Annotated in this window: 50 protein-coding genes and 1 pseudogene; 47 read left to right on the forward strand and 4 right to left on the reverse strand. The window is 38.7% G+C overall.

Features of this window, described 5'->3' with window-relative positions; all coding sequences use genetic code 11:
* Positions 1–247: 247 nt before the first annotated feature.
* The 32 genes and pseudogenes from QM917_RS04960 (at position 248) to QM917_RS05115 (ending at position 32903) form a co-directional block, all read left to right on the forward strand.
* Positions 248–1306, forward strand: a complete 1059-nt coding sequence (locus tag QM917_RS04960) for a zinc-dependent alcohol dehydrogenase family protein (RefSeq protein WP_000649456.1) — start codon at positions 248–250, stop codon at positions 1304–1306.
* Between the two features lie 137 nt (positions 1307–1443).
* On the forward strand, positions 1444–1821 hold the full coding sequence (locus QM917_RS04965) for a DUF1033 family protein (protein WP_007555701.1): 378 nt from the start codon (positions 1444–1446) through the stop codon (positions 1819–1821).
* Between the two features lie 57 nt (positions 1822–1878).
* Positions 1879–2820, forward strand: coding sequence for a competence type IV pilus ATPase ComGA (gene comGA / locus QM917_RS04970; RefSeq protein WP_248036010.1), 942 nt, complete (start codon positions 1879–1881; stop codon positions 2818–2820).
* Positions 2741–3784, forward strand: coding sequence for a competence type IV pilus assembly protein ComGB (gene comGB / locus QM917_RS04975; RefSeq protein WP_248036009.1), 1044 nt, complete (start codon positions 2741–2743; stop codon positions 3782–3784). Before comGA ends, comGB begins: the two co-directional genes overlap by 80 nt.
* Complete coding sequence (comGC, locus tag QM917_RS04980; protein WP_414276515.1) at positions 3785–4108, forward strand: competence type IV pilus major pilin ComGC; 324 nt, start codon at positions 3785–3787, stop codon at positions 4106–4108.
* Positions 4071–4505 carry a competence type IV pilus minor pilin ComGD gene (gene comGD / locus QM917_RS04985; RefSeq protein WP_414276514.1) on the forward strand — a complete coding sequence of 145 codons (435 nt, stop codon included), beginning with the start codon at positions 4071–4073 and terminating at the stop codon, positions 4503–4505. The genes comGC and comGD overlap by 38 nt, the downstream gene beginning before the upstream one ends.
* Positions 4468–4770, forward strand: a complete 303-nt coding sequence (gene comGE / locus QM917_RS04990) for a competence type IV pilus minor pilin ComGE (RefSeq protein WP_414285134.1) — start codon at positions 4468–4470, stop codon at positions 4768–4770. The genes comGD and comGE overlap by 38 nt, the downstream gene beginning before the upstream one ends.
* Positions 4733–5194, forward strand: a complete 462-nt coding sequence (comGF, locus tag QM917_RS04995; protein WP_281335755.1) for a competence type IV pilus minor pilin ComGF — start codon at positions 4733–4735, stop codon at positions 5192–5194. The genes comGE and comGF overlap by 38 nt, the downstream gene beginning before the upstream one ends.
* Positions 5172–5609: a competence type IV pilus minor pilin ComGG gene (comGG, locus tag QM917_RS05000; RefSeq protein ID WP_281335756.1), complete on the forward strand. Its 438-nt coding sequence runs from the start codon at positions 5172–5174 to the stop codon at positions 5607–5609. Before comGF ends, comGG begins: the two co-directional genes overlap by 23 nt.
* Positions 5610–5667: 58 nt before the next feature.
* Complete coding sequence (locus tag QM917_RS05005; RefSeq protein ID WP_281335757.1) at positions 5668–6369, forward strand: histidine phosphatase family protein; 702 nt, start codon at positions 5668–5670, stop codon at positions 6367–6369.
* A 189-nt stretch (positions 6370–6558) separates the two neighbouring features.
* Complete coding sequence (locus QM917_RS05010) at positions 6559–8265, forward strand: ABC transporter ATP-binding protein (protein ID WP_414285136.1); 1707 nt, start codon at positions 6559–6561, stop codon at positions 8263–8265.
* Position 8266: 1 nt separating this feature from the next.
* Entirely contained in the window at positions 8267–10033 is a 1767-nt protein-coding gene (locus QM917_RS05015) for an ABC transporter ATP-binding protein (protein ID WP_414285138.1), read from the forward strand.
* Positions 10034–10329: 296 nt separating this feature from the next.
* Positions 10330–11019: a gamma-glutamyl-gamma-aminobutyrate hydrolase family protein gene (locus tag QM917_RS05020; RefSeq protein WP_049529724.1), complete on the forward strand. Its 690-nt coding sequence runs from the start codon at positions 10330–10332 to the stop codon at positions 11017–11019.
* A 171-nt stretch (positions 11020–11190) separates the two neighbouring features.
* Entirely contained in the window at positions 11191–12540 is a 1350-nt protein-coding gene (locus tag QM917_RS05025; RefSeq protein WP_000018239.1) for a glucose-6-phosphate isomerase, read from the forward strand.
* Positions 12541–12723: 183 nt separating this feature from the next.
* Positions 12724–13524 (forward strand): SDR family oxidoreductase, encoded by an 801-nt coding sequence (locus QM917_RS05030; protein ID WP_001000838.1) that lies wholly within the window; start codon positions 12724–12726, stop codon positions 13522–13524.
* Positions 13525–13586: 62 nt separating this feature from the next.
* Entirely contained in the window at positions 13587–15413 is a 1827-nt protein-coding gene (locus tag QM917_RS05035) for a PTS sugar transporter subunit IIA (protein ID WP_265531116.1), read from the forward strand.
* On the forward strand, positions 15413–15910 hold the full coding sequence (locus tag QM917_RS05040) for a transcriptional regulator GutM (protein WP_001086644.1): 498 nt from the start codon (positions 15413–15415) through the stop codon (positions 15908–15910). The genes QM917_RS05035 and QM917_RS05040 overlap by 1 nt, the downstream gene beginning before the upstream one ends.
* Positions 15907–16452: a PTS glucitol/sorbitol transporter subunit IIC gene (locus tag QM917_RS05045; RefSeq protein ID WP_001106813.1), complete on the forward strand. Its 546-nt coding sequence runs from the start codon at positions 15907–15909 to the stop codon at positions 16450–16452. The genes QM917_RS05040 and QM917_RS05045 overlap by 4 nt, the downstream gene beginning before the upstream one ends.
* 13 nt (positions 16453–16465) lie before the next feature.
* Entirely contained in the window at positions 16466–17446 is a 981-nt protein-coding gene (locus tag QM917_RS05050; protein WP_000120696.1) for a PTS glucitol/sorbitol transporter subunit IIB, read from the forward strand.
* A 100-nt stretch (positions 17447–17546) separates the two neighbouring features.
* Entirely contained in the window at positions 17547–17918 is a 372-nt protein-coding gene (locus QM917_RS05055) for a PTS glucitol/sorbitol transporter subunit IIA (protein WP_414285140.1), read from the forward strand.
* A gap of 196 nt (positions 17919–18114) precedes the next feature.
* Positions 18115–18591, forward strand: a pseudogene (gene pgi, locus QM917_RS05060) (glucose-6-phosphate isomerase); the annotation flags it as partial.
* A gap of 129 nt (positions 18592–18720) precedes the next feature.
* The gene (gltX, locus tag QM917_RS05065) at positions 18721–20181 is read left to right on the forward strand and encodes a glutamate--tRNA ligase (RefSeq protein ID WP_414285142.1); all 1461 of its coding nucleotides are present in this window, start codon (positions 18721–18723) and stop codon (positions 20179–20181) included.
* Positions 20182–20761: 580 nt separating this feature from the next.
* Complete coding sequence (locus tag QM917_RS05070) at positions 20762–21976, forward strand: pyridoxal phosphate-dependent aminotransferase (RefSeq protein WP_045762715.1); 1215 nt, start codon at positions 20762–20764, stop codon at positions 21974–21976.
* A 253-nt stretch (positions 21977–22229) separates the two neighbouring features.
* Positions 22230–22814, forward strand: a complete 585-nt coding sequence (locus QM917_RS05075; protein WP_311522988.1) for a DUF2625 family protein — start codon at positions 22230–22232, stop codon at positions 22812–22814.
* 999 nt (positions 22815–23813) lie between these two features.
* Positions 23814–24428 (forward strand): YesL family protein, encoded by a 615-nt coding sequence (locus tag QM917_RS05080; protein ID WP_414285144.1) that lies wholly within the window; start codon positions 23814–23816, stop codon positions 24426–24428.
* Positions 24406–26079 (forward strand): sensor histidine kinase, encoded by a 1674-nt coding sequence (locus tag QM917_RS05085; protein ID WP_414285171.1) that lies wholly within the window; start codon positions 24406–24408, stop codon positions 26077–26079. The genes QM917_RS05080 and QM917_RS05085 overlap by 23 nt, the downstream gene beginning before the upstream one ends.
* Before the next feature lie 2 nt (positions 26080–26081).
* Positions 26082–27368, forward strand: coding sequence for a response regulator (locus tag QM917_RS05090; RefSeq protein ID WP_414285146.1), 1287 nt, complete (start codon positions 26082–26084; stop codon positions 27366–27368).
* A gap of 61 nt (positions 27369–27429) precedes the next feature.
* Entirely contained in the window at positions 27430–27963 is a 534-nt protein-coding gene (locus QM917_RS05095) for an ABC transporter permease (RefSeq protein ID WP_414285148.1), read from the forward strand.
* A gap of 71 nt (positions 27964–28034) precedes the next feature.
* Entirely contained in the window at positions 28035–28499 is a 465-nt protein-coding gene (gene nrdI, locus QM917_RS05100; RefSeq protein WP_414273773.1) for a class Ib ribonucleoside-diphosphate reductase assembly flavoprotein NrdI, read from the forward strand.
* Positions 28500–28517: 18 nt separating this feature from the next.
* A complete protein-coding gene (locus tag QM917_RS05105) occupies positions 28518–29387 on the forward strand; it encodes an Rgg/GadR/MutR family transcriptional regulator (protein ID WP_414273772.1) in 870 nt (289 codons plus the stop codon).
* A 346-nt stretch (positions 29388–29733) separates the two neighbouring features.
* Positions 29734–31674 (forward strand): kinase, encoded by a 1941-nt coding sequence (locus QM917_RS05110; RefSeq protein WP_281335511.1) that lies wholly within the window; start codon positions 29734–29736, stop codon positions 31672–31674.
* Positions 31671–32903 carry a transporter gene (locus QM917_RS05115; protein ID WP_281335510.1) on the forward strand — a complete coding sequence of 411 codons (1233 nt, stop codon included), beginning with the start codon at positions 31671–31673 and terminating at the stop codon, positions 32901–32903. Before QM917_RS05110 ends, QM917_RS05115 begins: the two co-directional genes overlap by 4 nt.
* Positions 32904–33141: 238 nt before the next feature.
* Here the strand turns inward: QM917_RS05115 and QM917_RS05120 are convergent, their stop codons facing one another.
* Entirely contained in the window at positions 33142–33390 is a 249-nt protein-coding gene (locus QM917_RS05120; RefSeq protein ID WP_414285150.1) for a MarR family transcriptional regulator, read from the reverse strand.
* 522 nt (positions 33391–33912) lie between these two features.
* Positions 33913–35604, reverse strand: a complete 1692-nt coding sequence (argS, locus tag QM917_RS05125) for an arginine--tRNA ligase (protein ID WP_311522980.1) — start codon at positions 35602–35604, stop codon at positions 33913–33915.
* Between the two features lie 143 nt (positions 35605–35747).
* Here argS and argR point away from each other — a divergent pair, with 143 nt between their 5' ends.
* The gene (gene argR / locus QM917_RS05130) at positions 35748–36194 is read left to right on the forward strand and encodes an arginine repressor (RefSeq protein WP_001231485.1); all 447 of its coding nucleotides are present in this window, start codon (positions 35748–35750) and stop codon (positions 36192–36194) included.
* A 47-nt stretch (positions 36195–36241) separates the two neighbouring features.
* Positions 36242–38776 carry a DNA mismatch repair protein MutS gene (mutS, locus tag QM917_RS05135; protein WP_414285151.1) on the forward strand — a complete coding sequence of 845 codons (2535 nt, stop codon included), beginning with the start codon at positions 36242–36244 and terminating at the stop codon, positions 38774–38776.
* A 40-nt stretch (positions 38777–38816) separates the two neighbouring features.
* Here the strand turns inward: mutS and QM917_RS05140 are convergent, their stop codons facing one another.
* Together QM917_RS05140 and QM917_RS05145 are read right to left on the reverse strand one after the other, a co-directional pair.
* Positions 38817–39275 carry a DUF3021 domain-containing protein gene (locus QM917_RS05140; protein ID WP_371608238.1) on the reverse strand — a complete coding sequence of 153 codons (459 nt, stop codon included), beginning with the start codon at positions 39273–39275 and terminating at the stop codon, positions 38817–38819.
* Positions 39272–39712 carry a LytTR family DNA-binding domain-containing protein gene (locus tag QM917_RS05145; RefSeq protein WP_414285153.1) on the reverse strand — a complete coding sequence of 147 codons (441 nt, stop codon included), beginning with the start codon at positions 39710–39712 and terminating at the stop codon, positions 39272–39274. The genes QM917_RS05140 and QM917_RS05145 overlap by 4 nt, the downstream gene beginning before the upstream one ends.
* A 343-nt stretch (positions 39713–40055) precedes the next feature.
* Between QM917_RS05145 and rpsL the strand changes: the two genes are divergently transcribed.
* From rpsL to QM917_RS05210, 13 genes are all read left to right on the forward strand, one after another.
* Positions 40056–40472, forward strand: coding sequence for a 30S ribosomal protein S12 (gene rpsL, locus QM917_RS05150; protein WP_001142333.1), 417 nt, complete (start codon positions 40056–40058; stop codon positions 40470–40472).
* A 19-nt stretch (positions 40473–40491) separates the two neighbouring features.
* Complete coding sequence (gene rpsG, locus QM917_RS05155) at positions 40492–40962, forward strand: 30S ribosomal protein S7 (protein WP_000087876.1); 471 nt, start codon at positions 40492–40494, stop codon at positions 40960–40962.
* Between the two features lie 431 nt (positions 40963–41393).
* A complete protein-coding gene (gene fusA / locus QM917_RS05160) occupies positions 41394–43475 on the forward strand; it encodes an elongation factor G (protein ID WP_049527297.1) in 2082 nt (693 codons plus the stop codon).
* Positions 43476–43588: 113 nt separating this feature from the next.
* Positions 43589–47983 carry a PolC-type DNA polymerase III gene (locus QM917_RS05165; RefSeq protein WP_414285154.1) on the forward strand — a complete coding sequence of 1465 codons (4395 nt, stop codon included), beginning with the start codon at positions 43589–43591 and terminating at the stop codon, positions 47981–47983.
* An 88-nt stretch (positions 47984–48071) separates the two neighbouring features.
* Positions 48072–48593: a DnaA ATPase domain-containing protein gene (locus tag QM917_RS05170; protein WP_414285156.1), complete on the forward strand. Its 522-nt coding sequence runs from the start codon at positions 48072–48074 to the stop codon at positions 48591–48593.
* Between the two features lie 109 nt (positions 48594–48702).
* On the forward strand, positions 48703–49659 hold the full coding sequence (locus tag QM917_RS05175; protein ID WP_414285158.1) for a helix-turn-helix transcriptional regulator: 957 nt from the start codon (positions 48703–48705) through the stop codon (positions 49657–49659).
* Position 49660: 1 nt separating this feature from the next.
* A complete protein-coding gene (locus tag QM917_RS05180) occupies positions 49661–50974 on the forward strand; it encodes a DUF262 domain-containing protein (RefSeq protein ID WP_414285159.1) in 1314 nt (437 codons plus the stop codon).
* Positions 50968–52872 carry a DUF262 domain-containing protein gene (locus tag QM917_RS05185; RefSeq protein ID WP_414285160.1) on the forward strand — a complete coding sequence of 635 codons (1905 nt, stop codon included), beginning with the start codon at positions 50968–50970 and terminating at the stop codon, positions 52870–52872. The genes QM917_RS05180 and QM917_RS05185 overlap by 7 nt, the downstream gene beginning before the upstream one ends.
* Positions 52873–52999: 127 nt before the next feature.
* On the forward strand, positions 53000–54241 hold the full coding sequence (locus tag QM917_RS05190; RefSeq protein ID WP_225749977.1) for an aminopeptidase: 1242 nt from the start codon (positions 53000–53002) through the stop codon (positions 54239–54241).
* Positions 54242–54250: 9 nt separating this feature from the next.
* The gene (locus QM917_RS05195; protein ID WP_045763100.1) at positions 54251–54481 is read left to right on the forward strand and encodes a GlsB/YeaQ/YmgE family stress response membrane protein; all 231 of its coding nucleotides are present in this window, start codon (positions 54251–54253) and stop codon (positions 54479–54481) included.
* 171 nt (positions 54482–54652) lie between these two features.
* Positions 54653–55561, forward strand: coding sequence for a LysR family transcriptional regulator (locus tag QM917_RS05200; protein WP_049548400.1), 909 nt, complete (start codon positions 54653–54655; stop codon positions 55559–55561).
* A 39-nt stretch (positions 55562–55600) separates the two neighbouring features.
* Positions 55601–56629 (forward strand): tRNA preQ1(34) S-adenosylmethionine ribosyltransferase-isomerase QueA, encoded by a 1029-nt coding sequence (gene queA, locus QM917_RS05205; RefSeq protein WP_311522851.1) that lies wholly within the window; start codon positions 55601–55603, stop codon positions 56627–56629.
* 219 nt (positions 56630–56848) lie between these two features.
* Positions 56849–57400 (forward strand): DUF6287 domain-containing protein, encoded by a 552-nt coding sequence (locus tag QM917_RS05210; protein ID WP_414285161.1) that lies wholly within the window; start codon positions 56849–56851, stop codon positions 57398–57400.
* The last annotated feature ends 271 nt before the right edge of the window (positions 57401–57671 follow it).

Consider the following 57671-nt stretch of genomic DNA (forward strand, 5'->3'; position numbering starts at 1 on the left):
AAGTTGTCTAAAGCTCTCTCCTTTCTTTCTTAATTCATATATTTGAACTTTATCTTCATAAGTTAATTTCATAATAAAAACACCCCAAAAGTTAGATTTTTATGTCTAACTTTTGGGGTGCAGTTCACTTTAGTTTCTACTTTTTTTAATAAATTCGTGAACACTTTCACATATTACTTGATTTTTATATTGAAAAGGCTTACAATTATGATATAAACAATACAAATAAAAAAGCGGAGGATTGCTTATGAAAGCTTATACTTACGTTAAACCAGGCCTTGCGTCATTTGTTGATGTTGACAAACCAGTTATTCGCAAGCCAACAGATGCTATTGTGCGTATCGTTAAGACTACTATTTGTGGTACAGACCTTCATATTATTAAAGGGGATGTTCCTGCTTGTAAGAGTGGAACAATCTTAGGACATGAAGGAATTGGTATTGTAGAGGAAGTTGGAGCAGGAGTTTCAAACTTCAAAAAAGGCGATAAGGTTTTGATTTCTTGTGTTTGTGCCTGTGGTAAATGCTACTACTGTAAAAAGGGAATCTATGCTCACTGTGAAGACGAAGGTGGATGGATTTTTGGACATTTGATTGACGGTATGCAAGCAGAATATCTTCGTGTGCCCCATGCTGATAATACTCTTTATCATACTCCAGCTGACTTGTCTGATGAAGCTTTGGTTATGTTATCTGATATCTTGCCAACTGGCTATGAAATTGGTGTCTTAAAAGGGAAAGTTGAGCCTGGTTGTAGTGTAGCTATCGTTGGTTCAGGGCCAGTCGGATTGGCAGCTCTTTTGACGGCACAATTCTATTCACCAGCTAAATTGATTATGGTGGACCTAGACGATAACCGCTTGGATACTGCAGTTTCTTTCGGTGCTACTCATAAGATTAATTCTTCAGATCCTGAAAAGGCAATTCAAGAAATTTATGATTTGACAGATGGTCGAGGTGTAGATGTCGCTATTGAGGCGGTAGGAATTCCTGCAACGTTTGATCTCTGTCAAAAGATTATCGGTGTAGACGGAACAGTAGCCAACTGTGGTGTGCATGGTAAGCCAGTTCAGTTTGATTTGGACACTCTTTGGATTCGTAACATTAATGTTACTACTGGATTGGTTTCTACCAATACAACTCCTCAGCTTTTGAAAGCCTTAGAAAGTCATAAAATTGAACCTGAAAAATTGGTAACTCATTATTTCAAACTTAGTGAAATAGAAAAGGCCTATGAAGTATTTAGTAAGGCCGCCGATCATCATGCGATTAAAGTGATCATTGAAAACGATATTTCAGAAGGTTAATCTTGTTTTTAAATCCAGTTATTCGTTTTTGAATAGCTGGATTTTTTGAAAATGTTATATAATTCGTGAAAATGAGCAAAATTCTTTCATTGTTCTCAAAATTTCGCTATAATATACGGTACAAAGGAAGTTAAACTATGTATCGAGTTATAAAAATGTACGGAGATTTTGAACCGTGGTGGTTTATAGAAGGCTGGGAAGACGACGTCATTGCGAGCAAAAAATTTGATAACTATTATGACGCTTTGAAATATTATAAGTCTTGTTGGTTTGAGTTAGAAAAGGAGATTCCCCTTTACAAAAGTAGAGGAGACTTGATGACTATTTTTTGGGATCCAGAAGATAAACGCTGGTGTGAAGAATGCGATGAATTTCTTCAGCAATATCATTCCTTGGCTTTGTTGGAAGATGGTCAAGTCATTCCTGATGAAAAATTTAGACCTGGTTACGAAAAGCAGACTGGTTTAGAAATCCACCGTACTTGTCGCATAAAAAAAGAAGAAACAACTTTTTAATGAAGTTGTTTCTTCTTTTTTATATTTTCTTCGAATAATAAGAATGAGGAGGAAGATATGGTACAAACACTTGCACAAGAATTGATTACACTGGCCAAAAAACAGGGAGCTCAGGACATCTATTTTGTTCCTAAAGAAAAGATTTATGAGCTACATATGCGAGTTGGAGATGAGAGACATTTGATTAACACCTATGACTTTGAAAAGTTGGGGGCTGTCATTAGTCATTTTAAGTTTATTGCGGGGATGAACGTTGGAGAAAAACGCCGTAGTCAGCTTGGTTCCTGTGATTATCAGCATGGAGACAAGGTTTCTTCATTACGTTTATCGACGGTGGGAGATTATCGTGGTCATGAGAGTCTAGTAATCCGGCTTTTGCATGATCAAGAACAAGAGTTGCGCTTCTGGTTTCAGGACCTTATGGAACTGGAAAAGGGTTTTAGGCAACGCGGGCTTTATCTTTTTGCAGGCCCCGTAGGAAGTGGCAAAACTACTTTGATGCATGAATTAGCCAAGTCATTGTTTAAGGGACAACAGGTCATGTCTATTGAAGATCCAGTAGAAATTAAGCAGGAAGAGATGCTACAGTTACAGCTTAATGAAGCTATCGGACTTAGCTATGAGAACTTGATAAAACTTTCCCTACGACATCGTCCAGATCTTTTAATCATTGGAGAAATTCGAGATAGCGAAACAGCCCGTGCCGTTGTACGAGCTAGTCTGACAGGTGCCACGGTATTCTCGACAATCCATGCCAAGAGTGTTCGTGGGGTTTATGAGCGCCTCTTAGAACTTGGTGTCAGTGAAGATGAACTTGCAGTAGTTTTACAAGGTGTTTGTTACCAAAGACTAATCGCAGGAGGAGGAATTATTGATTTTGCAAACAAAAATTACCAAGAACACCAGGCAGAAAAGTGGAATGGACAAATTGACCAGCTTCTTAAAGAAGGACATATCACTGCCCTTCAAGCTGAAACGGAGAAAATTAGCTACCAGTAAGCAGAAGAAAATCATCACTCTTTTTAACAATTTATTTTCCAGTGGTTTTCATCTGGTAGAAATCATTTCCTTTCTTGATAGAAGTCTTTTGTTGGAAAAGAAATATGTATCTCAGATGCGCTTAGGACTCTCGCAGGGGAAATCCTTCTCGGAAATGATGAGAACTTTAGGTTTTTCGAGTGCTATTGTCACGCAACTTTCCTTGGCTGAAGTTCATGGAAATCTTCATTTGAGTTTAGGGAAAATTGAAGAGTATCTTGATAATCTTGCTAAGGTGAAGAAGAAGTTAATTGAAGTTGCGACCTATCCAGTCATTTTGTTAGCTTTCTTACTGCTCATTATGTTGGGTTTGCGGAATTATCTCTTACCTCAACTAGATAGTAGTAATATAGCTACCTTAGTGATTAGTAACTTGCCACAGATTTTTCTTGGGCTTGTTCTAGCGTTAGCTCTAGTATCTTTAACAGGGCTGATTTTCTACAGGAAATCTAAGAAGATACAAGTCTTTTCTTTTCTAGCTAGAATCCCCTTTCTAGGTGTGTTTATTCAATATTATCTGACGGCCTATTATGCTCGGGAATGGGGCAATATGATTGGTCAAGGTCTGGAGCTATCACAGATTTTTCAAATGATGCAGGAGCAAGGAAATCCTCTTTTTAAGGAAATCGGACATGATTTATCCCTGTCCTTGCAAAATGGGCATGAATTTTCTATGGTTGTGCAGAATTATCCTTTTTTTAGAAGAGAGTTGGGATTAATCATTGAATATGGAGAGGTCAAGTCCAAGTTGGGAAGCGAATTGGAAATCTATGCAGAGAAAACTTGGGAGGCATTCTTTACTCGAGTTAATCGTACGATGAACTTAGTTCAACCCCTGGTCTTTATTTTTGTAGCTCTGCTAATCGTTTTATTGTACGCAGCCATGTTGTTGCCTATGTATCAAAATATGGAGGTAAATTTTTAGATGAAAAAAATGTTGATGAAATTAAAAGAAGCCAAGGCAAAAGCTTTCACACTGGTAGAAATGTTGGTGGTGTTGCTCATCATTAGCGTTCTACTCTTATTGTTTGTGCCAAACCTAACTAAGCAAAAGGATGCAGTGAATGATAAGGGGAAAGCAGCAGTCGTCAAGGTGGTAGAAAGCCAAGCTGAACTCTATACTCTAGATAAAAATGAAGATGCTAGTCTAAGCAAATTACAGGCAGATGGACGTATCACTGCTGAGCAAGCAAAAGCTTACAAAGAGTATCATGATAAACAAAAGACAAGTCAAACAGTTGCGGATTAGGGCTTTTACCATGGTAGAAAGTCTATTGGTCTTAGGGATAGTAAGCATTTTGGCCTTGGGTTTGTCAAGTTCAGTTCAATCCACTTTTGCGGCGGTGGAAGAACAAATTTTCTTTATGGAGTTTGAGGAACTTTACCGAGAAACCCAGAAGCGAAGTCTGGCTAGCCAGCAAAAGATGAACTTGATTTTAGAAGAGAGAAGCATTAGTAATGGCTATCAGAAATTGGCCATCCCTAAAGGGATTCAGCTTCAGTCCAATCAGTCAATCACCTTTGATAAGGCAGGGGGGAGTTCATATCTGGTTAGCATCAGATTTCAAACAAGGAAAGAAGTGGTTCGCTACCGACTAAATATAGGAAATGGGAAGATTAAACGTATTCAAGAAGCAAAAAATTAAGGCGGTTATTTTACTGGAGGCAGTGATTTCACTAGCTATTTTTGCCAGTATTGCAACCCTCTTGTTAGGGCAGATTCAAGAAAGTAGACGACAGGAAGCAAGACTCTTAGAACAGGAAGAAGTTTTGCGTGTGGCTCGTATGGCTTTGCAGACTGGACAAAAGCAGTTGACTGTCAATAGACTTACAGTTCGTGTTGTCTCGAATGAGAGAGGTTTGGAGGTGTATCATGGAACTGAAAAATTACTGGCGATTCAAGATAAGTAGAGTCAGAGCTTTTACACTTTTAGAATCCCTGGTTGCTCTTATTGTGATTAGTGGGAGTTTGCTTCTTTTTCAATCTATGAGCCAACTCTTGGTTTCAGAAGTTCGCTACCAGCAGAAAAGTGAGCAAAAAGAATGGCTCTTATTTGTGGATCAGCTGGAAGCAGAGCTGAATCGAGCCCAATTTGAAAAAGTGGAGAATGATAGACTTTACCTCAAACAGGATGGAAACCCCATTTCCATGGGAAAATCAAAGTCAGATGATTTTCGGAAAACAGATGCCAGTGGACGTGGCTACCAGCCGATGGTTTACGGTCTGAAATCAGCTCATATTTACCAAAACGGGCAAAATGTTCATTTTAATTTTCAGTTTGAAAAGGGACTAGAGAGGGAGTTCATCTATCGTGTTGAAAAAGAAAAAAGTTAGAGCAGGCGTTCTTCTTTATGCCCTTGTAATGTCAGGTATTTTTAGTCTTCTGTTGCAGTTTTATCTGAACCGGCAAGTAGCTCATCATCAGGATTATGTCTTAAATAAAGAGAAACTGGTGGCTTATGCGATGGCTAAGAGAACCTATGAAAGAGCTAATTCTGAAAGTGGAGAACAGTCATTTAATGTAGGGAAGTCAACTTATCGAAGTGACGAAAAATTCTTCACAACGACTATTTCTACAGAAAAAAATCAATTTGAATTTCGTTTTCCACCTTTGAAAAAGACCGACGACAAGACGAAGAAAACAGAAAAAAAGTCTAAAGAAGGAAGTGAGGAGAAAACAGAAGAAGGGGTCAAAAAAGAGACTGCTAGGTCTTCAAAATTAGCACCTTCAAAGAACGGCACAGAGTAGTTTGGACGAGGTTTTTACCTGAAATCATGCTATAATAGATACATATGGAGGACCAAAAATGGCAAGTGTGAAATTGTATCTAGTGCGTCATGGGAAAACAATGTTTAATACGATTGGGCGTGCTCAAGGTTGGAGTGATACTCCTTTAACAGCTGAAGGTGAGCGAGGTATTCATGAATTGGGAATTGGCTTGCGTGAGTCAGGCTTAAAGTTTGAGCGTTCTTACTCGAGTGACTCAGGACGTACCATCCAAACTATGGGAATTATCCTTGAGGAACTAGGTTTGACAGGACAAATTCCTTATCGTATGGATAAGCGAATCCGTGAGTGGTGCTTTGGTAGCTTTGATGGTGCTTATGATGGAGATCTTTTTATGGGGATTATTCCTCGTATTTTTAATGTCGATCATGTGCATCGTTTGTCCTATGCGGAGCTAGCTGAAGGTTTGGTAGAAGTGGATACAGCAGGCTGGGCTGAGGGCTGGGAAAAACTAAGTGGTCGTATCTGGGAAGGCTTTGAAGCCATTGCCAAGGAAATGGAAGCCAATGGTGGAGGAAATGCCCTGGTAGTCAGCCATGGAATGACTATTGGTACCATTGTTTACCTCATTAACGGCATGCATCCACATGGTCTTGATAACGGAAGTGTGACGATTCTAGAGTACGAAGATGGTCAGTTCTCAGTCCAGATTGTTGGGGACCGTAGCTACCGTGAAATTGGACGAGTTAAGCTAGACGAGCAAGATAGTTCAGAACAATAACATTCAGCACTAAATTTAGAAGAATTTTTAAAGGATTGATAGAATGCTAATGTCTTGCTTGCACAAGCTTCGGAGAGCTGAGTACTTTGACAATAGCATTCTTTTTTGTTAGAATAGTATCAACATGAAAGCATAAGAAGGGACTGACAGAACTGTCGTCCCCTTTTGTCTATCTTATAAGGGGGAAATATGCTGTTTCAGAAAATAAAAGCCTATAAATGGCAGGCCCTGGCTTCCTTGGTTATGACAGGTCTAATGGTAACGAGTTCACTCTTGCAACCACGTTATTTGCAGGAGGTTTTAGAGGCCCTGCTAACGGGTGATAATGAAGCTATTTATACTATCGGTTTTTGGTTGATTCTTGTTGCCTTGATTGGTTTGGTTGCAGGTGGGATCAATGTAGTGTTAGCAGCTTACATTGCTCAAGGAGTTTCGTCTGACTTACGTGAAGATGCCTTTCGTAAGATTCAAACTTTTTCATACGCCAATATTGAGAAGTTTAATGCAGGGAACCTCGTTGTGCGTATGACTAACGATATCAACCAGATTCAAAACGTCGTTATGATGACCTTCCAAATCCTCTTTCGACTACCGATTTTATTTATTGGTTCCTTTATATTAGCCGTTGTCACTCTGCCTTCGCTGTGGTGGGTGCTGGTTCTTATGGTCGTTTTGATCGTCGCCATGACAGGTCTTATGATGGGAATGATGGGACCGCGCTTTGCAAAATTCCAGACCTTATTGGAGCGTATCAATGCCATTGCCAAAGAAAATTTACGTGGTGTGCGCGTGGTTAAGTCTTTTGTTCGAGAAAAAGACCAGTTTGCTAAGTTTACGCAGGTATCCGATGAATTACTGGGTGAAAACCTTTATATTGGCTACGCCTTTTCTATCGTTCAACCTGTAATGATGATGATTTCATACGGGGCTGTCTTTCTTTCAATCTGGCTTGTAGCAGGTATGGCAGAGTCAGATCCGTCAGTAGTTGGTTCTATTGCTTCCTTTGTAAACTACCTGAGTCAGATTATCTTTACCATCGTCATGGTTGGATTTTTGGGGAACTCAGTTACTCGTGCCATGATTTCCCTTCGTCGTATTCGTGAAATCCTTGATACAGAACCAGCTATGACTTTCAATGATGTGGAAGATGAAGAATTAGAAGGAAGTCTCAGTTTTGAAAATGTTACCTTTACCTATCCAAATGATGAAGAACCTATCCTAAAAAATGTATCCTTCGATATCGCAGCTGGTGAAATGGTTGGGGTTGTCGGAGCAACTGGTGCAGGGAAATCAACCTTGGCTCAGTTGATTCCACGATTATTTGATCCTCAGCAAGGTTCGATCAAGATTGGTGGAAAGGACATTCGGACAGTTAGTGAAGGGACGCTTCGTAAGACAGTTTCTATCGTCCTACAAAAAGCCATTCTCTTTAGTGGAACCATCGCAGATAATCTAAGACAAGGTAAGGGAGATGCGACAGTTTCAGAAATGGAACGCGCAGCTCGCATCGCCCAGGCCAGTGAATTTATTAGTCGTATGGACTTGGCCTTTGAAAGTCCGGTTGAGGAACGTGGGACTAACTTTTCTGGTGGACAAAAACAAAGAATGTCTATTGCGCGTGGGATTGTCAGCAATCCTCGTATCTTGATTTTTGATGATTCAACCTCTGCCCTTGATGCCAAATCGGAACGTTTGGTTCAAGAAGCCCTCAACAAGGATTTGAAGGGGACGACTACGATTATCATCGCACAAAAGATTAGCTCTGTTGTGCATGCTGATAAAATTTTAGTGCTTGACCAAGGTCGCTTGATTGGTCAAGGCAAACACGCTGACTTGGTTGCAACAAACCCAGTTTATCGTGAAATTTACGAGACGCAAAAAGGAAAGGAGGAGTAGGATGAAGACATTTGAATTCTTTTGGAACTATTTTAAAGTTTATAAGATATCCTTTGTCGTTGTTATTGCTATGATTATCATTGCAACGATTGCACAAGCTCTCTTTCCAGTATTTGCAGGTCAAACAGTCACAGAGCTGGCTAATTTGGTTATAGCCTATCAAAATGGAAATCCAGATATGGTTTGGCAAAGTCTATTGGGACTCCTAATTAATCTTGCCTATATTTTGATTGTTTTAGTGGTTTCTAGTCTTATCTATATGGTTTTGATGAGCCGTATTATTGCCGAATCGACAAATGAGATGCGTAAGGGACTTTTTGGCAAGCTTTCTCGCTTGACTGTTTCCTTCTTTGACCGCCATCAAGATGGTGATATCCTGTCACGTTTTACCAGTGATTTGGATAACATCCTACAGGCTTTCAACGAAAGTCTGGTGTCTGTTATGACCAATATTGCCCTTTATATTGGTTTGTTGATTGTCATGTTCGCAAAAAATGTGACCTTGGCTTTGATTACGATTGCTAGCACTCCGATAGCTGTCATCATGTTGATTATCATTTTGAAATTGGCAAGAAAATACACCAACCTCCAACAAAAGGAAGTTGGGAAGCTCAATGCTTATATGGATGAGAGTATCTCTGGACAAAAAGCAGTTATCGTTCAAGGTATCCAAGAAGATGTGATTGCTGGTTTTGTTGAGCAAAATGAACGGGTTCGAAAAGCCACTTTCAAGGGCAGAATGTTTTCAGGAATTCTCTTTCCTGTTATGAACGGAATGAGTTTGGTCAATACAGCAGTCGTTATTTTTGTAGGTTCAGCTGTATTGCTGAATGATCAGAATATCGAGACAGCAACTGCTCTGGGTTTGATTGTCATGTTTACCCAGTTTTCTCAGCAGTATTACCAGCCCATTATCCAATTAGCGGCGAGCTGGGGAAGTTTGCAACTGGCCTTTACAGGTGCAGACCGTATCCAAGAAATGTTTGATGCAGAAGAAGAAATTCGTCCTCAAGATGCTCCAGTTTTCACAGAATTGCGAGAGGGTGTGGAGATTCAGAACGTAGACTTCTCCTACCTCCCGGGAAAACCAATTCTGAAGGATGTCAGCATTTCAGCTCCAAAAGGGAAAATGATTGCGGTAGTTGGTCCGACAGGTTCAGGGAAAACAACCATCATGAACTTAATCAATCGTTTTTATGATGTGGATGCAGGTGGTATCAGCTTTGATGGAACAGATATTCGCGAGTTTGATTTAGACAGTTTGCGAAGTAAGGTAGGAATTGTTCTACAGGATTCTGTTTTGTTTAGCGGAACTATTCGTGACAATATTCGATTTGGAGTACCAGATGCCAGTCAGGAAATGGTCGAAGCAGCAGCTAAGGCTACGCATATCCATGAATATATCGAAAGTCTACCAGATAAGTACGATACCTTAATTAATGATGATCAGAGCGTATTCTCAACCGGTCAGAAGCAGTTGATTTCCATCGCCCGTACCTTGATGACAGATCCGCAGGTCTTAATTTTGGATGAGGCAACATCAAACGTGGATACTGTAACAGAGAGCAAGATTCAAAATGCCATGGAAGCTATTGTGGCAGGAAGAACTAGTTTTGTGATTGCCCATCGCTTGAAAACCATTCTCAATGCGGATCAGATTATCGTTCTTAAGGATGGTCAAGTTATCGAACAAGGAAATCATCACGAATTACTCAAGCTTGGAGGCTTTTACTCCGAACTGTACCATAATCAATTTGTCTTTGAATAATACTCTTCGAAAATCTCTTCAAACCACGTCAGCGTCCATCTGCAACCTCAAAATAGTATTTTGAGCTGACTTCGTCAGTTCTATCCACAACCTCAAAACTGTGTTTTGAGCAACCTGCGGCTAGCTTCTAGTTTGCTCTTTGATTTTCATTGAGTATAAGCAAAAAAGTTGTCCTAATTTTGGGCAACTTTTTCTGATAAAAAAATTTTATCACGGACTTAAAAAATACATATTAGACAGGAGTGGGTAAGGGTGATAAGATAAGATTATCAATGGAGAACGAAAGGAAGTCAGTAATGGTAAGAACAGTTGTTGGAGTAGCGGCAAACCTATGTCCTGTAGACGCAGAAGGAAAAAACATCCACTCATCTGTATCCTGTAAATTTGCTGAAAGTATTCGTCAGGTTGGCGGACTTCCTTTGGTCATTCCGGTTGGTGATGAGACACTTGTCCATGACTATGTAGAAATGATTGATAAGCTCATCTTGACTGGGGGACAAAATGTTCATCCTCAGTTTTATGGTGAGGAAAAAACAATTGATAGCGACGACTATAACCTAGCTCGCGACGAGTTTGAGCTAGCTCTTCTACAAGAAGCCTTGCGTCAGAACAAACCAATCTTAGCCATTTGCCGTGGCGTTCAGCTTGTCAACGTTGCTTTTGGTGGGACACTCAATCAGGATATTGAAGGTCATTGGCAAGGTCTACCTTTTGGGACTTCACATTCTATTGAGACAGTGGATGGCAGTGTAGTGTCTAAATTATTTGGTAAAGAAAGTCAGGTTAACTCAGTACATCGTCAGAGTATTAAAGACTTGGCACCCAATTTCCGCGTGACGGCTGTGGATCCACGTGATCAAACTGTTGAAGCAATCGAATCTATTGATGAGCACCGTATTATTGGTCTCCAGTGGCATCCAGAATTCTTGGTCAATGAAGAAGATGGCAACTTAGAATTATTTGAGTATTTATTGAATGAATTATAACGACTGGAAACCTAGTCGTTTTTTTGTCTTATTTCGTTCAAATTTTAATATTGTAACATTTTTTACGCAAATGTTTAAATTATGATAAAATTTGGAAAAATTCAGTATAAAAACTTGAAAAAATCTAAGGTAAGGGTTATGATAGAAGAGAAGAAATTTTGGAGGAATATTATGTCACATATTAAATTTGATTATTCAAAAGTATTAGATAAATTTGTTGCACCACATGAACTAGATTATATGCAGCCTCAAGTGACTGCAGCAGATTCTGCTCTGCGAAATGGTACAGGTCCTGGGGCAGAAATGACTGGCTGGTTGAACTTACCTGAAGAATATGACAAAGATGAATTTGCTCGTATTCAAAAGGCTGCTGCTAAAATCCAATCTGATAGTGAGGTATTGATCGTAATCGGTATTGGTGGTTCCTATTTAGGAGCTCGTGCAGCTATTGATTTCTTGAATAATTCATTTGTAAACTTGCAAAGAAAGGAAGAACGCAAGGCACCTCAGATCCTCTATGCTGGAAACTCTATCTCTTCAAGCTATTTGGCTGATTTGGTAGACTATGTATCAGACAAAGATTTCTCAGTAAACGTGATTTCTAAATCAGGTACAACAACTGAACCGGCTATTGCTTTCCGTGTCTTCAAAGAACTCTTGGTTAAGAAGTACGGTCAAGAAGAAGCTAACCAACGTATCTACGCAACTACAGACCGCGCTAAAGGTGCAGTTAAGGTTGAAGCAGATGCTAATGGCTGGGATACTTTTGTAGTGCCTGATAGTGTAGGTGGTCGTTTTACAGTATTGACAGCAGTGGGGCTCTTGCCAATCGCAGCTGCAGGAGCTGATATCAGCAAGTTAATGGAAGGAGCAAATGCTGCTCGCAAGGCTTATGCTTCTGATAAGTTGGCTGAAAATGAAGCATATCAATATGCAGTTGTACGCAATATCTTGTACCGTAAAGGTTATCTGACAGAAGTTCTAGCTAACTATGAACCATCTCTGCAATACTTCTCTGAGTGGTGGAAGCAACTGGCTGGTGAGTCAGAAGGGAAAGACCAAAAAGGGATTTATCCAACTTCAGCTAACTTCTCAACAGACTTGCACTCTCTGGGACAATTTATCCAGGAAGGTACCCGTATCCTCTTTGAAACAGTTATCCGTGTAGATAAACCTCGCAAAAATGTGCTGATTCCTGAATTGGCAGAAGACTTGGACGGTCTTGGCTACTTGCAAGGAAAAGATGTTGACTTTGTCAATAAAAAAGCTACAGATGGAGTGCTGTTAGCACACACTGATGGTGGAGTTCCAAATATGTTTGTGACACTGCCTGAGCAAGATGAGTTCACTTTGGGCTACACTATTTACTTCTTTGAGTTGGCTATTGCTCTTTCTGGCTACCTGAATGGTATCAATCCATTTGACCAGCCTGGAGTTGAAGCTTATAAGAAAAACATGTTTGCTCTTCTTGGGAAACCAGGCTTTGAAGAGCTGGGTGCTGAGTTGAATGCACGCCTTTGATTCTCATATGCTTTGAGTTCATTTAGAATATAAAAAGATCCACAAGTTCATTTCTTGTGGATTTTTAGTACAAGCCTCTTAATTAGTTTATTATTTTTTTTAAAAGTGTAAAAAAGAGTGTCTTAATTCTTTTATGAAAGCGCTGTATAATTGCCTTGTAAATAAAATTTGAGAGGTATCAAAATGAATGATTGGTTAAACATAAAAGGCAAAACAGTTCTTGTGACTGGCGCGTCATCTGGGATCGGTAAGGCAATCGTTGAAGAATTGCTGGAATTAGGAGTCAATGTAGCGAATTTTGATCTTAGCGACAACGATTTGCGTCACCCGAATCTATTATTTGTAAAAGTTGATGTAACTTCTCGCTCTGAAGTAGAAGAGGGTGTTGCCAAAATAGTTGAAAGATTTGGCAATATTGATGCGGTAGTCAATAATGCAGGGATTAATGTTCCCAGATTATTAATTGATGCAGAAAATCCTAAAGGTCCTTACGAGTTAGACGATGAAACGTTTGAAAAAGTAACAATGATTAATCAAAAAGGTTTGTATTTGGTTAGTCAGGCAGTAGGACGTATTTTAGTGAAAAATAGAAAAGGTGTAATTGTGAACATGGCTTCAGAAGCAGGTTTGGAAGGTTCTGAAGGACAAAGTGCCTATGCTGCAACAAAAGCAGCAGTCTATAGTTACACTCGTTCATGGGCGAAAGAGCTGGGTAAGCATGGTGTACGTGTGGTTGGAATTGCTCCAGGAATTATGGAAGCCACGGGGCTTCGAACTCTTTCTTATGAGGAAGCTCTTGCTTATACCCGTGGAAAGACGGTAGAAGATATTCGAGCTGGTTATGCTTCAACTTCAACAACTCCTTTGGGACGAAGTGGTAAACTACGGGAAGTAGCTGATCTTGTAGCATTCTATATTTCAGATCGTTCTAGCTATATAACTGGAGTCACTACAAATATTGCTGGAGGGAAAACTCGCGGTTAAAAAAATGAAGGTGAGGAAGAGAGTTGACCTTAGTAAATCGATGGTATAACATTTTAGAAAAAATGGTCTCACAGCCAACTTATTCCTTGGTAGATATGCGCTCAGAGCTGGATATTAGTATGCAAACCTTGCAAAAGAGTATCCAACAATTAAATGATGTTTTGGCTCCTAATATCCAGATTATCTCACAAGATGATAAGTTAATGTTAGAAGTGTATGACTATACAGAGTTGGAAAGGATTTTATCTGGTAGTTTAAAACAGGAGAGTGACTTCAATTCTTCCAGTAAAAGAATTGCCTATTTACTAAAACGTTTAATTAAGTCAAACTCCCCTCTTCTTATTGACGACTTGGCTGAGGAAGCAGGTGTTAGTAGAAGTACCCTTAATAAGGATTTAAAACAAGTAAAATCTTTGGCAGAGAGTTACTCTATCACTATTTCAGGAAAGCCCAACCGTGGGCTGGAGGTCTTGGGGGACGAGCTGAATTTGCGCTTGCTCTATATTCACCAAGTGGCCCCTTACTTTGAAGGAAGGACACTCACCGAGGCAACATCTTCTTTTCTGGAGACGCTACTCCAGGAGTATAAAATCCCGAAAGAAACAAAGGAACTCCTTCGAAAGACCATTTCAATTATGGTGGAGCGTATTCATGCATCTAGGGTGTTGAGTTGTCCTATTCCTTACTATAGGAATGATTTAACAGAGACCCCTTTGGTTGAGAAATTAATCTATCATATTGTGATGACTTATAAGATTTCCCTCAGTCAGTTTGAAATAGACTTTTTGTGTTTTCCTTTTAATGTCCGTTTTATTGACACTTTAAGCAAGCCGTCTTATCAATCTGAACAGCTTGCAAACATTTTTCAAGGGATTGTCAAGAAAGTCAAAGAAACAATGTTGGTTAACTTTGATGATGAAGAATTATTTGAAGAAATCAAGTCTCATCTAGGCCCCTTAATCAATCGACTGATTTTCCATGTGCAAGCTAATGATATATTTCATGGCGAGGTTCAAACTCAATATCCTTTTGCTTTTGAAATGGCGAAAATTGCTGGAGAAGAACTATCTGCAATTTTTGGTTCTGAATTGGAATTATCTGAAATCGGATATTTGGCTTTGTATTTTGAAATGATTTTAAGAAAGCAAAACTCTATTGTAAATAGTTCTCGCAAGCAGATAGCTGTAGTTTGCACAACAGGAAGAGGAACTGCTGCGATGATTATTCAGCAACTCAGACGAATCCTTGGAAATGATGTAGACATTACTCAGTATTCTGAAGAGGATTTTAATGTGGATTTGAATCAGGACTATTTCGCGATTTTTACGACAGTTCCTCTAAAATATAAAGATTCTAAATCTCCAGTCATTCAAGTTAATCATCTTTTTGATGATCAATGGTTGCGGGAAGAATGGCAGAGAGCCAATGCTTTTCATCAAAGAAATCTAGAAACAGTCAGCTTACGATTTGTTCGATTAGGTCCACAAAAAACCTATCATCAATACTTGCTAAATATGGTTGCAGAGTTAGAGAAACTTCAGATGATTGATGAAGGTTTTAGAAATCGGATAATTGATAGGGAGAAAAAACAATCAACCGTTTTTGGCGGAGGAATTGCTTTTCCCCATACAATTAACCAAGGTTATGCAAAAACTATTTTAATGTTTGGAAAACTAGAAGAGCCTTATCAAAAAGGAGATGATTGGATTGAATTTATCTTTCTAGTCGCTATACCCTCAGAAATTGAAAGAAAAATGGAAAGTGAATTGCTGGAATTGTATGACGACATTTTTCGAATTGCAGGAGAGCCTTCTCTAAAAGAAGCATTGAGGGCTGTAGAAACAGAGACAGAATTTCTATCATTTTCTAAGAGCAAAGGAGTATTTTAATGAATTCGCTAATAATTTTCGCTGTATTTATCATGGCAGCTTATATATTTCAAATGTTCCTCGGCTGGCAGCAACTCAAAGACTTCAATAAGACCTATACGATGCTCCGGAAACTGGGGCGCGTAGCGATTGGCAGAAAATCCGGAAGAATCAAATCCGGTACGATTGTCATGTTCGCGGTTGATGAAAACGGTCGGGTTCTTAAAGCTAGCAAAATGCAAGGAGTCACAATCTTAGCGCGTTTTCAAAATATGGACGATTATGTTGGAGAAGACATCCATTATTTTGACAAGTATAATCCTCTTGTGAGAAAAGAAAATAAGTTGATGCAATCAGCTATAGAAGATGCTAGAAAAGTCTATCTTTGGCATGAGGCAGGTATTGAGAAAGAGACAAGTTCTTCTGATTCTTTTCTGGGATTCGGCTTTTATGCGGATTACTTACAATTATCTATTAAACAGTTATTTAAAAAAAATAAGAAAAGGAGTTCCTTATGAATTACATTACAGAATTTGCAGAGAGTTTTATGAAACTCTTCCAATTAGGTGGAGAAACCTTTATTAGCTGGATGACAAATATTGTACCTCTTGTCTTGATGCTATTGATTGCAATGAATACCCTTATCGCTTTCTTGGGAGAAGAGAAGGTCAATTCCTTGGCTAAGATTTCTGCCAAAAATCCTGTTAGCCGGTATATGATTTTACCTTTCATTTCAGCTTTTATGCTGGGAAATCCGATGGCAATCAGTATGGGACGTTTCTTACCAGAATATTATAAACCTAGTTTTGTAGCAGCTCAGATGCAGTTTTGCCATACTTCAAATGGTGTATTTCCACATATCAATCCTGGGGAATTATTTGTATGGATGGGAATTGCGACAGGAATTCAAACTTTAGGTTTAAGTCAAATGGACTTAGCCATTCGTTACATGCTTGTTGGGCTTGTCATGAACTTTGTAGGTGGTTGGGTAACCGATTTTACAACTGCTTATGTAGCAAAACAGCAAGGTGTTACCTTGAGTAAAACATTTGATTTATAGAAAGAGTGAAATTATGTCATATAAGAGTATAAAAGTTGTTAAAGGAAATGGCGGTTTCGGAGGACCTTTGGTCATTACACCTAGTGAAGCTAAGCATAAATTCATCTATATTACTGGCGGCGGAGAAAAGCCAGATATTGTAGATAAAATTGCTGATTTGACCGGTATGGAAGCTGTTAATGGGTTTAAAACTTCTATCCCAGATGAGGAAATTGCTTTAGCAATCGTGGATTGTGGCGGTACTCTTCGCTGTGGTATTTATCCTAAAAAGGGAATCCCTACAATAAATATTGTTGCTACAGGGAAAAGTGGGCCTCTAGCTCAATATATAACCGAGGAAATCTATGTGTCAGCAGTTGGCCTTAATCAAATTTCTGCTGCTAATGAAGACGAAAAAGCGACAACTGTGGTAACTGAAAAGCCAACTTACGATACTAGTAAAAAAATTACAGAGCAAAAAGCTGAAACAAGTATTGTAGCACGAATTGGGATGGGGGCTGGTAAGGTCGTTGCAACTTTCAACCAGGCTGCTCGTGAAGCCATCCAAACAATGCTCAATACAATAATTCCTTTCATGGCCTTTGTTTCCTTGCTGATTGGGGTTATTCAAGGATCCGGTGTTGGAAATTGGCTGGCAAAATTAATGGTTCCCCTAGCGGGGAACATCTGGGGACTCGTTTTAATTGGCTTTATCTGTTCCTTACCATTCCTATCTCCTTTGTTAGGTCCCGGAGCTGTTATTAGTCAGATTATTGGAACTTTAATTGGAGTCGAAATCGGAAAAGGGACTATTCCGCCCCAAATGGCTCTGCCAGCTTTATTTGCTATCAACACTCAAAACGGTTGTGATTTCATTCCTGTAGCACTCGGCCTATCTGAAGCCAAGGCTGAAACAGTTGAGGTTGGTGTCCCTTCGGTACTTTATTCACGCTTTCTCAATGGTGTTCCGCGGGTGCTAGTTGCTTGGATAGCTAGTATTGGTCTTTATCAGTAGACCTTTGATAGACGCATGTAAACAGAGTAGCTATATTATGTTAAACTTATCTATAAGCCTAAGTTTATGACAAATTAGAGAAAGTATGAATAGAAATCAGATGAAGAAAATTTTTGAAACTAAAGTAATTCAAGTAGGGTCTGAAGCTCAGAATATGATTCAAGATGCCAATATGCTCATTTTATTTGGAGAAGAAGCACCGGAAGATTTATCAGAGTATTGTTTTAAGATTGATAATAAAAATCTGCTAGGTTCAATACTAGAAGGTGGCAAGCTGGTGGTAGATAATCAGGAATATTCGATTAGTTCCGTAGGAAATGTAGTAGAAAAAAATTTAACTGGACTGGGACATATCACGATTTCTTTTGATGGTTCAAAAGAGGGGAGCCTTCCTGGTACACTCCATGTTGTAGCAGATCAAGCGGTAGTAATTGATAAAGATTCTACCATTCAGATTTTTGAAACTGTTTAACCATAATAAAATTTCAAATCAAGCAATTTAGAAAAATAAAAGTCTAAAAAATTGATTCAGAGCCTGGACAAAAAGTCCAGGCTTCTGGGTCTAAATTAGAAAAAATAGATGACGCAGTGGTTGATTGGCAAGTCAATCAAACTAGCCAGTCAGTGCAAGGGAATTTCCAGCAAATGCATCCACAAGGGGTGCTTGAACAGAAGGGAAAGACCAAAAAGGTATCTACCCAACTTCAGCTAACTTCTCAACAGACCTACACTCATTGGGTCAATTTATCCAAGAAGGAACTCGTATCATGTTTGAAACAGTTGTTCGTGTTGACAAACCACGTAAGAACGTGATCATCCCTACTTTGGAAGAAGACCTTGACGGCCTTGGCTACCTTCAAGGAAAAGACGTTGACTTCGTTAACAAAAAAGCAACTGACGGTGTTCTTCTTGCCCACACTGACGGTGACGTACCAAACATGTACGTGACTCTTCCTGAGCAAGATGCCTTCACTCTTGGTTACACAATCTACTTCTTCGAATTGGCTATCGCCCTTTCAGGTTACTTGAACGCTATCAACCCATTTGACCAACCAGGTGTTGAAGCTTACAAACGTAACATGTTTGCCCTTCTTGGTAAACCAGGATTTGAAGAATTGAGCAAAGAACTCAACGCTCGTCTATAATTGACTAAAAAGAGTGGTTTTACCACTCTTTTTGCTTTTTCTCGAAAAGAGAAATTGGACTCTGGCGAGACTTGTGATATAATATAGAGAGCGAAAAGGCAGACGCCTAGAGACTTTATAGGAGAAGATATGTCAAAAGATATTCGTGTGCGTTACGCACCAAGTCCAACAGGACTATTACACATTGGTAATGCCCGTACAGCATTGTTTAACTACTTGTATGCACGCCACCATGGTGGAACTTTTATCATCCGTATCGAAGATACTGACCGCAAACGTCATGTCGAAGACGGAGAGCGTTCACAGCTTGAAAACCTTCGTTGGTTAGGCATGGACTGGGATGAAAGTCCAGAGACGCATGAAAACTACCGCCAGTCTGAGCGTTTGGAACTCTACCAAAAATATATCGACCAACTCTTAGCTGAAGGAAAAGCCTACAAATCTTACGTTACAGAAGAAGAATTGGCAGCAGAACGTGAACGTCAAGAAGCAGCAGGTGAAACACCTCGTTACATCAACGAATACCTTGGTATGAGCGAAGAAGAAAAAGCAGCTTACGTTGCAGAACGTGAAGCAGCGGGCATCATCCCGACGGTTCGTTTGGCAGTGAATGAGTCTGGTATCTACAAGTGGCACGATATGGTCAAAGGTGATATCGAATTTGAAGGCGGCAATATCGGCGGTGACTGGGTCATCCAGAAGAAAGATGGTTACCCAACTTACAACTTTGCCGTTGTCATTGATGACCACGATATGCAAATTTCTCACGTTATCCGTGGAGATGACCACATTGCCAATACACCAAAACAGCTCATGGTCTATGAAGCGCTTGGATGGGAAGCACCAGAATTCGGTCACATGACCTTAATCATCAACTCTGAAACTGGTAAGAAGTTATCTAAACGTGACACTAATACCCTTCAATTTATCGAAGATTACCGCAAGAAAGGTTACCTTCCAGAAGCAGTCTTTAATTTCATCTCTCTTCTTGGTTGGAACCCTGGTGGAGAAGACGAAATCTTTTCTCGCGAGGAACTCATTAAACTCTTTGATGAAAACCGTCTCAGCAAGTCTCCAGCGGCCTTCGATCAGAAGAAAATGGACTGGATGAGCAATGACTATATCAAGAATGCAGACCTCGAGACTATTTTTGAAATGGCAAAACCATTCCTTGAAGAAGCAGGGCGTTTGACAGACAAGGCTAAAAAATTGGTGGAACTCTACAAACCACAAATGAAGTCAGTGGACGAAATCGTTCCATTGACAGACCTTTTCTTCTCAGACTTCCCAGAATTGACAGAAGCTGAGCGAGAAGTCATGGCTGGTGAAACGGTTCCGACTGTACTTGAAGCCTTCAAAGCAAAACTTGAGTCTATGTCAGACGACGAGTTTGTGGTGGAAAACATCTTCCCACAAATCAAAGCAGTTCAAAAAGAAACAGGTATCAAAGGGAAGAACCTCTTCATGCCAATCCGTATCGCTGTTTCAGGGGAGATGCATGGGCCAGAACTACCAGAAACCATCTACTTGCTTGGTCGCGAAAAATCAATCCAACATATTGAAAAAATGTTGGCTGAAATTGCGAAATAATCTGGCGAAATTAAATTTCGTTCTAGATATTTGTAGAAGTAAAAACTGAGAGAATCACATGGTTCTCTCTTTTTTGTTGCCAAAGTAGAATCATATTCAATTAAATATTTAGGTGGCACTTTAAAAAGAGTTCTTTTTATATGTACTTATTTGAAAATGCAAAAGTTTTAGTGTATAATATTAAGTGACAGGGCAGGGGAAAGAAGTCAGTGATATGGTAAAATTCTTTACAAACAGACTCGAATTAGCCCAGACATCGTCTATGTTGTTTGTTGAGTCGACTTATTTTTTCTTTGCGTTTTGCTGGACACAGGAAGAAATTCATGAGTTCATGCAACTATCACCCATAACGATGCCTTCGTTTTCGATTCGAAGTTTATATGCGAGACTTTAGATTTAGACGTATATCTTACTAGAGGTGCATATTTTTCTCTTTCTTCTCCCAAAAATAGAAAGAAATCGACCTTGCTCTGTTCACCTTGCGTTAAGCAAGGTTTTTTTGTGGAATAGTACTAGGCGATTTACGATTTTTCTATCAAGTGGTATAATATTAACTATCCTGATGAATTGAGGAACTCAAATGAAAGAATTTAACAAATCAATCAAATTGGAGCATGTGGCTTATGATATTCGTGGACCAGTTCTTGAGGAAGCCATGCGTATGCGAGCAAATGGAGAAAAAATCCTTCGCTTGAATACAGGAAACCCAGCTGAGTTTGGCTTTACAGCACCAGATGAGGTCATCCATGATTTGATTATGAATGCGCGTGATAGTGAAGGTTATTCGGACTCAAAAGGTATCTTTTCAGCCCGTAAAGCAATTATGCAATATTGCCAATTGAAAAAATTCCCTAATGTAGGCATCGATGATATCTACCTTGGCAATGGTGTGAGTGAGTTGATTGTCATGTCCATGCAAGGTCTCTTGGACAATGGTGATGAGGTCTTGGTCCCTATGCCTGACTATCCTCTTTGGACTGCTGCAGTCAGCCTGGCTGGAGGAAATGCCGTTCACTACGTCTGTGATGAAGAAGCTGAATGGTATCCTGACTTAGATGATATCAAGTCTAAGATTAGTTCAAATACTAAGGCTATCGTTTTGATCAATCCAAATAACCCAACTGGAGCCCTCTATCCTAAGGAACTCTTGTTAGATATTATTGAGATTGCTCGTCAAAATGACTTAATTATCTTTGCGGATGAAATCTACGACCGTATGGTTATGGATGGTAATGTCCACACACCAGTAGCAAGTTTGGCTCCAGATCTTTTCTGTGTCAGCATGAATGGTCTGTCTAAATCTCACCGTATCGCTGGTTTCCGTGTGGGTTGGATGGTCTTGTCTGGACCTAAACATCATGTAAAGGGATATATTGAAGGCCTCAACATGCTTTCAAACATGCGCCTTTGTTCTAATGTCTTGGCTCAGCAGGTGGTTCAAACTTCACTAGGTGGTCACCAGTCAGTGGATGAATTGCTCTTGCCAGGTGGTCGTATCTATGAACAAAGAAACTTTATTTATAATGCCATTCAAGATATTCCAGGTTTGTCTGCAGTTAAACCTAAAGCTGGCCTCTATATCTTCCCTAAAATTGACCGCAATATGTATCGTATCGATGATGATGAACAGTTTGTTCTTGATTTCTTGAAGCAAGAAAAAGTACTTTTGGTTCATGGACGAGGCTTTAACTGGAAAGAACCAGATCACTTCCGTATTGTTTATCTACCACGCGTAGATGAGTTAGCCCAAATTCAAGAAAAGATGACTCGTTTCTTGAAACAGTATCGTAGATAAGAACGATCTAGGTTTCGAGTACAATCAGTAAATTTTATCTCAGAGAAATCAAATGTTTTGATGATTTTAACATTGTTTCTCTGAGTTTTTTCATGTTATTAAAAAATGTATTGATTATCTGCAATATCCTGAGAAGTTTGAATTTGTTGATTTAGATAATGAAGTATCTGCGATTGAACTTCTTTAATGTTGTGCATATAAATAAAAATGAAGCAAGAGTGTAAAATTGAATGGGATAGGGTAGACGAATAAAATGTTAACTACGAAAAAGATTATTGCAGAATTTGATAAAAGTTCTAATGATATTAAATTCCTTGAATTTAACAAAAAACTAACGGATAGTATAGAAAGACCACAAGAACTGAAGTTTATCTTAGAACATTTTTCTTATGTAACTGTGAATGGTTATTTAAAAATCTTGGGGAATGATTCAGAGAATGGATTCAGCTACTGTAATGAATTGTTTTCAAAATGTTATAACTCGAGTCGTTGTTTGATAGCTTATGATATCTTGGGTGGTCTATTTGCAATAAATATTGAAAAATTTAATGCAATAGAATATTTCGCTCCCGATACATTAGAATGGGAGGATTTGGAGATAGATTATAAGGACTTTTTATTTTGGGTGACGACAAATCAGTTAGACACATTTTATCAAGAACTGATAGTACCAGATTTGTTCACATTAGATTTATCGCTTGAATCAAATGAAGTTGTTTTGACCTATCCTTTTATTTGGTCAATGGAGTACACTCCATCAGGTGCAGCTAGAAAAATAGTCCCTTTTAAAGAATTGTTAGAAATGAATGCTGATTTTTATAGACAGTTAAGGATGTGATAAATAAAGGGTACAATGCATGAAAAATATATTTGAAATTGGTACATACAGTAAAATAGTATTAAATGGAAAATAATCATAAATGTAAACTGCTATTATTAAAGACTTCCGTAGCAAAAAGCTTTTTTGTATAAATGTGTATTACGAATGTGTGACTGATAGACAAACATTTAAATATATGATAAACAAAAATAGAAAAAAATTAAAAGGAGAATCCTTATGTCAGTAATTTCATCAGTGGGCCTCACATATTGCTTGATAAAAGAAAAGCATATTATTAGATGTTTAAAAAACTTGATTTAACGCGATTCTTGAATTTTAAAATTTCGATGTATTGCAATAAAAATTAACCGAAAAACTACATTCTTTGTGAAATAAATTAGATGTTCGGATATATAGAGAAATGCTCTAGACAATATGACTAGAGCGTTTTTATCTTGTTTTGAAATTACATATCAATTTTATCAACTTGTCATTTATTTGATCAATGTACATTTTGGCAGAAAAAAAGAATACAGGACGAACTAATTCCTGTATTCCTAAAATAACTTAGAACAGAAATGACAATGCCGCAATTAATAAGATTATAGTGCAAATTATTTTTCCGACTTTTGCATGTTGTTTGAACAATTTATCAGAGAAAAGACTCAATACAAGCGCAATACAAAACAAAGTAGTTCTTAAAATAGAAATAGTCATGACTGGTACTCCTTTCGTTATTTTATAAAGCCAATAATTGATTTGAATAGTAATTATTTAATCTGCAAAGATGTACATCTGCCCTGGGGGAAAAGTTTGCTTTTTGATCATCAATCGGTATTTATATATTTATTATAGTACAAATACCTTTATTAAACAACTATATACTTATTCATTTGTATACCTCTTTGACAAGGATGGATGCTTACTTCGGACTTACTACCTTTTCTTTCCTCTTCTTTTTTGAGAGCGCTTGAAATATGTTATAATAGTTCTAGATTATTTTTTTGGAGGCAAACCGTGGGAAATTTTATTGAGCTAGTCTTTCATCGTTTCTTTTTGGGGATGATTGCAACGGCTTATTTTTGGTTATTGACACTAGCGGGAGGTGTGGTTTTTGGTATAGCGCCAGCTAGTGCGACTCTCATGAGTTTATTTGCAGAACACGGCTATTCTTACCGTGCTTATCGTTTCAAGGAAGCATGGACTTTATTTAAGAGCAATTTTATCAAAAGCAATCTGAGCTTTTATACTTTTTTGGGACTTGATTTGCTCTTGATTTATGGTTTATATCTGATGGTTCAATTGCCGCATCAGACCATTATCCACTTGGCAGCAACTTTTCTAAATATCTTTCTGGTGGTTTTGGTATTTTTGGCCTATACGGTATCTTTAAAATTGCAGGTTTACTTTGAATTATCCTACAAAAATACTCTAAAGCTTGCTTTCATCGGAATTTTTATGAGTCTGTCAGCCATGGCTAAGATTCTTCTTGGAAGTATCTTGTTAGCCATCATTGCCTTCTACATGCCGGCTCTCATCATTTTTGTGGGAATTGGAATGTGGCATTTCTTTATTAGTGATTTATTGGAGCCCGTTTATGAAAACATTCATGAAAAATTGGCGTCCAAATAGAATGAAACAGTTTTGGCTTCATTCGCTCCTTCGAACCTATAGCTGGGTGATGATTGTTATCATTGCCAGTTTTGCCCTTTTGATTTCCTATGTAAACTGGGATAATCGCGAAAAAGAAGCGGAGCATGTTTCCCAGCGGGTTTTAACACGGACAGTGAGTGAGGTTGAATATTATTATCGTGAGTCAGCTCGTTTAGCTCAAGATTTAGTAGAAAATCAGGCACGCATCGAAGGGATTTATAAGTACTTTAGCCTCAGCACCCCCGATTATTTTTATTGGCAACTAGAGCGTAAGGCGTCGCCTTATATTTCGATATCCATTTATGAAAATATCGATGATCTCTATGTGCGCAATGATTTTGTAACAGGCGTAGCCATCGTTTTACAGGATTCGACAGAAGTTTATGTCTCCAAAAGAGACAATCGTAGTGGCTATAAACTACCTGCTGAAGGTTTCAAGCCAGAAGCTAATAGTTTTGCCATCCCAGTATCGGACCCAGTATCAGATCTACCTTTAGGTGTGATCTACATTTCTGTGATTTCTGATGTTTTTTATAAGGCTATTGACAATACCAGAGGAACCATTCCTATCGCTGTGATCATTACCTCTCCTTTTGAAACGGATATGTTTCATCTGGGTGAAAAAAGTGATCGTGAAAATTGGTTGCTTGCTGTAACGTCTCATGGCTATCAGGTTCAAGTAGCTGTGCCTAGAGATTATGTACTTAGTGGCAGTATGGCTAGTTCAGGCATCATCCTTGCCCTGAGTGCCCTCTTTATCGTCATTTTATATGCGACTTTGAAGAAGACATTCTCCAAGTATCAAGCACAAGTTGTTGACCTAGTGGAGACAATCCATGATATTGCGCAGGGGGAACAAGGCAAAAGAATTGATCTTAAGAAGAAAGATCAGGAATTACTTTTAATCGCTGAAACGACAAATGACATGTTGGACCGACTGGAGAGAAATATCCACGATATTTACCAGCTGGAGCTGAGCCAAAAAGATGCCAATATGCGCGCCCTACAAGCTCAGATAAATCCACATTTTATGTATAATACTCTGGAGTTTCTACGGATGTACGCGGTCATGGAAAACCAAAATGAACTAGCGGATATTATCTACGAATTCAGTAGTCTCCTGCGTAACAACATCTCTGACGAACGAGAAACAACATTAAAGCAAGAAGTGGAATTTTGTCGGAAGTACAGTTATCTCTGTATGGTGCGTTATCCAAAATCCATTGCTTATGGATTTAAGATTGACCCTGGATTGGAAGAAATGCGCATTCCAAAATTCACCCTCCAACCCTTGGTGGAAAATTATTTTGCCCACGGAGTCGATCATCGACGTACAGATAATGTGATCAGTATCAAGGCTTTGAAAAAAGAAGGATATGTCGAAATCTTGGTAACCGATAATGGGCGTGGAATGCCTGCTGATAAGCTAGCAGAGATCCAGGACAAATTAGCTCAGAGAACCTTTGAACATACGGTGGATTATAGTGGGAAACGCCAGTCCATTGGAATCGTCAATGTTCATGAGCGCTTTGTTCTCTATTTTGGGGATCGCTATAACATTAGTGTGGAATCAATGGAACACCAAGGTGTTCGTTATCGAATTACTATTCAGGATGAGGAGAAAGGATAAAGATGTATAAAGTACTATTAGTGGACGACGAGTACATGATTACCGAAGGTCTCAAGCGTTTGATTCCTTTTGAAAAATGGGATATGGAAGTCGTCGCTACAGCCAATCATGCTGACGACGCTCTGGACTATGTCCGAGAACATCCTGTGGATATTGTGATATCTGATGTCAACATGCCTGACAAAACAGGACTTGAAATGATTCAGGAAATGAAGGACTTGTTGCCAGATGCTTATTATATCCTACTATCGGGCTATCAAGAATTTGACTACGTCAAAAAAGCTATGAATCTCAGCGTGGTTGATTATCTGGTTAAACCAGTCGATAAGGTCGAGCTGGGACATTTACTTGAAAAAATCGTCACTCAACTTCGTGAGAAGGTTCAAGAGCCAGAAATCTTGAGTCAGCAACTGGATGAGGAAGCCTTTCTTGCTTATCTCACACAAAAAGAAAACTGGTGGATTGGGCTTTCAAAAGAAAAACAAGGGAATTTTGTCATTCCTTACTACGTCCTAGGTCAAGACTGGCAGATTGTCCTTGCTGATCAGGAATTTGAGGGATTGTTGGTCATGCCTTTTGAAGTACCTTATCAATCCAACTTTGAAAAATGGAAGCGTGATGTTGAAAAGACTCTCTTTTATGGTTCGGTCAATTTAGATCAGTCTGAAAGTCTCTTTTCTTACTACGAACCTATCTATCGGGTGATTATTCAAGGAAATCTCCAGCAAATTATTGATGAATTGACCTTGCTTGAGAAGATCGTCCTTGAAAACACACCGAGGGTTTCCATTACCAAGCAGCTCTTTACCCAGTTTGTCATGGATGTTTTCCATCTTTTTGAACATTTGAAAGCAGACGATATGACAGATATTGTCAAGAACATCCATGCCATTACAACTTTTGAGGACTTAGTCGCTTATACCAAGGAGACCTTGACTTCCTTTTTTGGTCAATACCGCATGAATGAAAATGTAGTCAGCGTACTTGAAGTTATTGGTAGAGACTACAAAAAAGAGCTTTCTCTTAAGGATATCAGTAAGGATCTCTTTATCAATCCCGTTTATTTGGGGCAGTTGATCAAGAAGGAAACCAATTCCACCTTTGCAGAGCTTCTCAATAAGCAACGTATCAAGGCTGCCCAGCAACTCTTGCTATCTACAAATGATAGTATTGAGGATATTTGCTATACGGTTGGATACAGTAATGTAGGTTATTTCTATAAGGTTTTTCGAAAACTGTGTGGGAAGTCTCCTAAAGCCTACCGTAAACAGGTGGAAACGAACTTGTAACAGTTGTTCTCCTTCGTAAAATATGCTATAATAATTAAAAAATTATGAGGAGGTTACTTTTATGAAAAAGAAACCAATCTATCTTTGGGTATTGCTGATTTTATCAGCCTTACTCTCAGCAATGTCACTATTTGGAATCATATCTCCAGTACCTACTGCGGAGGGTATGAGCAATTTAGAAACATCAGCATCAGGTGTTAATGCTACTTATGCTAAGGAGCTCGTTGCTTACACCATTAAGGTATCGGAGCATGGTCATTCTGTCTTCAGCATTCTCTTGGTTGTCTTATCTGTTATTCTAGTTGTTGTGGCTTTGGTTTTCCTTATTCGTAAAAACATCCAATTGGCTAACTACACTTATCTTGCTTATGTCTTCGTTGCCATCGTTGGTTCTATCTACAACTTTATCGGCGTTCAGGATGCGGTTTCACTTTTTACAGACCCTAACATCCGTATGGGAGCGGAGCTTGGTGCCAAAGGTTCTGCTATTTTGGGGATCGTACTCAATGTTATCTTCCTAGCAATCGTCTTCTATAAGATGTGGCGTCAGCAAAAAGAATTAACAGAAGCTCAAGAAGAGGAAGAAATTGCCTAAGAGTTGACAAAGCATAACTATCAAGATACAATCTTGGTAGTTATTTTTTATGATTCAAAAAGGAGGAGAAAATGAAAAAAATTTCCTTAGTCTATATCAGTCTGAGCGGAAATACGGAGAGTTTCGTAACACGATTGAAGGCTTACCTATTAGAACAGTATGGGAACATTGAAGTGGAAAAGATCCATATTAAAGATTTGGTCAAGGAGGGGGAAAATTTCTTTGAGATGTCCAATCCATATGTGGCTTTCCTACCGACTTATCTAGAAGGTGGCAATGGTGTTGATAACGGAGATGTGGAGATTTTGACCACTCCAGTAGGGGATTTTATCGCCTATGGTGACAATGCCAGCAAGTGTTTTGGTGTTGTAGGATCCGGTAATCGTAACTTTAACAATCAATACTGTTTGACGGCTAAACAATACAGCCAACGCTTTGGTTTCCCTGTTCTAGCTGACTTTGAGATGCGTGGAATGCTGGGAGATATTAAAAAGGTTGCAGGGATTATTGCGGACTTGTATGAGTTAGATAGTTAAGAAGTGTGAGGAGTCAATATGCAAAATATGGGAGAGATTTTTAAAGAGTTACGAAAGAGTCGGAATATATCCTTACAAGAGGCGACGGGAGGAGAGTTTACTTATTCCATGTTGAGCAAATTTGAACGAGGGGAGGCTGATTTATCATCTGTGAAATTAATTACTGCTTTAGATCATATTCATTCTGATTTGAATGAATTTATGTATTTGGTACGTGGTTTTGCTCAGAAAAAGAATTTGACTTTTACAGAAAATCTTTGGAACACATATGAAAAAGAAGGTCTTGCTTCTCTTCAAGCATTGTACGAAAGGACATCTAAAAAGTATGCCTCAAGTGCTGAAAAAAGCTATCTTTTACAAATGATTCGTATCAAAAGTGTTCTGGTATTTTTTGATTTAGAAGCAACAGCAACTGATGAAGAGTTGGATTTTCTTTATGACTATTTTTTTACTATTGATATTTGGGGAAATTACGAATTAGAACTATTTTCAACCATTTCTACCTTGTTTCCTCTTCCGCTCTATTTTAAATATGCTAGGGAGATGCTACAAAAAACAGATTTATTAGGTTCTTTACCGGATAATAAAGTTAGTATTGATACGATTTTAATTAATGGACTATTTAAAGCAGTAGAGGAAAAAGATAAGTTAAAGGCAGATTATTTCATCTTTCAGATTGAAAAGCGAGATTTACCAGAGCAAGAAGCCTATCTTAAAATTATTTATATGATTGCCAAAGGTTATTACGATACTATTTTTACATTATCGGATAAAGGGGGTGTAAGAATTAAGAGAGGTATTGAGATTTTGAAGGATTTAGAATACGTAGATGGTGCGACATACTATGAAAACTACTTTTTAAATCAATTTTCATGCAAGGAGTTGTAATATATTCTTATGGTGTTAGCTGACAAAAAATAAATTCGATTCTTAATGTTGCATATTTAATAGTTTCTAGAATATAATTTATCTATTTTGAAGAAAAATATATTACAAAAAAGTGGGGACTCCCGCTTTTTTTGTTATACTTGATTCATAAAATAAAGGAGGTAACAGAAATGACAAAATTTGCAATGATTGCATCAACACATGCAGAACCAGTCAAAGAATTTGTAGCAACATACAAGTGCACAGTTCATAAAGGATAATGAACTAAGGTATAGATTGGTAGTGTTTTATAAGGAGTATGGACTTGTATATCATACTCCTTTATCTATTTGTAAAAAGGTGAACTATGGATAGAACGGATTTTACATATTGTAATGAAAATTTATATGAATTGGAAGAGTTTGGTTTTAAAATTCATATTTCTGCCACTATAAATAATTATAAACAAGTATTTGATGTAGTTAGTGAGTTGTTAGAGCAAGAAGGAGCTATGTACAAGTATTTGTCTGACTTTAATAAAATTTATAAAAATTTTTCTGAAACTGAATCATTGGCGGAATCAGGGAAGTTTATAACAATTTATCCAAGGAATAGAGAGAATTGTATAAAGTTACTTGAAAAGATTTATCAAAAATTACCTTGTAATTTACAAGGCATTTATATACTAAGCGATAGAAACTATAAAAATTCTAATAATATTTTCTACAGATTTGGATGCAACATAGTTAATGAAAATAATTTAATTGATGGTTTTCCAACTATGTATGGACCAGATGGTGAAATTTGGCAAGATTATCAAAAAGTCTATTTTGATTTACCTAAATGGATTGAAGATATTCAAGAGCCTCAGAGATTTATAGATACGTATATGTCTGATAATTATGAAATAAATTCTATTCTAAAAAGTAGCAATGGTGGTAATATTTATTTGGCTAATCAAAAGGAATCTACTGAGAGAGTCATTATAAAGGAATGTCGAAACCATATATTGTCCCATGAGAATATAGAAAGAAGAAAATTAAGAGAAAAAGAGTGGATTATATCTAGTAAATTTATTAAATACAGTCCTAAGCCATTGGAAAAAATTAATGAGTGGACAAATGGATATTTTATATATGAATTCATAGATGGAGTTGCATTAAAAGATTTTGTAGATGATTATAATTTATATTCCTACTCTAAAAACGACATCACTAAAAATTATTTTAAATTTCTTACTCTTTTAAAAATTTTCGAAAAACTAATAGAATTAGTCGGATACTTTCATCAAGAAAATATTGTTTTGAATGATATTCATCCAGACAATATTATAATTACAAATATGTTGGAACTATACTTTGTTGACTTAGAAAATTCTTATTTATCAAATGAGAGTCCATTAGTAGGAATCTACAACGATATCTGTCTAGAAAAATGGAATTATATAGAAGGTAAAAAAGCAGATTGTTATAAAATCGCAAATTTGATATTATTTTTACTAGGTAGATTACAGTTAAAAGGAGAAAGAGACTCTAAAATTGATAACATCAAAGAATTACTGCTTCAAAAAGGTATTGATACTAATATAGATATTCTGATAAAATATTTATTCAGTGATGAACCAGATATATTTACTTCTAAAAAAATATTTTCAAATATATATGTTAGAAAAAATAAAGAAAAAAAAATTGATGCTTGGATAAATACTGAATTATTGCCACTAAGCAATCAAGAATTTTTTAATCTATTAGAATCAAGAGTAATCTTCTCTGTAACTACAAATACAACATCTGCTGAAATATTAACCTTATTTAATAACTTTCGTGATTTTGGATTAGAAGGTTTATCTGGTTTTTTAATTTTCTTACATAATATTTCTTTTGATAAAAAAATTATAAACAAAGGTGTTGAGATTGTACTATCAAATACGTTAGATATAGACGGTAAAAAATTTTTAAAAAATTCTTCAACAACGGCCTCTCCGTATTTATTGGATGGAACATCGGGTATTATTCGAATGTTACTATACATCGATCCATTTGAGTACAAGGATATTATTTTGGATTTGAGTTCGAGCTTGTTGGTTGAATATGCTCAGTTTTCTGGATATTGGGGAGGGATGATTGGCCTTGCAGATACTTTATTAGCAGTTTGTAAATATTTTCCTAATGATGATTTTATTTTAATAGCAAAAGAACTACTAATAAGTGGGTTTATTCTGCAAAGGGTTGCGCTCCGAAATTTAGAAGAATCTCCTCAAATCATAAATATGTATAAAATTTTAAACTATAGGAGCGATCTGTTATGAGACTATTTTTAAAACATCATCTATTTAGAATACTTACTTTATCAAGGTTTTTAAGTTCAAGTGGAGCATATATTTATAATTTGGTGTTTGTCGTCTATGCTGCTAGTTTGCCATTTAAAAGTCTAGCTGTATTTGTGGCAAATATGATTACGATTTTGCCATTCTTATTTACTTTTTATGTGGGAATTAAGGCTGATCAGACTCAAAATAAAGCAAGGATGATTATTTGGGTTGGATGCTTGCAAAGTATTTTATTTCTCTTGATTGCGATAGTAATTCGTGATTCTAATTTTTTTACTTTTGCCTTTATTTGTTTAATGAATATATGTTCAGATGTCTTATCAGATTATACAGCGGGATTACGTATGCCGATTATTCAGTATAATATTTCAGAAGATAAACTCTATGAAGCCTACTCCTTTACTCAATTTGTATCTTATTTATCAAATCTAGGAGGTCAAGCTCTGGGGGTATGGATACTCACTACAAGTCAACAAAATTTTTCTTTAGTTGCAATTGTGAACTCAGGTTTCTTTCTGTTATCTTCTCTGATTTTGTTAAAAAATAGAAAAGAACTGACACATTTGTCTATAACTGTGGAGACTCAACCAATTAATTTAGTCCAACAAATGAAAACAATCTATGCAGATATGGACTATGTGTTTAGAAAAAAGGAAAGTAAATCCTTATTCAAAATTGTACTTGTTATTCTAATTATGAACACTTTAGGAGGTGCTATTGGAGGTATTTATCATTTTTACTTATTAGACCATGATATCTATCATCTCAGTTATGCCCAAGCTCTTTTTTTGATTGAAGGTGTCAGCTTAGGGGGAGCTATTATTGGAAGTTTAACTCCTAATGATTATTTTGGGAAATTATCTTTTTCAAATTTGTTATCCCTTAATGCTCTCCTATTTGTATTACTTGCTATTGCCAATATTTTAGATTTTCCTCCTCTGGTCGGTATTATTTGCTTAGCCTTTGTTATGTATTTTATGTCGAAATCAATGCCTAAATTAGATACTCTGTTACTGTCTAATTTGAGTTCAGACGTATTAGCTAGAAGTAATAACTTCTTGAGTATGATTTTTTCCTTAACATTACCTTTTGGAATGTCTCTATTTTCCTTTTTAGCTTTACAAGATATCAGGATTTGCTGGTGGGTATTTATAGCTGGTAGTGTGATAGGTCTGATTTTGTCATTGGAGACCAATCGAAATGAGTAAACTACAGAGATCATTTTTAAAGTATATAAAACGAAAACCAAGCTTCAAGGATATTATGCTATGCAGTGCTTTGCTACTCTTAGAGTTCGCTCTGTTGCAGTTCTCCAAGAAATTTCTTGATGAAAGTTTGTCAGCATACGGAACCATGGCATCATTAGGAATTGTTATACTGGTGGGAATCGTAGTTCTCCGGAAAAAATAGAAAAGGACTCGAGAAATGTCATCTCGAGTCTTTTTGTTAGTTGCGAATTTCGTCAACGATTTCTTTTGAAATGGGGATCCCTAAACGATATCCCTTGTTGATGTAGTCGATGACATCGTTGATGTTTTCTGTTGTTTGAATTTTTTCCTTGATAGTAGCTCGAAAAGTTTCATCCTTTAAAAGCTGTTCTTGTAGAAGGCCTTGTAGTTTTTCCTTTTCGTATTTGTTAACGAGAAAAAGAGCGACAAGACTGATGACAACTAAAATATAAGCATATTGGCTCATAAAGTTTCTCCCTGTGTGATAAAGAAGTTAATAACAAGAGAAAAGCGAAAAAGATTTTTCGCTTTTCAAGTAATGACGATATAAAATCAGGCAGACGATAGCATAGCTAAAAAAGTGGTTGTTCTGCCCCTGACTCTAGCACCAAACCAAGATCCGTAATCTAAACAAATCGATGTTATTTTTTAGATGAATTAGTAAAGCGTTTAGGTAAATCGCCCGATAGCGATTACCTTCAAAAGACTAGGAACTTTAGTTCCAGTCACTTTAAGATTACGACGTCTTTCGGTAGAAATCGATAATATTTCTATCGAAAGACTAGTGAAGCGCCTAGCCGAATCCCTTATAGGATTTGGCGTTAGTTACTTAGACTGCTTTACAATAAAGTGATTAAAAGCCTACGACATGAGCCTAACCAAATCGATATTATTTGGTTAGGTGAATTAGTGAAGCGTTTAGGCAATTCGCCATATAGCGATTGCCGTCAAGAGACTAGGAACTTTAGTTCCAGTCTCTTGTAACGAATCACATCTTCTCTGGTGCCTCTACACCCAGCAGACGAAGTGCTTCTTTGAGGACAACTGCTGTTGCATAGCTAAGAGCTAGGCGACTGTCGCGTTCTGGACTTTCATCCAAAATACGAGTGTGAGCGTAGTATTTATTGAAGGCTTGAGCCAAGTTGATTGCAAATTTAGCAATGATAGAAGGTTCAAAGTTATCTGCCGCACGGTTGATAATACGTGGGAAATCTTGGATGAGTTTAATGATTTCCCAGCTTTCAGGATCATTCAAGCTATAGTTGGCAGCTGTTTCTGGTTTGAAATCTGCTTTGCGTAAGATAGATTGGATACGAGCGTAAGCATATTGAACGTAAGGTCCAGTTTCCCCCTCGAAGGATACCATAGCCTCTAGGTCGAAATCGTATCCATTTGTACGGTCGGTCTTGAGGTCATAGAATTTAATGGCTCCAACCCCAACAGCATGCGCTACCTGGTCTTTATTTTCCAGTTCAGGATTTTTAGCCTCGATTTGGGCCTTGGCACGGCTAACTGCCTCTGCAACAGTAGGCTCTAGTAAGATGACATTCCCTTTACGAGTAGAGAGTTTCTTCCCTTCTTTTGTAACCAAACCAAAAGGAACATGAGTAATGTCTTCACTCCAGTCGTAGCCCATTTCTTTCAAGACAGCTTTGAGCTGTTTAAAGTGGGCAGATTGCTCTTGACCAACGACATAGATAGATTTGGCAAATTGGTATTCGTTTTTACGGTAAAGGGCTGCAGCCAAGTCACGTGTAATATAGAGAGTTGCACCATCAGATTTCTTGATAAGGGCTGGATGTTCAATTCCGTATTTCTCAAGATTGACAACTTGGGCCCCTTCTGACTCAACAAGAAGTCCTTTTTCAGAAAGAATGTCTACAACTGCATCCATTTTATCATTGTAGAAGGCTTCCCCGTTGTAGCTGTCAAATTCGACTTGCAATTCATTGTAAAGGCGGTTAAATTCCACCAAACTTTCATCACGGAACCATTGCCAAAGTGCGAGAGCTTCCTCGTCTCCATTTTCCAGTTTACGGAACCATTCGCGTGCTTCTTCATCCAAACTTGGGTCATTTTCAGCTTCAGCATTGATACGAACGTAGAGTTTAAGAAGTTCATCAATTGGATGAGCTTTTACAGCCTCTTCGTCGCCCCATTTTTTGTAGGCAACAATCAGCATTCCAAACTGTTTACCCCAATCTCCCAAATGGTTGACCTTGACTGTTTGATAACCGATTTTTTGGAAAATATGTGACAAGCTATCTCCGATAACAGTTGAGCGTAGGTGGCCAATAGAAAATGGTTTAGCGATATTGGGACTAGACATGTCGATAACAACATTTTCTTGTTTGCCAATAGTTTGGTCAGCATAGTGTTCTTTTTCAGTGATAACAGCTTGCAATACTTGAGCAGAAATGGCAGATTTATCAAGGAAAAAGTTGACGTAAGGTCCTGTTGCAACAACCTTTTCAAAGGCTTGGCTGTTAATTTTTTCAGCCAGTTCAGCCGCAATCATTTGAGGTGCTTTACGTTCGACTTTTGCAAGTGAAAAAGCAGGGAAAGCAATGTCTCCCATTTCTGAGTTTTTAGGGGTTTCCAGTAAATTTAAAATAGCCTCTTGATCCAGACTGTCAATGACGCTAGCCAATTCGCTAGCGATCAATTGTTTTGTATTCATTATAAACTCCTTTGGACTTTTCTTCTATTTTATCACAATTTTGAGGAATGATAAGAATTTTTTTTGAAATATTCAGTTTTTTTGGTATAATGTTCTTATTAAATAGTTGTAAAATGTTATAAATATTCACTAGAGAGGATGTTATGAGAAAAAGAGAACGTCATCAGTTGATCAAGCAGATGATCACTGAGGAAAAATTAGGGACTCAAAAAGAGATCCAGGATCGGTTGGAAGCACGCAATGTTTTTGTAACGCAAACGACATTGTCGCGTGACCTTCGCGAACTGGGCTTGACCAAGGTTAAGAAAAATGATAAGGTCTACTACGTACTAGCAAATGAGACAGAGAAGATTGACCTGGTTGAGTTTTTATCCCATCATTTGGAAGGTGTAGCAAGAGCTGAGTTTACCTTAGTTTTGCACACTAAATTGGGTGAAGCCGCAGTTTTAGCCAATGTTGTCGATGCCAACAAGGATGAATGGATTTTAGGAACAGTTGCGGGTGCCAATACTCTCTTGGTAATCTGCCGAGATCAGCATGTTGCTAAACTCATGGAAGATCGTTTGTTAGATTTGATGAAGGATAGATAAGGTCTTGGGAGTCTCTCTCAAGACTATTTTTAACAAGGAGAGAATGGATGACGACAGAAAAATTATCACCTGGCATGCAACAGTATGTGGATATTAAAAAACAATATCCAGATGCTTTTTTGCTCTTTCGTATGGGTGATTTTTATGAGTTATTTTACGAAGATGCAGTCAATGCTGCCCAGATACTAGAAATTTCACTAACCAGTCGCAATAAGAATGCTGAAAATCCTATTCCCATGGCTGGAGTTCCCTATCATTCAGCGCAACAGTATATCGATGTCCTAGTTGAGCGTGGCTACAAGGTTGCCATTGCTGAGCAGATGGAGGATCCTAAGCAGGCAGTAGGGGTTGTTAAGCGCGAGGTTGTGCAGGTGATTACCCCTGGTACAGTCGTCGATAGTAGTAAACCAGATAGTCAAAACAACTTTTTGGTGGCTATTGACCGTGACGGTCAGCAATTTGGCTTGGCATACATGGACTTAGTGACGGGTGATTTTTATGTGACAGGTTTATTAGATTTTACCCTGGTCTGTGGTGAAATCCGAAATCTTAAGGCAAGAGAAGTTGTCATCGGCTACGCCTTAACTGAAGGGGAAGAACAGATTCTCAGCCGTCAAATGAATTTGGTGCTTTCCTATGAGCAAGAATCATTTGAAGACATCCATCTACTGGATCCACGCTTGGCACCTGTTGAACAAGCTGCCAGCAGTAAGCTTCTCCAGTATGTCCATCGGACTCAGATGAGAGAACTCAACCACTTGAAGCCAGTTGTCCGTTATGAAATTAAGGATTTCTTGCAGATGGACTATGCGACCAAGGCTAGTTTAGATCTAGTAGAAAATGCTCGTTCTGGCAAGAAACAAGGGAGTCTTTTCTGGTTGTTAGATGAAACCAAGACTGCCATGGGGATGCGACTTTTGCGCTCTTGGATCCACCGTCCCTTGATTGATAAGGATCGTATCCTTGAACGTCAGGAGGTTGTACAGGTCTTTCTGGATTATTTCTTTGAACGTAGTGATTTGACAGAAAGCCTCAAGGGAGTCTACGATATAGAGCGTCTGGCTAGTCGTGTTTCTTTTGGGAAAAGTAATCCTAAAGACCTCTTGCAATTAGCGACTACCTTGGGAAGTGTTCCACGAATTCGAGCCATTTTAGAAGGAATGGAGCAACCAGCTCTTGCCTATCTGATTGAACAATTAGATCCTATTCCTGAGTTGGAAAATCTCATTAGCGCAGCCATTGCTCCTGAGGCTCCTCACGTGATTACCGAAGGTGGTATTATTCGGACTGGCTTTGATGAGACCTTGGACAAGTATCGTCGGGTACTGAGAGAAGGAACCAGCTGGATTGCTGAGATTGAGGCTAAGGAAAGAGAAAATTCTGGCATCAGTACGCTCAAGATTGACTACAATAAAAAAGACGGCTACTATTTCCATGTGACCAATTCGCAGCTTGGTAACGTACCAGCCCACTTTTTCCGTAAGGCTACGCTAAAAAACTCTGAACGTTTTGGGACAGAGGAGTTGGCTCGTATCGAAGGAGAAATGTTAGAAGCGCGTGAGAAATCAGCCAATCTTGAATACGAAATTTTTATGCGGATCCGTGAGGAGGTTGGCAAGTATATCCAACGCCTGCAAGCCCTGGCCCAAGGAATCGCTACTGTCGATGTCTTGCAAGGTTTGGCAGTAGTAGCAGAAAATCAGCACTTGATTCGACCAGAATTTACACAAGATTCACAAATTGATATCCAAAAAGGTCGTCATGCTGTTGTTGAAAAGGTCATGGGAGCCCAAACCTATATTCCCAACAGCATCCAAATGGATGAAGATACTAGCATCCAACTGATTACAGGGCCTAATATGAGCGGGAAGTCAACCTACATGCGTCAACTAGCCATTACAGCGGTTATGGCTCAGATGGGTTCTTATGTCCCTGCAGAAAGTGCTCGACTGCCTATCTTTGATGCGATTTTTACCCGTATCGGTGCAGCAGATGACTTGGTGTCAGGTCAGTCAACCTTTATGGTCGAGATGATGGAAGCTAATAATGCTATTGCGCATGCGACTGAGAATTCTCTCATTCTCTTTGATGAGCTTGGACGCGGAACGGCAACTTATGATGGCATGGCCTTGGCCCAGGCAATTATCGAGTATATCCATGAACATATCGGAGCCAAGACTCTCTTTGCAACTCACTACCATGAATTGACTAGTCTTGAAACTGACCTTGAACACTTGGTCAATGTCCATGTAGCAACGCTTGAGCAAAATGGTCAGGTTACCTTCCTTCACAAGATCGAAGCAGGACCAGCTGATAAATCATACGGTATTCACGTAGCTAAGATTGCAGGTTTACCGGTAGACTTGCTGAAAAGAGCAGATGAAATTTTAACTCAATTAGAGAGTCAAGGTCAGGAAAGTCCTGCTCCAATGAAACAAACACATGCAGTTTCTGAACAAATTTCCCTATTTGACTCGGCGGAAGAAAATCCTATCCTAGCAGAATTGGCTAAAGTAGATGTGTACAATATGACACCGATGCAAGCCATGAACCTCTTGTTAGAATGGAAACAAAAATTATAAATCAAAACCCACTCAGTCCTGTGAGTGGGTTTCTGTTGTATTATTTCTTCTGAGCCAATAATTGGTTGATGTGGGCAACCTTCTTTGATTCTCTTTTATAGAGAATCGCCCAGATGATGAGATAGACGATGGCAAACTCTGGGATGAGTTGAAGAATGAAAGTCCAGCGAAGTGGAAACCAACCTGCCAGAATTGCTAGAGGAACAAAACCTAATAGCATGAGGAAGAAGTGAGTGACAGTCGCACGAAGAAGGCTCCAGTCTTTGGCAAAGAGACGGCTACCAAAACTAAAGAGGACTCCAATAGCTGCCCAGATAATCGTAGAGTAGAGCAAGACCAGAGAACCATGGGCTTGATGCTCTCTCATGAATTGACCAACGGGAGATTCAGGGCTGAGAGGTGCGTAGTTGCTTGGTGAATAGATAAAAGAAAAGATAATAGATAGGATGAGGCCGATGAGGATACCAGTTGTGGCATCGTGGAAAATTTGTTTTTTCATAGTTCTAATTTCTCCTTAATAGCTTTGAGGTAACGGCGAGATGAGTAGGTAAAACTTTCGTTTTTTAGATAGATTTCAATCAAGCCGTTAGAGGTTAGTTTTAGATGACTAATAGCATCGATGTTGACAATTTCCGATTGGGAAATTTGGATAAAGGAAGCAGGTAGAATTTCACTTGCTTGGTAAAGACGAATGTCGAGCGCATAGGTTTGGCTATCCGTTTCAGCAAAGACTTTGCGATTTTCAATATATATACGTTGAATCTTACTAATCTGAATCAAGTAGACCTGGTCTTGGAATTTTCCTTTAAGAGTTTCGTTTTGATCCAGTGATTGAACAAAGTTTTGAACTTTTTGAACTCTAGGGGACAAAGATGGTGCTTCTATGATGATTTGCTCTTCGGCGTATTGTTGATCAATGTCAAGTCTAACTTTCATATTTTCTCCTTTGTAAAAGTTGTAATAGAGATCTCTTGCTTACAAAACTATTAAACACCATTTTTTAGACAATTACAAGAAGCTTTGTCTATGTGGTCGATTGGAGAATCTATCTGGTAGGCGAGCGTTTTCAACTAAATTTAAGAGCAAAGAAGTCAAAAAATAAGAAGAAATATATTGACAAAAATAGAAAAAACGTGGTACAATAATAGACGGTACTTTTTACTTTTGGTCTCTCAAGAGTGTACAGGGACGTGCTGACAAATGTTGCAAAAGTACACACAGATGATAGCTGTCACCAAGTGTATCATCACCAAAAATAAAAAAACACAGGAGAATGTAGATGCCTACAATTAACCAATTGGTTCGCAAACCGCGTAAATCAAAAGTAGAAAAATCTAAATCACCAGCTTTGAACGTTGGTTACAACAGTCATAAAAAAGTTCAAACAAACGTTTCTTCACCACAAAAACGTGGTGTTGCAACTCGTGTTGGAACAATGACACCTAAAAAACCTAACTCTGCCCTTCGTAAATTTGCTCGTGTACGTTTGAGCAACCTTATCGAAGTTACTGCCTACATCCCAGGTATCGGACACAACTTGCAAGAGCACAGTGTGGTGCTTCTTCGCGGTGGACGTGTAAAAGACCTTCCAGGGGTACGTTACCATATCGTCCGTGGTGCACTTGATACTGCAGGTGTTAACGATCGTAAACAAGGCCGTTCTAAATACGGTACTAAACGTCCGAAAAAAGCATAAGGAAAGGGGATAAAGAGAAATGAGTCGTAAAAATAGAGCTCCAAAACGTGACGTATTGCCAGATCCGCTTTACAATTCACAATTAGTTACTCGTCTTATCAACCGCGTTATGCTTGACGGTAAACGTGGTACAGCTGCTTCAATCGTTTACGGTGCTTTTGAACAAATCAAAGAAGTTACTGGTAACGATGCACTTGAAGTATTTGAAACAGCTATGGAAAACATCATGCCTGTACTTGAAGTACGTGCACGTCGTGTTGGTGGTTCTAACTATCAAGTCCCAGTTGAAGTTCGTCCAGAACGTCGTACAACACTTGGACTTCGTTGGTTGGTAACAATCGCTCGCCTTCGTGGTGAACACACAATGCAAGACCGTCTTGCAAAAGAAATCTTGGATGCTGCTAACAACACTGGTGCAGCAGTTAAGAAACGTGAAGACACTCACCGTATGGCTGAAGCTAACCGTGCCTTCGCACACTTCCGTTGGTAATATAGGATGCGAAAGCGTTAAGAAAGTCCCAGAGAAAATAGGGAATCGAAGCAGGTTGCGATTGCAACCAATGAGATTCATCTTTTTCTCCAGACTTTTAGCTTGAGCTCAACTAGATTATGATACCAAGAGCGGTAAAGGCCCAAGGCAAAAATAGGAAACTGATGCAGTGTTCCGTGAACACAAAGCAGTTTATCTTTTTTGCACCGTGCCTCGCTCGGGTTCAAATCAGTTAACATGAGCTCTTAGCCCGGGTTCAATTGAGCTAATATCGGCTAACTAACTATAGCTCAAGTTCAACTCAACTTATCTACAAGTTGAAACCAACAATAACAAGATAAACATTGAGAACGGGTAGGTCCTGCCTATCCGTTTTTATTAAATCGTGTTATAATAGAATAGAAATAAAAAATATAGGAGAAACAAACCTCATGGCACGCGAATTTTCACTTGAAAAAACTCGTAATATCGGTATCATGGCTCACGTCGATGCTGGTAAAACAACTACAACTGAGCGTATCCTTTACTACACTGGTAAAATCCACAAAATCGGTGAAACTCACGAAGGTGCGTCACAAATGGACTGGATGGAGCAAGAGCAAGAACGTGGTATCACTATCACATCTGCTGCGACAACAGCTCAATGGAATAACCACCGCGTAAACATCATCGACACACCAGGACACGTGGACTTCACAATCGAAGTACAACGTTCTCTTCGTGTATTGGACGGTGCGGTTACAGTTCTTGACTCACAATCAGGTGTTGAGCCTCAAACTGAAACAGTTTGGCGTCAAGCAACTGAGTACGGAGTTCCACGTATCGTATTTGCCAACAAAATGGACAAAATCGGTGCTGACTTCCTTTACTCAGTAAGCACACTTCACGATCGTCTTCAAGCAAATGCTCACCCAATTCAATTGCCAATCGGTGCTGAAGATGACTTCCGTGGGATCATTGACTTGATCAAGATGAAAGCTGAAATCTATACTAATGACCTTGGTACAGATATCCTTGAAGAAGACATCCCAGCTGAATACCTTGAGCAAGCTCAAGAATACCGTGAAAAATTGATCGAAGCAGTTGCTGAAACTGACGAAGAATTGATGATGAAATACCTCGAAGGTGAAGAAATCACTAACGAAGAATTGAAAGCTGGTATCCGTAAAGCGACTATCAACGTTGAATTCTTCCCAGTATTGTGTGGTTCTGCCTTCAAGAATAAAGGTGTTCAATTGATGCTTGATGCGGTTATCGACTACCTTCCAAGCCCACTTGATATCCCTGCGATCAAAGGTATCAACCCAGATACAGATGAAGAAGAAACTCGTCCAGCATCTGATGAAGAGCCATTTGCAGCTCTTGCCTTCAAGATCATGACTGACCCATTCGTAGGTCGTTTGACATTCTTCCGTGTTTACTCAGGTGTTCTTCAATCAGGTTCTTACGTATTGAACACTTCTAAAGGTAAACGTGAACGTATCGGACGTATCCTTCAAATGCACGCTAACAGCCGTCAAGAAATCGACACTGTTTACTCAGGTGATATCGCTGCTGCCGTTGGTTTGAAAGACACTACAACTGGTGACTCATTGACAGATGAAAAAGCTAAAATCATCCTTGAGTCAATCAACGTTCCAGAACCAGTTATCCAATTGATGGTTGAGCCTAAATCTAAAGCAGACCAAGATAAGATGGGTATCGCCCTTCAAAAATTGGCTGAAGAAGATCCAACATTCCGCGTTGAAACTAACGTTGAAACTGGTGAAACAGTTATCTCTGGTATGGGTGAACTTCACCTTGACGTCCTTGTTGACCGTATGCGTCGTGAGTTCAAAGTTGAAGCGAACGTAGGTGCTCCTCAAGTATCTTACCGTGAAACATTCCGCGCTTCTACTCAAGCACGTGGATTCTTCAAACGTCAGTCTGGTGGTAAAGGTCAGTTCGGTGATGTATGGATTGAATTTACTCCAAACGAAGAAGGAAAAGGATTCGAATTCGAAAACGCAATCGTCGGTGGTGTGGTTCCTCGTGAATTTATCCCAGCGGTTGAAAAAGGTTTGGTAGAATCTATGGCTAACGGTGTTCTTGCTGGTTATCCAATGGTTGACGTTAAAGCTAAGCTTTACGATGGTTCATACCACGATGTCGACTCATCTGAAACTGCCTTCAAGATCGCTGCATCTCTTGCACTTAAAGAAGCTGCTAAGACTGCACAACCAGCTATCCTTGAACCAATGATGCTTGTAACCATCACTGTTCCAGAAGAAAACCTTGGTGATGTTATGGGTCACGTAACTGCTCGTCGTGGACGTGTAGATGGTATGGAAGCACACGGTAACAGCCAAATCGTTCGTGCTTACGTTCCACTTGCTGAAATGTTTGGTTACGCAACAGTTCTTCGTTCTGCATCACAAGGACGTGGTACATTTATGATGGTATTCGATCACTACGAAGATGTACCTAAGTCAGTACAAGAAGAAATCATTAAGAAAAACAAAGGTGAAGAATAATTCACCGTCACTTTAAAAGAAGTCACTTTGTGGCTTCTTTTTCTGTTTGGTAGAAATAGGAAAAAGTGCCTCAAATATGGTAAAATAGAAGGAGTATATTGTGAGGAAAATGGATGTCAACCACTTTTGAAATTTTAATGAATCAGTTGGGAATCCCCGCTGAAATGAGAAATCATGAGGCCTTCTCTCAGGCTGAAATAGAACAAGTCATTGTTCATAAACGAAGCAAAGTTTGGGAGTTTCATTTTGTTTTTGAAAATATCTTGCCTTTTGAACTTTTTCTAGAGTTGAAAAGAGGCTTGAAAGAAGAATTCTCAAAAACGGGAAATCAGGCTAGTTTTGAGATAAAAACGAGAAATCAGGAATTTTCTAGAGAACTTTTACAAGCCTACTATCGAGAGGCTTTTTCGGATGGTCCTTGCGCTAGTCAAGGTTTTCGTTCTATATATCAGAATTTTCAGGTTCGCTTTGAAAATGACCAGTTGATTATCGAAGCCTCTGAAGCGGCAGATACAGAGCATTTTAGAAAAAATCATCTGCCAAATCTTAGCAAACAGCTGGAACTTTTTGGCTTTCCTAAACTTTCTTGCATCTTAGAAAAAAATGAAGAGCTCACAAGGGAAGAACAAGAAGCCTTTCAGACGGAAAATCAAATGATTATCCAAGCTGCTAATGAAGAAACCCTTCGGGCTATGGAACAATTGGAACAGATGGCGCCACCACCTCCAGTAGAGGATAAGCCTGTCTTTGATTTTCAAGCCAAGAAGGCAGCTGCCAAGCCAAAACTAGACAAGGCAGAGATTACTCCTATGATTGAGGTTAATACTGAGGAAAATCGTCTGGTTTTTGAAGGAGTTGTCTTTGATGTCGAGCAGAAGGTGACTAGAACAGGTCGTGTCTTAATTAATTTCAAGATGACGGACTATACATCTAGCTTCTCCATGCAAAAATGGGTTAAAAATGAAGAAGAAGCTCTGAAGTTTGACATGATCAAGAAAAATTCTTGGCTCCGTGTTCGTGGGAATGTTGAGGTCAATAATTTCACGCGAGACTTGACCATGAATGTACAGGATGTTCAGGAAGTCGTCCACTATGAGCGTAAAGACTTGATGCCAGAGGGAGAACGTCGGGTTGAGTTCCATGCACATACCAATATGTCCACCATGGATGCTCTACCTGAAGTTGAAGAACTCGTTGCGAAAGCAGCTAAATGGGGACATAAGGCGGTAGCAATCACGGACCATGGGAATGTTCAATCCTTCCCTCATGGCTATAAGGCGGCTAAGAAAGCTGGTATTCAGCTGATCTATGGGATGGAAGCTAATATCGTTGAGGATCGTGTTCCTATCGTCTATAACGAAGTGGAGATGGATCTTTCTGAAGCTACCTATGTAGTCTTTGACGTGGAAACAACTGGTCTATCAGCAATCTATAATGATTTGATTCAGGTGGCAGCTTCCAAGATGTATAAGGGCAATATCATTGCTGAGTTTGATGAATTTATCAATCCTGGGCACCCCTTATCAGCCTTTACAACTGAATTGACAGGGATTACTGATGATCATGTAAAAAACGCTAAACCCTTGATTCAAGTTCTGAAAGAATTCCAAGAATTCTGTAAAGATACCGTTCTTGTAGCCCATAATGCAAGCTTTGACGTTGGTTTTATGAATGCCAACTATGAGCGTCACGGTCTTCCAAAAATTACTCAACCTGTCATCGATACGCTAGAGTTCGCTAGAAATCTCTATCCAGAGTACAAGCGACATGGTTTGGGACCCTTGACCAAACGTTTTAGTGTAGCTCTAGAACACCACCATATGGCCAACTATGATGCGGAAGCAACTGGCCGTCTGCTCTTTATCTTTATCAAAGAAGTAGCAGAAAAACACGGTGTTACTAACTTGGCACGATTAAACCTTGATTTAATCAGTCCGGATTCATATAAAAAAGCTCGAGTCAAGCATGCGACCATCTATGTGAAAAATCAAGTGGGCTTGAAAAATATCTTTAAGCTGGTTTCCCTCTCTAATACCCAGTATTTTGAAGGAGTTCCACGGATTCCACGTACGGTACTAGATGCCCATCGAGAAGGTTTGATCTTAGGTTCAGCCTGTACGGAAGGGGAAGTCTTTGATGCAGTCGTATCACAAGGTGTAGATGCGGCAGTCGAAGTAGCTAAATACTATGATTTTATCGAGGTCATGCCACCAGCTATCTATGCACCTCTGATTGCCAAAGAGCAAGTTAAGGACATGGAGGAGCTTCAGACCATTATCAAGAGTTTGATAGAGGTCGGAGACCGTCTCGGTAAGCCCGTTCTTGCGACAGGAAATGTCCACTATCTCGAACCTGAGGATGAAATTTATCGAGAAATCATCGTCCGCAGTCTAGGTCAGGGAGCTATGATTAACCGAACGATCGGCCATGGAGAAGCTGCCCAACCAGCTCCGCTACCCAAGGCACATTTTAGAACAACTAATGAAATGTTGGATGAATTTGCCTTTCTAGGAGAAGATTTAGCTCGTAAGATTGTCATTGAAAATACCAATTCCTTAGCAGAAATCTTTGAGACTGTTGAGGTCGTTAAAGGTGATTTGTATACACCTTTCATTGACCAAGCCGAGGAAACGGTTGCCGAGTTAACCTATAAAAAAGCTTTTGAAATCTATGGAAATCCACTCCCAGATATTGTCGATTTGCGGATTGAAAAAGAACTAACCTCTATTCTGGGGAATGGCTTTGCCGTGATTTATCTAGCTTCACAGATGCTAGTGCAGCGCTCCAACGAACGAGGCTATTTAGTTGGTTCCCGTGGGTCTGTTGGATCCAGTTTCGTTGCGACCATGATTGGAATTACCGAGGTTAATCCGCTTTCTCCTCACTATGTCTGTGGTCAGTGTCAGTACAGTGAGTTTATCACAGATGGTTCCTACGGTTCAGGTTTTGATATGCCAGATAAAGACTGTCCAAACTGTGGGCACAAGCTCAGCAAGAATGGACAGGACATTCCTTTCGAGACCTTCCTTGGTTTTGATGGGGATAAGGTACCTGATATCGATTTGAACTTCTCAGGTGAAGACCAACCGAGCGCCCACTTGGATGTTCGTGATATCTTTGGGGAAGAGTATGCCTTCCGTGCAGGAACGGTTGGTACGGTGGCTGCCAAGACAGCCTATGGATTTGTTAAGGGTTACGAGCGTGACTATGGCAAGTTCTACCGTGAAGCCGAAGTAGAGCGCCTAGCCCAAGGAGCTGCAGGTGTTAAGCGTACGACCGGTCAGCACCCAGGGGGAATCGTTGTTATCCCTAACTATATGGATGTCTATGACTTTACTCCTGTGCAGTATCCTGCAGATGATGTCACTGCTGAATGGCAAACCACCCACTTTAACTTCCACGATATCGATGAGAACGTCCTTAAGCTCGATGTCCTGGGACACGATGATCCGACCATGATTCGCAAGCTCCAGGACTTGTCAGGCATTGATCCAAATGATATTCCTATGGATGATCCTGGTGTCATGGACCTCTTTTCAGGTACAGATATCTTGGGAGTGACACCTGAGCAAATCGGCACCTCGACCGGTATGCTTGGAATTCCAGAGTTTGGAACCAACTTTGTTCGAGGAATGGTGGATGAAACCCATCCGACGACCTTTGCGGAGTTGCTACAGCTTTCTGGTCTGTCTCACGGTACCGACGTATGGTTGGGAAATGCCCAGGATTTGATTAAGGCTGGAATTGCAGACCTGTCAACCGTTATCGGATGTCGGGATGACATCATGGTTTACCTCATGCACGCTGGTCTAGATCCAAAGATGGCCTTTACTATCATGGAGCGTGTACGTAAGGGATTGTGGCTCAAAATCTCTGAAGAAGAGCGCAACGGTTATATCGAAGCTATGAAGGCCAACAATGTGCCTGAGTGGTATATCGAATCTTGTGGGAAAATTAAGTACATGTTCCCTAAAGCCCATGCGGCAGCCTACGTTATGATGGCCTTGCGTGTAGCCTACTTCAAGGTTCACCATCCAATTTATTATTATTGTGCTTACTTTTCCATCCGTGCCAAGGCCTTTGATATCAAGACCATGGGGGCAGGCTTGGATGCTATCAAGCGCAAGATGCAAGAAATTGCTGAAAAACGAAAGAACAATGAAGCTTCCAACGTAGAAATTGACCTTTACACAACACTTGAAATCGTCAATGAGATGTGGGAACGTGGCTTTAAGTTCGGCAAATTGGACCTCTACCGCAGTGATGCGACCGAATTCATCATCGATGGAGACACCCTCATCCCACCGTTTGTCGCTATGGATGGTCTTGGAGAGAACGTTGCCAAGCAATTGGTGCGAGCTCGTCAAGAAGGTGAGTTCCTTTCTAAAACAGAACTCCGCAAGCGTGGTGGACTTTCCTCAACTTTAGTTGAAAAGATGGATGAAATGGGAATTCTGGGCAATATGCCAGAGGACAACCAGTTGAGTCTGTTTGATGAGTTGTTTTAAAAAAATTGCTTATTTTGATTAAGTGGACAAAATATGTCCACTTGATTTGTTATAATTCTCTTAAAAATAATAGAAAAGAGAGTATAATATGGTGGATCAAGGAATTTTAAATTCTAACGTGTCAATTGAAGAGCAAATTTACAATTTTGAAAAAGGCTTGAAAGATGATGGGAGTGATTGGACTGGATTCCCACAAATAGACTTAAAAGAAGATTCTCAATGTATTTACATTTGCGGTATTTCAGAGACTGACAGATGGCATTTGTTTTATACGTTAACTAAAATAAAACCTGCTACTCCAATAGCATCACTTGGATATTATCGAGTGAGAGATAATTTGATTTTTTCTAAACATAGTCAATGGTTAAAATTGCAAATGGAGTATACAGAGTATGACTTGATTTTTCTGGAGGGAGTTCAACTTTTGGGAGAGGCTGATCAAAGGGTACAGGAATACTGGATGCAGCAATTCAAAGAGAATAAGAAAAGAAGCAAACTCTTCATTGTATATTCAGACTGCTTACCCGAAGACTTAAAAAATATGGATGAATCCGTAGTTGAGTTCTTCGAATCTGGCATAGTGGTACAGTTGAAATCACCTAAGGGCTAGTTTATTTTGCTTTAATCGTTTTGAATATAAAGTGCTAGTTAGACTATAGAAGTGATAATAATGTACTAGAAATAATATTGTTTGAATAATCTGTAGAAGGAAATTGCAAATGAATGATCAAGAGAGACTACTAACAATTTTTTTACGTTTACAGTTAGGTTCTTCACTAGGAAAAAAGCAACTGGCTAAGGAATTTGAGGTTAGCGAAAAGACGATACAGAGAGATTTTTCGCTCCTTCGTGATATTTTATCCAGTCATCCCGATTTTAGTGGAGATTTGCTTTATAACCGTAAGACGAATAAGTATAGCCTATCAAGTAAGGCAGTTTTTAATAAAAAGGATATACTCGTTATTTCAAAGATTTTATTGGAAAATCGAGCACTGAATAGGCCAGAAATTGATAGCTTACTAAATAATTTACTGATTTTAGTTCCTCGTGATGACCAGAAAGAAATTGAGCAGATTATTGGTAGTGAAAAGCTTAATTATGCTCCCTTAACGGATCAACAAGATAGAATAGAGAAAATTTGGAATTTATCAGAAGCTATTTTACATGAACAGGTTCTAGACATTATCTATCAAAAACCTTATTCTGAGTCTTCTAAGAGGCAGACTGTTTTACCAGTCTCTCTTTACTATGATAGTCATTATTTCTATCTGGTTGTCTACCAGTTGAAACATGCTACTTATATTACTTTAAGAATAGACCGTATCCAGTCATGGTCTCTTAGTGGTATAGAGAAACCCTCTATTTCTTATCGAGATAAATTTAGAGATGGTGACATTCGTAACGAGAGAGTAGATGCTTTTATCGGGAAGAAAATCAGTATTGAAATCGAGTACTTGTACGATCCAACGATTGTGATGGATCAATTTCCAAATGCAAAAATAGTTGGGAAAAATGGCGATTGGACTCATTTTAAGTTTGAAAGTCAGCACACACCAGGGCTTAAACGCTGGTTGCTGGGACAAGGGGAAGCAGTTACTGTTTTATCTCCTCGGATTTTAGTAGAGGATATGAAGCAAACAGTTCAAGAAATGATAGATAAATATAGATGGGGATAAAATGACTATTCAATTTACTTCTAAAAAGGTTGGAGAACTATTGAAAAAAGGGAATTTGCGGATTCCTTCTTATCAAAGACCATATAAATGGAACAGAAAACATATACGTAATCTTTTTTATGATTTACGAGATGCTATGGGGAAAAAGGAATATCAGATTGGTTCCGTTATCTTACATAAAAATGATGGATACTTAGATATTGTCGATGGACAGCAACGGCTAATTTCAATTTCCTTGTTTCTTCATTTATTAGATAGTTTAGAGAATTATAAGGGTGCTAAGCAACTGCTGAGTAGTGCTGAATTTGGAGAGCTATCTTGCTATCATGCGAGTGAAAATTATAATGAGTGGAAAAATTTGACTCAATTGGTCGGCGAAAATCAGGCAAAAGATATTTGCAACTTTTTATTGGAAAATTGTTCTGTCTCCGTGATTACTATGCCACAGAAACGATTATCTGAAGCCTTTCAGTTATTTGATTCTCAGAATAATCGTGGAAAATCTTTAGAACCTCATGATTTGCTCAAAGCCTATCATCTTCGCAAGCAAGATTCAGAAGATGAAAAGATTGTGGAAAAGTGGGAGCAATTTGTAGAAGATAAAGATTTAAGTCTCAAAGAGTTATTTGATAAACATCTTTTTCGTATGAGACGTTGGTCTCGAGGAGAGACAGGATTGACAAACAAGCGTTATGGTTCTTATCTCCGTTTTACAGAGGATTTTATTGATGATTTTAAAGGTGTTGATTTAAGTCAGAATTTTCCATACCTAGAATTATATCGTCATATTGAAAACTTCCCTATGTCAATAACTATGCCAATCATTGATGGAAGTAAATTTTTTGAGTATATTGAATCCGTCCATAAGACTATTAAAGAACATAAGAATTTTTTAAATGAAAAGTTAGTTTTTTCTGATGAGACTGATAGGGAAAAGAATAGTTCAGATTATCCAGAAGGTATGTCGAAAATTTACAATAGTTCAAAAGGACGCTATCTAAAGTGTCATAATTTGTTCCTAAATATTTGTTCGCTTTTTGCAGAGAGATTTGGAAAAGAAGAATTATCAAAAGAAATAGTAGAGACCTTGTTTATTTGGGCTTACTACCCCCGTGTAAAGTCTCGTGCTATATATGATGCTACTGTAGGGAACTATGCTGCAGGAGGAAAATTCAGACAAAAAGAGATTCAAAAGCTATTCCAACTATTAGCACATACTGTGACTCCGAATGATTTCATGGTTAAGATAGATAGAGAATTATTTGAAAATTATACTGTGGAACAAATTATAGAAGAGGAAAAAGATAAATGGTAGAAACACATATATGCTTATCAGTTAATCATTTGCTAAATGAAGAGACCTATGCTATTCCTCTTTATCAAAGAAATTTTGCTTGGACTTATGATGAAATCGAACAATTATTGAACGATGTAGCAGATGCTTTTCAAGAAAAAAGAGACAATTACTATATTGGAACATTAGTCGTCAATGAAGAGAATGGTATTTTCAAAATTATAGATGGCCAACAACGCACCACAGCCCTTAATTTAATTGCCTTGGTTTTGAAAAATGAGTTTGATTGTGACAGATTAGAGGCGGTTCGTTTAACTTTCCCAGCTCGGAGGAAATCAAATGAAAATATTCAAAAACTATTTACTAAGCAAAAAATTTTTGAGGACGATGAAAATGAATTAACTAGAGGGTACAGACGTGCTAAAGATGCATTAGAAAATGTGCTAGGAGAGCGTCAACTTGATACTCAGTCTTTCGTTGATTATCTTTTTAATAAAGTCATCATTTTTCGGAGTATACTTCCTAAAGATTTGGATTTGAATCTTTATTTTGAACGTTTTAACTCTCGAGGTGAGCAACTAGAAGCTCATGAAATTCTTAAGGCGCAAATGATGGCTAAGTTTGGTAAAGATCAAGAAATGGCACAAAAATTTGCGAGAATATGGGATGCTTGCGCAGACTTTGATAAGCCAGTAATCAATGCATTTACAAAAAAAGCAAAGAAAAAGCATTCTGATGCAGAAAGAGAAAAAATCTTTCCTTTGAATTGGATTAAAGGAAATCATTATCAAAATAGTTTCCTTTTAAATATCGATGAGTCTTTAAGCCAAATAGAAGTTCAATCAAGTAATAAGAAGTCTTTATTATCTAGTATAGGAAATAAAGAATCTACAACAGTTAAAGTAGTATCACATACGAATGAAGTGGAAAAATACAGAACGATTATAAACTTTGAAACATTTTTATATTTCGTTTATTATATAACATTTGGTAATGTATCCCCTTCTGATATACAGCTTGATGATAAGAAATTATTAGAAACATTTGAAAATATAACTAGTGTTAATACAAGTGTAGAGGATGTTACATTATTTATTAGAAATTTATTGAAATTAAAATTTATATTTGATAATTTGATTGTACGAATGTCACAAGAGACTAATAATAGAAGACAAGAAAATGATTGGTTTCTGCAGAAAGTTTATCGAAATGATTATAATAACAAAGCTGGAGGAGATTTGTTTGTTCAATATTATTATGATAAAAATTCTTTTGAAGAGTTCAATGATGATATTTTAATGCTTCAATCCATGTTTGCTGTGACTTTCACTGCTAATCGGAATAGTCGTTGGTTATATGAGATTTTACAATTTCTCTTCAGACATATTGAAGAACTAAATGATCAAGAATTTGGTGCTCGTTTTAAAGAATTTCTAGAAAAAATGGCAGTGACGTATGCAGAAGAAAGATTGTTTACTGAGGATAGAAGAATTAAGAAATATGGTGCAATTCCTGTTTATGCTTTTAACTTTGTAGATTATGTTTTATGGAAAAATCGTGAAGAATTGAAGAAAGATTATGATGTTAAGTTTGAAGATTTCAAATTTGCATATCGTCGTTCTATAGAGCATTGGTTTCCACAACATCCAAATAGTGATGAAAGAGTTGAAAAAATTGATGATAAATTTTTGCACTCCTTTGGGAATCTCTGTATCATTACAGATAGTCAAAATTCGAAGTTTGGAAATTTAGTTCCAAGTGCAAAATATAAACAGTGGGAAGGAATTTTCAATCGCCAGAGTTTAAAATTACAGATGATGGCAGATGTAACGGTAAAGAATGATAAATGGGGTATTCGTGAGATTCAATCTATGGAAAAAGAAGTGGAAAGATATGTACACGACTTTTGTGATAGTTAAATAAAAACAAGCTTTATTAGGCTTGTTTTTAAATTTACATCATATGTGATATACTAGTAAGGGAAGAATTTTGAGTAAGACAAATATGCTCAAAGATTTGAAATAAAAATAGAAAAGAGAAAACAGAATGGTTTTACCAAATTTTAAAGAAAATTTAGAAAAATATGCTAAGTTGTTGGTTGCAAACGGAGTGAACGTGCAACCTGGTCACACCTTAGCTCTCTCCATCGATGTGGAGCAACGCGAGTTGGCTCACTTAATTGTTAAAGAAGCCTATGCACTTGGAGCGCACGAAGTTATCGTCCAATGGGCAGATGACTTTCTAAACCGTGAAAAATTCCTTCATGCGCCGATGGAGCGTTTGGACAATGTACCAGAATACAAGATCGCTGAGATGAACTACCTTCTTGAAAACAAAGCAAGTCGCCTCGGTGTTCGTTCTTCTGACCCAGGTGCCTTGAACGGAGTGGATGCTGAAAAGCTTTCAGCTTCTGCTAAAGCTATGGGAATTGCCATGAAGCCAATGCGTATTGCAACCCAATCTAACAAGGTTAGCTGGACGGTTGCTGCTGCAGCTGGACTCGAGTGGGCTAAGAAGGTCTTTCCAAATGCTGCAAGCGACGAAGAAGCAGTCGATCTCCTTTGGGACCAAATCTTCAAAACTTGCCGTATCTACGAAGAAGATCCAGTTAAGGCTTGGGAAGAACATGCTGCTATCCTCAAGAGCAAGGCGGAAATGCTCAACAAAGAGCAATTCTCAGCTCTTCACTACACAGCACCTGGAACAGATTTGACACTTGGCTTGCCTAAGAACCACGTTTGGGAATCAGCTGGAGCTATCAATGCCCAAGGTGAAGGCTTCTTGCCAAACATGCCAACAGAAGAAGTTTTTACAGCTCCTGACTTCCGTCGTGCTGATGGTTATGTAACGTCTACAAAACCTCTTAGCTACAATGGAAATATCATCGAAGGCATCAAAGTAACCTTTGAAAATGGTCAAATTGTTGATATCACTGCTGAAAAGGGTGACCAGGTTATGAAGGACCTTGTCTTTAAGAATGCTGGTGCGCGTGCCTTGGGTGAATGTGCCTTGGTACCCGATCCAAGCCCAATTTCACAGTCAGGTATTACCTTCTTTAATACTCTTTTCGACGAAAATGCATCGAACCACTTGGCTATCGGTGCAGCCTATGCAACTAGCGTTGTTGGCGGAGCAGAGATGAGCGAAGAAGAACTTGAAGCTGCAGGGCTTAACCGTTCAGATGTTCATGTTGACTTTATGATTGGTTCTAACCAAATGGATATCGATGGTATCCGTGAGGATGGAACACGCGTACCACTCTTCCGCAATGGAGATTGGGCAATTTAAGGAGAATCTATGCTTGGAAGTATGTTTGTCGGTCTTTTAATCGGACTACTAGCAGGAGCTATCACTAATCGTGGCGAACGTATGGGATGCTTCGGGAAAATGTTTCTCGGCTGGATTGGTGCCTTTCTAGGACAATTACTCTTTGGTTCTTGGGGACCAAGCCTAAGCGGAACAGCCATTATCCCATCAGTTCTCGGGGCTATGATTTTGTTAGCCATTTTTTGGGAAAGAGGAAGCTAAGTTTCGATTAAAAAACTTGTATAATAATAAAGATTAAAGGAGGTTGGAATTGTTTCAACCTCTTTTTAAAGTGCTAGATAAAGTTATTTGAAAGCACTCATCTAAGCTTAGCCACAGACCTTTCAGTGACTGGTCCTTTTTATATTGCCTCAAGTATGGTACAATAAAAACATGAGAATTCAACAATTACACTATATTATCAAAATCGTAGAGACTGGTTCTATGAATGAGGCTGCCAAGCAGCTTTTTATCACTCAGCCTAGTCTTTCAAATGCAGTTCGTGACCTAGAAAATGAGATGGGGATTGAGATTTTTATCCGCAATCCCAAGGGAATCACCCTCACACGTGATGGGATGGAGTTTTTATCCTATGCCCGTCAGGTTGTCGAGCAAACTCAACTCCTAGAAGAACGTTATAAGAATCCAATCGCTCATCGCGAGCTTTTTAGTGTGTCTTCGCAGCACTATGCCTTCGTGGTTAATGCCTTTGTTTCCTTACTTAAGAAAAGCGATATGGAAAAGTACGAGCTTTTTTTGCGTGAAACTAGAACCTGGGAAATCATCGATGACGTCAAGAACTTCCGTAGTGAAGTCGGAGTCCTCTTTTTAAATAGCTATAACCGGGACGTTCTTTCGAAGATGTTGGATGACAATCATCTCGTTGCCCACCATCTCTTTACAGCACAGCCCCATATCTTTGTCAGCAAGTCTAACCCGCTTGCCAAAAAAGACAAGGTGCAGTTGGCAGACCTAGAAGACTTCCCATACTTGAGCTATGATCAAGGTACCCATAATTCCTTCTATTTCTCAGAAGAGATTTTGTCTCAGGAACACCACAAGAAATCCATCGTGGTTAGTGACCGTGCGACCTTGTTCAATCTCTTGATTGGTTTGGACGGCTATACCATCGCGACTGGTATCCTCAATAGTAATCTTAATGGGGACAATATTGTTTCCATTCCTCTAGATATTGATGATCCTATTGAACTGGTTTATATCCAGCATGAGAAAACGAGCTTATCTAAGATGGGTGAACGTTTCATCGAGTATTTGCTTGAAGAAGTTCGTTTTGATAGCTAATCGTAAGTACATTAGAAAAGAAAAGGAAATATGACTACAATGAATACCAATGATTTTGATTTTCACTTGCCTGAGGAGTTGATTGCACAAACACCTCTGGAAAAGCGCGATGCCTCTAAGCTCTTGATGGTCAATCGCCAGACTGGAGAATTTCAAGATCGCCACTTTCACTCCATTATTGAAATGCTAGAGCCAGGTGATGCCCTGGTGATGAATGATACCCGTGTTTTGCCAGCACGACTTCATGGTCAAAAGGAAGAAACAGGGGGCCATGTTGAACTCTTGCTCTTGAAAAATATAGCAGGAGACGAATGGGAAGTCTTGGCAAAACCTGCTAAACGTCTCAAGGTCGGCGCCCGTGTTGTCTTTGGTGATGGTCGACTAAGCGCAGTTGTGACTGAGGAATTAACCCATGGTGGCCGTATTGTCCGTTTTGAGTATGAAGGAATTTTCCTAGAAGTACTTGAAAGTCTTGGAGAAATGCCCTTGCCTCCTTATATCCATGAAAAGTTGGATGACCGTGAACGTTACCAGACAGTCTATGCCAAGGAGAGTGGATCAGCAGCAGCCCCGACTGCAGGTCTCCATTTTACCAAGGAATTACTGGAAGAAATCCAGCAAAAAGGGGTTCGCCTAGTCTATCTGACCTTGCACGTTGGACTTGGGACCTTTAGACCTGTTTCAGTAGATAATTTGGATGAACACGAGATGCACTCAGAGTTTTACCAATTGTCTGAGGAAGCTGCAGCGACCTTGCGACAGGTCAAGGAAAATGGTGGCCGTGTCATTGCTGTGGGGACAACCTCTATCCGTACACTAGAGACTATCGGAAGCAAGTTTGACGGCCAAATCCAGGCCGATTCTGGCTGGACCAATATCTTTATCAAGCCTGGCTATGATTGGAAAGTGGTGGATGCTTTTTCTACTAATTTCCACTTGCCTAAATCAACATTGGTTATGCTCGTTTCTGCCTTTGCAGGCCGTGAATTGGTCCTCGAAGCCTATCAGCATGCTATCGATGAAAAATACCGTTTCTTTAGCTTTGGCGATGCCATGTTTATCTATTAAAGCTATTAAAAAATCAAAGAAGATATAAAGAGAGACTGATTCATTCTTGGATCAGTTTTTTGCTTGATCTTACACAAAGTTACCAAAATAACTATTGAATTATAGACAAATAAATGATACACTGAAAACTACAGGTTAGCCGTCAAAAATATATGTAATTTCGGACTAGCCATTTTAGATTCAGACTAAACTGGGTCATCATTTCAAAAGGAGATTTTTATGAAAAACAAAACATTGCGTTACACTAGTCTTTCAGCTCTTGCTTTGCTGGCGGTCTTAACATTAGCTGCTTGTGGAGGAAATGCTGAAAAAACTACAGCATCTTCAAGCAAAGAGGCTTCATCCTCTAAAGTAACTAAGGAGTCATCAAGTAAAACAGAAGCTAGTCAAAAAGAGGAGCAGAAGTCTGAGACAAGTTCTTCAAGCGCTACAGCTACTCAAACTGAGACAAAGGCGGAAAATCAAAAAGATTATTCTAAATTCCTTGGAACTTGGGAGAATTATGCTGGAACAACTGCTACAGTCACAGCGGATGGAATCGTGACCATTCAAAGCTCAAAAGGCACCTTTAAATATGAGATGGACAAAGTAGAGGAGAAGGACGGTTACTATTTGACAGGAATTCATCTTGTTGGTGGTGGAGAAGGAGCACGCCTTATCTTTACCCCAGCAGGCGTAGCAAATGAATTAACTGGTACGGATGGTAGCCAAGACGTCTTGGCAATCGGCCAATCACCAAGCGACAAAGATAGTCATTTTTACCGAAATTAAGAATGAAAAAAGAAAAAGTGAGCCAAATCGACGGCTCGCTTTTTGAGTGGTGAAAAGTATGGATGAGATTGATTTGACAAGTAAAAAAGCCTTGATTCCAAGACTTTTTCCTGTTGTTTAGATGCCCCTGCATAATTTTTGAAGAGTTTTCATGTTGAAAATAATCAAAACTATTGAAATAAGTAAAAAGTTGAACTATAGGGAATATTGTGTCATAATAGGTAATAGATGAATAATTAATAGATTGGAAATAATGCTTTCTTACCTTAAC

Source organism: Streptococcus infantis, from assembly GCF_047460685.1.
Taxonomy (GTDB): domain Bacteria; phylum Bacillota; class Bacilli; order Lactobacillales; family Streptococcaceae; genus Streptococcus; species Streptococcus infantis_AD.

Coding starts and splice junctions, on each gene's coding strand:
- QM917_RS05090 (WP_414285146.1), top strand. CDS start 26,082: ATGTATAAAGTACTATTAGTGGACGACGAGTACATGATTACCGAAGGT.
- QM917_RS05165 (WP_414285154.1), top strand. CDS start 43,589: ATGTCAACCACTTTTGAAATTTTAATGAATCAGTTGGGAATCCCCGCT.
- QM917_RS05005 (WP_281335757.1), top strand. CDS start 5,668: ATGGCAAGTGTGAAATTGTATCTAGTGCGTCATGGGAAAACAATGTTT.
- QM917_RS05195 (WP_045763100.1), top strand. CDS start 54,251: ATGCTTGGAAGTATGTTTGTCGGTCTTTTAATCGGACTACTAGCAGGA.
- QM917_RS05055 (WP_414285140.1), top strand. CDS start 17,547: ATGAAGAAAATTTTTGAAACTAAAGTAATTCAAGTAGGGTCTGAAGCT.
- gltX (WP_414285142.1), top strand. CDS start 18,721: ATGTCAAAAGATATTCGTGTGCGTTACGCACCAAGTCCAACAGGACTA.
- QM917_RS05010 (WP_414285136.1), top strand. CDS start 6,559: ATGCTGTTTCAGAAAATAAAAGCCTATAAATGGCAGGCCCTGGCTTCC.
- rpsL (WP_001142333.1), top strand. CDS start 40,056: ATGCCTACAATTAACCAATTGGTTCGCAAACCGCGTAAATCAAAAGTA.
- comGC (WP_414276515.1), top strand. CDS start 3,785: ATGAAAAAAATGTTGATGAAATTAAAAGAAGCCAAGGCAAAAGCTTTC.
- QM917_RS05115 (WP_281335510.1), top strand. CDS start 31,671: ATGAGACTATTTTTAAAACATCATCTATTTAGAATACTTACTTTATCA.
- QM917_RS05050 (WP_000120696.1), top strand. CDS start 16,466: ATGTCATATAAGAGTATAAAAGTTGTTAAAGGAAATGGCGGTTTCGGA.
- QM917_RS05085 (WP_414285171.1), top strand. CDS start 24,406: ATGAAAAATTGGCGTCCAAATAGAATGAAACAGTTTTGGCTTCATTCG.
- QM917_RS05190 (WP_225749977.1), top strand. CDS start 53,000: ATGGTTTTACCAAATTTTAAAGAAAATTTAGAAAAATATGCTAAGTTG.
- comGF (WP_281335755.1), top strand. CDS start 4,733: ATGGAACTGAAAAATTACTGGCGATTCAAGATAAGTAGAGTCAGAGCT.
- rpsG (WP_000087876.1), top strand. CDS start 40,492: ATGAGTCGTAAAAATAGAGCTCCAAAACGTGACGTATTGCCAGATCCG.
- QM917_RS05175 (WP_414285158.1), top strand. CDS start 48,703: ATGAATGATCAAGAGAGACTACTAACAATTTTTTTACGTTTACAGTTA.
- QM917_RS05145 (WP_414285153.1), bottom strand. CDS start 39,712: ATGAAAGTTAGACTTGACATTGATCAACAATACGCCGAAGAGCAAATC.
- QM917_RS05185 (WP_414285160.1), top strand. CDS start 50,968: ATGGTAGAAACACATATATGCTTATCAGTTAATCATTTGCTAAATGAA.
- QM917_RS05020 (WP_049529724.1), top strand. CDS start 10,330: ATGGTAAGAACAGTTGTTGGAGTAGCGGCAAACCTATGTCCTGTAGAC.
- comGD (WP_414276514.1), top strand. CDS start 4,071: ATGATAAACAAAAGACAAGTCAAACAGTTGCGGATTAGGGCTTTTACC.
- fusA (WP_049527297.1), top strand. CDS start 41,394: ATGGCACGCGAATTTTCACTTGAAAAAACTCGTAATATCGGTATCATG.
- argR (WP_001231485.1), top strand. CDS start 35,748: ATGAGAAAAAGAGAACGTCATCAGTTGATCAAGCAGATGATCACTGAG.
- QM917_RS05030 (WP_001000838.1), top strand. CDS start 12,724: ATGAATGATTGGTTAAACATAAAAGGCAAAACAGTTCTTGTGACTGGC.
- QM917_RS05070 (WP_045762715.1), top strand. CDS start 20,762: ATGAAAGAATTTAACAAATCAATCAAATTGGAGCATGTGGCTTATGAT.
- argS (WP_311522980.1), bottom strand. CDS start 35,604: ATGAATACAAAACAATTGATCGCTAGCGAATTGGCTAGCGTCATTGAC.
- mutS (WP_414285151.1), top strand. CDS start 36,242: ATGACGACAGAAAAATTATCACCTGGCATGCAACAGTATGTGGATATT.
- QM917_RS05035 (WP_265531116.1), top strand. CDS start 13,587: ATGGTCTCACAGCCAACTTATTCCTTGGTAGATATGCGCTCAGAGCTG.
- QM917_RS05040 (WP_001086644.1), top strand. CDS start 15,413: ATGAATTCGCTAATAATTTTCGCTGTATTTATCATGGCAGCTTATATA.
- QM917_RS05140 (WP_371608238.1), bottom strand. CDS start 39,275: ATGAAAAAACAAATTTTCCACGATGCCACAACTGGTATCCTCATCGGC.
- QM917_RS05110 (WP_281335511.1), top strand. CDS start 29,734: ATGGATAGAACGGATTTTACATATTGTAATGAAAATTTATATGAATTG.
- QM917_RS05200 (WP_049548400.1), top strand. CDS start 54,653: ATGAGAATTCAACAATTACACTATATTATCAAAATCGTAGAGACTGGT.
- QM917_RS05120 (WP_414285150.1), bottom strand. CDS start 33,390: ATGAGCCAATATGCTTATATTTTAGTTGTCATCAGTCTTGTCGCTCTT.
- nrdI (WP_414273773.1), top strand. CDS start 28,035: ATGAAAAAAATTTCCTTAGTCTATATCAGTCTGAGCGGAAATACGGAG.
- QM917_RS05210 (WP_414285161.1), top strand. CDS start 56,849: ATGAAAAACAAAACATTGCGTTACACTAGTCTTTCAGCTCTTGCTTTG.
- QM917_RS05170 (WP_414285156.1), top strand. CDS start 48,072: ATGGTGGATCAAGGAATTTTAAATTCTAACGTGTCAATTGAAGAGCAA.
- comGE (WP_414285134.1), top strand. CDS start 4,468: ATGGGAAGATTAAACGTATTCAAGAAGCAAAAAATTAAGGCGGTTATT.
- QM917_RS05045 (WP_001106813.1), top strand. CDS start 15,907: ATGAATTACATTACAGAATTTGCAGAGAGTTTTATGAAACTCTTCCAA.
- QM917_RS05180 (WP_414285159.1), top strand. CDS start 49,661: ATGACTATTCAATTTACTTCTAAAAAGGTTGGAGAACTATTGAAAAAA.
- QM917_RS04960 (WP_000649456.1), top strand. CDS start 248: ATGAAAGCTTATACTTACGTTAAACCAGGCCTTGCGTCATTTGTTGAT.
- QM917_RS04965 (WP_007555701.1), top strand. CDS start 1,444: ATGTATCGAGTTATAAAAATGTACGGAGATTTTGAACCGTGGTGGTTT.
- comGB (WP_248036009.1), top strand. CDS start 2,741: ATGGACAAATTGACCAGCTTCTTAAAGAAGGACATATCACTGCCCTTC.
- QM917_RS05095 (WP_414285148.1), top strand. CDS start 27,430: ATGAAAAAGAAACCAATCTATCTTTGGGTATTGCTGATTTTATCAGCC.
- QM917_RS05015 (WP_414285138.1), top strand. CDS start 8,267: ATGAAGACATTTGAATTCTTTTGGAACTATTTTAAAGTTTATAAGATA.
- QM917_RS05075 (WP_311522988.1), top strand. CDS start 22,230: ATGTTAACTACGAAAAAGATTATTGCAGAATTTGATAAAAGTTCTAAT.
- comGA (WP_248036010.1), top strand. CDS start 1,879: ATGGTACAAACACTTGCACAAGAATTGATTACACTGGCCAAAAAACAG.
- QM917_RS05105 (WP_414273772.1), top strand. CDS start 28,518: ATGCAAAATATGGGAGAGATTTTTAAAGAGTTACGAAAGAGTCGGAAT.
- QM917_RS05025 (WP_000018239.1), top strand. CDS start 11,191: ATGTCACATATTAAATTTGATTATTCAAAAGTATTAGATAAATTTGTT.
- queA (WP_311522851.1), top strand. CDS start 55,601: ATGAATACCAATGATTTTGATTTTCACTTGCCTGAGGAGTTGATTGCA.